At 33.2% G+C, this 57671-nt stretch carries 54 protein-coding genes and 2 tRNA genes (1 of these 56 cut by a window edge); 30 read left to right on the top strand and 26 right to left on the bottom strand.

Translation table 11 applies throughout. From position 1 onward, the window contains the following. Nucleotides 1–303: 303 nt before the first annotated feature. Nucleotides 304–1494: a pyridoxal phosphate-dependent aminotransferase gene (locus ABXT06_RS07045; RefSeq protein WP_354590095.1), complete on the bottom strand. Its 1191-nt coding sequence runs from the start codon at nt 1492–1494 to the stop codon at nt 304–306. A gap of 73 nt (nt 1495–1567) precedes the next feature. Beyond that, a complete protein-coding gene (locus ABXT06_RS07040; RefSeq protein WP_354590094.1) occupies nt 1568–2665 on the bottom strand; it encodes a fatty acid desaturase family protein in 1098 nt (365 codons plus the stop codon). A gap of 107 nt (nt 2666–2772) precedes the next feature. Here ABXT06_RS07040 and rsmG point away from each other — a divergent pair, with 107 nt between their 5' ends. Further along, nucleotides 2773–3402: a 16S rRNA (guanine(527)-N(7))-methyltransferase RsmG gene (gene rsmG / locus ABXT06_RS07035; RefSeq protein WP_354590093.1), complete on the top strand. Its 630-nt coding sequence runs from the start codon at nt 2773–2775 to the stop codon at nt 3400–3402. A gap of 66 nt (nt 3403–3468) precedes the next feature. Here rsmG and ABXT06_RS07030 read toward each other — a convergent pair whose 3' ends face one another. From ABXT06_RS07030 to map, 7 genes are all read right to left on the bottom strand, one after another. Beyond that, entirely contained in the window at nt 3469–4200 is a 732-nt protein-coding gene (locus tag ABXT06_RS07030) for a hypothetical protein (protein WP_354590092.1), read from the bottom strand. A 260-nt stretch (nt 4201–4460) separates the two neighbouring features. Beyond that, a complete protein-coding gene (gene pruA / locus ABXT06_RS07025) occupies nt 4461–6086 on the bottom strand; it encodes an L-glutamate gamma-semialdehyde dehydrogenase (protein WP_354590091.1) in 1626 nt (541 codons plus the stop codon). 154 nt (nt 6087–6240) lie between these two features. Beyond that, entirely contained in the window at nt 6241–6627 is a 387-nt protein-coding gene (apaG, locus tag ABXT06_RS07020; RefSeq protein WP_008467225.1) for a Co2+/Mg2+ efflux facilitator ApaG/CorD, read from the bottom strand. 79 nt (nt 6628–6706) lie between these two features. After that, complete coding sequence (locus ABXT06_RS07015; protein ID WP_354590090.1) at nt 6707–7960, bottom strand: type IX secretion system plug protein; 1254 nt, start codon at nt 7958–7960, stop codon at nt 6707–6709. 74 nt (nt 7961–8034) lie between these two features. Then, nucleotides 8035–10941: a DEAD/DEAH box helicase gene (locus tag ABXT06_RS07010; protein ID WP_354590089.1), complete on the bottom strand. Its 2907-nt coding sequence runs from the start codon at nt 10939–10941 to the stop codon at nt 8035–8037. A gap of 112 nt (nt 10942–11053) precedes the next feature. Next, a complete protein-coding gene (locus ABXT06_RS07005; RefSeq protein ID WP_308852765.1) occupies nt 11054–11827 on the bottom strand; it encodes a class I SAM-dependent methyltransferase in 774 nt (257 codons plus the stop codon). Between the two features lie 19 nt (nt 11828–11846). Next, nucleotides 11847–12665 (bottom strand): type I methionyl aminopeptidase, encoded by an 819-nt coding sequence (gene map / locus ABXT06_RS07000; RefSeq protein WP_286969718.1) that lies wholly within the window; start codon nt 12663–12665, stop codon nt 11847–11849. A gap of 236 nt (nt 12666–12901) precedes the next feature. Here map and ABXT06_RS06995 point away from each other — a divergent pair, with 236 nt between their 5' ends. Next, a complete protein-coding gene (locus tag ABXT06_RS06995; RefSeq protein ID WP_354590088.1) occupies nt 12902–14152 on the top strand; it encodes a DUF445 domain-containing protein in 1251 nt (416 codons plus the stop codon). 166 nt (nt 14153–14318) lie between these two features. Here ABXT06_RS06995 and gpmI read toward each other — a convergent pair whose 3' ends face one another. Then, complete coding sequence (gpmI, locus tag ABXT06_RS06990; protein ID WP_354590087.1) at nt 14319–15836, bottom strand: 2,3-bisphosphoglycerate-independent phosphoglycerate mutase; 1518 nt, start codon at nt 15834–15836, stop codon at nt 14319–14321. A gap of 479 nt (nt 15837–16315) precedes the next feature. Here gpmI and ABXT06_RS06985 point away from each other — a divergent pair, with 479 nt between their 5' ends. After that, entirely contained in the window at nt 16316–17041 is a 726-nt protein-coding gene (locus tag ABXT06_RS06985; RefSeq protein WP_354590086.1) for a murein L,D-transpeptidase catalytic domain family protein, read from the top strand. Here the strand turns inward: ABXT06_RS06985 and ABXT06_RS06980 are convergent. Then, on the bottom strand, nt 17030–18613 hold the full coding sequence (locus tag ABXT06_RS06980) for a L,D-transpeptidase family protein (RefSeq protein WP_354590085.1): 1584 nt from the start codon (nt 18611–18613) through the stop codon (nt 17030–17032). The genes ABXT06_RS06985 and ABXT06_RS06980 overlap by 12 nt on opposite strands. Before the next feature lies 1 nt (nt 18614). Further along, nucleotides 18615–19052: a GNAT family N-acetyltransferase gene (locus ABXT06_RS06975; RefSeq protein WP_354590084.1), complete on the bottom strand. Its 438-nt coding sequence runs from the start codon at nt 19050–19052 to the stop codon at nt 18615–18617. A 135-nt stretch (nt 19053–19187) separates the two neighbouring features. Here ABXT06_RS06975 and ABXT06_RS06970 point away from each other — a divergent pair. Together ABXT06_RS06970 and ABXT06_RS06965 are read left to right on the top strand one after the other, a co-directional pair. Beyond that, a tRNA-Gly gene (locus ABXT06_RS06970) sits at nt 19188–19260 on the top strand. Nucleotides 19261–19355: 95 nt separating this feature from the next. Next, nucleotides 19356–19428: transfer RNA gene (locus ABXT06_RS06965), tRNA-Gly, on the top strand. A 123-nt stretch (nt 19429–19551) separates the two neighbouring features. Here the strand turns inward: ABXT06_RS06965 and pepE are convergent. After that, a complete protein-coding gene (pepE, locus tag ABXT06_RS06960) occupies nt 19552–20259 on the bottom strand; it encodes a dipeptidase PepE (protein WP_354590083.1) in 708 nt (235 codons plus the stop codon). Nucleotides 20260–20422: 163 nt separating this feature from the next. Between pepE and ABXT06_RS06955 the strand changes: the two genes are divergently transcribed. From ABXT06_RS06955 to ABXT06_RS06920, 8 genes are all read left to right on the top strand, one after another. Beyond that, on the top strand, nt 20423–21190 hold the full coding sequence (locus ABXT06_RS06955) for a carboxypeptidase-like regulatory domain-containing protein (protein ID WP_354590082.1): 768 nt from the start codon (nt 20423–20425) through the stop codon (nt 21188–21190). After that, entirely contained in the window at nt 21177–21944 is a 768-nt protein-coding gene (locus ABXT06_RS06950) for a carboxypeptidase-like regulatory domain-containing protein (protein WP_354590081.1), read from the top strand. Before ABXT06_RS06955 ends, ABXT06_RS06950 begins: the two co-directional genes overlap by 14 nt. A 61-nt stretch (nt 21945–22005) precedes the next feature. Then, nucleotides 22006–22659, top strand: coding sequence for a carboxypeptidase-like regulatory domain-containing protein (locus ABXT06_RS06945; RefSeq protein ID WP_354590080.1), 654 nt, complete (start codon nt 22006–22008; stop codon nt 22657–22659). Then, entirely contained in the window at nt 22649–23404 is a 756-nt protein-coding gene (bamP, locus tag ABXT06_RS06940) for a BamP family beta-barrel-assembly machinery protein (RefSeq protein ID WP_354590079.1), read from the top strand. Before ABXT06_RS06945 ends, bamP begins: the two co-directional genes overlap by 11 nt. Continuing rightward, complete coding sequence (locus tag ABXT06_RS06935; RefSeq protein ID WP_354590078.1) at nt 23401–23907, top strand: DUF6702 family protein; 507 nt, start codon at nt 23401–23403, stop codon at nt 23905–23907. The genes bamP and ABXT06_RS06935 overlap by 4 nt, the downstream gene beginning before the upstream one ends. Before the next feature lie 66 nt (nt 23908–23973). Beyond that, nucleotides 23974–26217 (top strand): M1 family metallopeptidase, encoded by a 2244-nt coding sequence (locus tag ABXT06_RS06930; protein WP_354590077.1) that lies wholly within the window; start codon nt 23974–23976, stop codon nt 26215–26217. A 152-nt stretch (nt 26218–26369) separates the two neighbouring features. Then, nucleotides 26370–26717, top strand: coding sequence for a Sec-independent protein translocase subunit TatA/TatB (locus ABXT06_RS06925; RefSeq protein ID WP_354590076.1), 348 nt, complete (start codon nt 26370–26372; stop codon nt 26715–26717). Beyond that, a complete protein-coding gene (locus ABXT06_RS06920) occupies nt 26717–27280 on the top strand; it encodes a phosphatase PAP2 family protein (protein WP_354590075.1) in 564 nt (187 codons plus the stop codon). Before ABXT06_RS06925 ends, ABXT06_RS06920 begins: the two co-directional genes overlap by 1 nt. A 239-nt stretch (nt 27281–27519) precedes the next feature. Here the strand turns inward: ABXT06_RS06920 and ABXT06_RS06915 are convergent, their stop codons facing one another. From ABXT06_RS06915 to ABXT06_RS06885, 7 genes are all read right to left on the bottom strand, one after another. After that, a complete protein-coding gene (locus ABXT06_RS06915; protein WP_354590074.1) occupies nt 27520–28239 on the bottom strand; it encodes a phytanoyl-CoA dioxygenase family protein in 720 nt (239 codons plus the stop codon). A gap of 59 nt (nt 28240–28298) precedes the next feature. Continuing rightward, nucleotides 28299–28940 (bottom strand): O-methyltransferase, encoded by a 642-nt coding sequence (locus tag ABXT06_RS06910; protein WP_354590073.1) that lies wholly within the window; start codon nt 28938–28940, stop codon nt 28299–28301. A gap of 111 nt (nt 28941–29051) precedes the next feature. Then, on the bottom strand, nt 29052–29417 hold the full coding sequence (locus tag ABXT06_RS06905; RefSeq protein WP_274255480.1) for a hypothetical protein: 366 nt from the start codon (nt 29415–29417) through the stop codon (nt 29052–29054). 175 nt (nt 29418–29592) lie between these two features. Beyond that, nucleotides 29593–30144 carry a hypothetical protein gene (locus ABXT06_RS06900; protein WP_354590072.1) on the bottom strand — a complete coding sequence of 184 codons (552 nt, stop codon included), beginning with the start codon at nt 30142–30144 and terminating at the stop codon, nt 29593–29595. A 10-nt stretch (nt 30145–30154) separates the two neighbouring features. Then, nucleotides 30155–31606: a hypothetical protein gene (locus ABXT06_RS06895; protein WP_354590071.1), complete on the bottom strand. Its 1452-nt coding sequence runs from the start codon at nt 31604–31606 to the stop codon at nt 30155–30157. A 5-nt stretch (nt 31607–31611) separates the two neighbouring features. Beyond that, complete coding sequence (locus tag ABXT06_RS06890; protein ID WP_354590070.1) at nt 31612–32181, bottom strand: YceI family protein; 570 nt, start codon at nt 32179–32181, stop codon at nt 31612–31614. Between the two features lie 293 nt (nt 32182–32474). Beyond that, nucleotides 32475–33035 carry a YceI family protein gene (locus tag ABXT06_RS06885; protein WP_354590069.1) on the bottom strand — a complete coding sequence of 187 codons (561 nt, stop codon included), beginning with the start codon at nt 33033–33035 and terminating at the stop codon, nt 32475–32477. 360 nt (nt 33036–33395) lie between these two features. Between ABXT06_RS06885 and rlmN the strand changes: the two genes are divergently transcribed. Beyond that, nucleotides 33396–34439: a dual-specificity RNA methyltransferase RlmN gene (gene rlmN, locus ABXT06_RS06880; RefSeq protein WP_354590068.1), complete on the top strand. Its 1044-nt coding sequence runs from the start codon at nt 33396–33398 to the stop codon at nt 34437–34439. Nucleotides 34440–34599: 160 nt separating this feature from the next. Here rlmN and ABXT06_RS06875 read toward each other — a convergent pair whose 3' ends face one another. After that, entirely contained in the window at nt 34600–35460 is an 861-nt protein-coding gene (locus ABXT06_RS06875; protein WP_354590067.1) for a hypothetical protein, read from the bottom strand. A gap of 160 nt (nt 35461–35620) precedes the next feature. On the opposite strand from ABXT06_RS06875, the gene ABXT06_RS06870 reads away from it, so the two are divergent. From ABXT06_RS06870 to dnaG, 5 genes are all read left to right on the top strand, one after another. Beyond that, nucleotides 35621–36598 (top strand): polyprenyl synthetase family protein, encoded by a 978-nt coding sequence (locus ABXT06_RS06870; protein ID WP_354590066.1) that lies wholly within the window; start codon nt 35621–35623, stop codon nt 36596–36598. Between the two features lie 193 nt (nt 36599–36791). After that, on the top strand, nt 36792–37352 hold the full coding sequence (locus tag ABXT06_RS06865) for an RNA polymerase sigma factor (RefSeq protein ID WP_354590065.1): 561 nt from the start codon (nt 36792–36794) through the stop codon (nt 37350–37352). Next, nucleotides 37339–38061: a hypothetical protein gene (locus ABXT06_RS06860; protein ID WP_354590064.1), complete on the top strand. Its 723-nt coding sequence runs from the start codon at nt 37339–37341 to the stop codon at nt 38059–38061. The genes ABXT06_RS06865 and ABXT06_RS06860 overlap by 14 nt, the downstream gene beginning before the upstream one ends. 31 nt (nt 38062–38092) lie before the next feature. Further along, nucleotides 38093–39184 carry an OmpH/Skp family outer membrane protein gene (locus ABXT06_RS06855; RefSeq protein ID WP_354590063.1) on the top strand — a complete coding sequence of 364 codons (1092 nt, stop codon included), beginning with the start codon at nt 38093–38095 and terminating at the stop codon, nt 39182–39184. Nucleotides 39185–39312: 128 nt separating this feature from the next. Beyond that, on the top strand, nt 39313–41385 hold the full coding sequence (gene dnaG, locus ABXT06_RS06850; protein ID WP_354590062.1) for a DNA primase: 2073 nt from the start codon (nt 39313–39315) through the stop codon (nt 41383–41385). Between the two features lie 92 nt (nt 41386–41477). Here the strand turns inward: dnaG and ABXT06_RS06845 are convergent, their stop codons facing one another. Together ABXT06_RS06845 and nadE are read right to left on the bottom strand one after the other, a co-directional pair. Beyond that, nucleotides 41478–42107 carry a response regulator transcription factor gene (locus ABXT06_RS06845; protein WP_008467169.1) on the bottom strand — a complete coding sequence of 210 codons (630 nt, stop codon included), beginning with the start codon at nt 42105–42107 and terminating at the stop codon, nt 41478–41480. A gap of 94 nt (nt 42108–42201) precedes the next feature. Next, on the bottom strand, nt 42202–43008 hold the full coding sequence (gene nadE / locus ABXT06_RS06840; RefSeq protein ID WP_354590061.1) for an NAD(+) synthase: 807 nt from the start codon (nt 43006–43008) through the stop codon (nt 42202–42204). A gap of 99 nt (nt 43009–43107) precedes the next feature. Between nadE and gldB the strand changes: the two genes are divergently transcribed. After that, nucleotides 43108–44064 (top strand): gliding motility lipoprotein GldB, encoded by a 957-nt coding sequence (gene gldB / locus ABXT06_RS06835; RefSeq protein ID WP_354590060.1) that lies wholly within the window; start codon nt 43108–43110, stop codon nt 44062–44064. Beyond that, nucleotides 44064–44396 (top strand): gliding motility protein GldC, encoded by a 333-nt coding sequence (gene gldC / locus ABXT06_RS06830; protein WP_172426852.1) that lies wholly within the window; start codon nt 44064–44066, stop codon nt 44394–44396. The genes gldB and gldC overlap by 1 nt, the downstream gene beginning before the upstream one ends. An 842-nt stretch (nt 44397–45238) precedes the next feature. Here gldC and ABXT06_RS06825 read toward each other — a convergent pair. The 3 genes from ABXT06_RS06825 to ABXT06_RS06815 all read right to left on the bottom strand — a co-directional run bounded on the left by ABXT06_RS06825 (nt 45239) and on the right by ABXT06_RS06815 (nt 47398). Further along, the gene (locus ABXT06_RS06825; RefSeq protein WP_354590059.1) at nt 45239–45826 is read right to left on the bottom strand and encodes a hypothetical protein; all 588 of its coding nucleotides are present in this window, start codon (nt 45824–45826) and stop codon (nt 45239–45241) included. A gap of 141 nt (nt 45827–45967) precedes the next feature. Next, nucleotides 45968–46588, bottom strand: a complete 621-nt coding sequence (gene yihA, locus ABXT06_RS06820; protein WP_343542963.1) for a ribosome biogenesis GTP-binding protein YihA/YsxC — start codon at nt 46586–46588, stop codon at nt 45968–45970. Between the two features lie 45 nt (nt 46589–46633). Beyond that, a complete protein-coding gene (locus ABXT06_RS06815; RefSeq protein WP_198854352.1) occupies nt 46634–47398 on the bottom strand; it encodes an alpha/beta fold hydrolase in 765 nt (254 codons plus the stop codon). 377 nt (nt 47399–47775) lie between these two features. Here ABXT06_RS06815 and ABXT06_RS06810 point away from each other — a divergent pair, with 377 nt between their 5' ends. The 9 genes from ABXT06_RS06810 to murG all read left to right on the top strand — a co-directional run. Next, nucleotides 47776–48249, top strand: coding sequence for a division/cell wall cluster transcriptional repressor MraZ (locus tag ABXT06_RS06810; protein WP_035691746.1), 474 nt, complete (start codon nt 47776–47778; stop codon nt 48247–48249). Continuing rightward, nucleotides 48224–49132 carry a 16S rRNA (cytosine(1402)-N(4))-methyltransferase RsmH gene (gene rsmH / locus ABXT06_RS06805; protein ID WP_354590058.1) on the top strand — a complete coding sequence of 303 codons (909 nt, stop codon included), beginning with the start codon at nt 48224–48226 and terminating at the stop codon, nt 49130–49132. Before ABXT06_RS06810 ends, rsmH begins: the two co-directional genes overlap by 26 nt. A gap of 22 nt (nt 49133–49154) precedes the next feature. Continuing rightward, entirely contained in the window at nt 49155–49502 is a 348-nt protein-coding gene (locus ABXT06_RS06800; RefSeq protein ID WP_008467159.1) for an FtsL-like putative cell division protein, read from the top strand. Beyond that, the gene (locus tag ABXT06_RS06795; protein ID WP_354590057.1) at nt 49493–51499 is read left to right on the top strand and encodes a PASTA domain-containing penicillin-binding protein; all 2007 of its coding nucleotides are present in this window, start codon (nt 49493–49495) and stop codon (nt 51497–51499) included. The genes ABXT06_RS06800 and ABXT06_RS06795 overlap by 10 nt, the downstream gene beginning before the upstream one ends. Then, nucleotides 51496–52959 (top strand): UDP-N-acetylmuramoyl-L-alanyl-D-glutamate--2,6-diaminopimelate ligase, encoded by a 1464-nt coding sequence (locus ABXT06_RS06790; protein ID WP_354590056.1) that lies wholly within the window; start codon nt 51496–51498, stop codon nt 52957–52959. The genes ABXT06_RS06795 and ABXT06_RS06790 overlap by 4 nt, the downstream gene beginning before the upstream one ends. A gap of 73 nt (nt 52960–53032) precedes the next feature. After that, nucleotides 53033–54265: a phospho-N-acetylmuramoyl-pentapeptide-transferase gene (gene mraY / locus ABXT06_RS06785; protein ID WP_354590055.1), complete on the top strand. Its 1233-nt coding sequence runs from the start codon at nt 53033–53035 to the stop codon at nt 54263–54265. Next, nucleotides 54266–55597, top strand: coding sequence for a UDP-N-acetylmuramoyl-L-alanine--D-glutamate ligase (gene murD / locus ABXT06_RS06780; RefSeq protein WP_354590054.1), 1332 nt, complete (start codon nt 54266–54268; stop codon nt 55595–55597). It abuts the gene before it with no gap. 79 nt (nt 55598–55676) lie between these two features. Next, nucleotides 55677–56987, top strand: coding sequence for an FtsW/RodA/SpoVE family cell cycle protein (locus tag ABXT06_RS06775; RefSeq protein ID WP_354590053.1), 1311 nt, complete (start codon nt 55677–55679; stop codon nt 56985–56987). A 45-nt stretch (nt 56988–57032) separates the two neighbouring features. Then, nucleotides 57033–57671 carry the 5' portion of an undecaprenyldiphospho-muramoylpentapeptide beta-N-acetylglucosaminyltransferase gene (gene murG, locus ABXT06_RS06770; RefSeq protein WP_354590052.1) on the top strand. The gene runs 447 nt beyond the window's last position, so the window shows 639 of its 1086 coding nt (coding positions 1–639); it begins with the start codon at nt 57033–57035; the stop codon falls past the right edge of the window.

The raw sequence follows: 57671 nt of genomic DNA, 5'->3' as shown, positions 1-57671 counted from the left end.
AAGTTTTACAATATTGTAGAATGGGAATTTTGAAACTGTTTTTTTGTTTGCCACGAATTTCTCGAATTTCTCCAATTTTAATGCTCAAAAGTTTTGTTTTGAAAATGATATTTCTCGTATGCCGTTTGCGTGAGGGATAGAAGTGGAAAGACCGGAGCCTGACGAAGGAAGTGCGAGGACTTGGAACGGATAGCCCGACCCGGAGGGACACGCCCAAAATAACTTCATAAAAAAAACAGCTTAAAGTATAAAAGTGATGAAACTTTTGAACCTTAAGCCGTTTTAATAAAACTTATTGTAATGTTATGCAGTCAAAGCTTCTTTGATTCTGCGCAATGCTTCTTTTAAAATGTCGTTGCTTGTTGCGTAAGAGAAACGAATACAGTTTGGATTTCCAAAAGCGTCTCCGGTTACTGTAGCAACGTTTGCCTCAGCTAAAAGATACATTGAAACGTCGTTTGCATCTTTGATTTCGTGCCCTTTTAATGTTTTTCCGAAGAAAGAAGAAACGTCTGGGAATACGTAGAAAGCTCCTTCTGGAACGTTGATTTTCACGCCTGGAATTTCTTTTAATAATCCGACAACTAAATCTCTACGTCCGTGGAAAGCTTCAACCATGTGGTTTAATACGCTTGGATCTGCATCTACAGCTGTAATTGTAGCACGCTGTGCCACTGAGTTTGCTCCAGATGTAACTTGTCCTTGAATTTTTGTACACGCTTTTGCGATAAATTCTGGTGCTCCAATGTAACCAATTCTGTATCCTGTCATAGCGAATGCTTTTGCAACTCCGTTTACAGTGATTGTTTTTTCTAACATCCCTGGAATAGAACCGATACTGCAGAAAGTTCCTGAGAAATTGATGTGCTCATAAATTTCATCGGCAACCACATAAATATTTGGGTGTTTTTCTAACACTTTAGCTAGAGCTGTTAACTCTTCTCTGCTGTAAACAGATCCAGATGGATTACATGGAGAAGAAAACCACATCATTTTTGTTTTTGGTGTGATTGCAGCTTCTAATTGTTCTGGAGTAATTTTGAAATCTGTTTCAACTGAAGTTGGAACTTCAACTGGAACTCCGCCAGAAAGTTTTACGATTTCAAAGTAAGAAACCCAATACGGTGCTGGTAAGATAACTTCGTCACCGTCGTTTAGCATTACCTGTGCAATGTTGTATAAAGATTGTTTTGCTCCTGTCGAAACTACAATTTGAGTTGGTTTGTAATCTAACCCGTTGTCTCTTTTAAATTTTCTGCAAATTGCTTCTCTCAATTCAAGGTAACCTTCTACTGGAGAATAAGTGCTATAATTTTCGTTTACTGCTTTTATTACTGCTTCTTTAATGAAGTCTGGTGTGTTGAAGTCTGGTTCACCTAAACTTAAGCTGATAATGTCTTTTCCTTGTGCTTTTAATTCTCTTGCCAAAGCGGCCATTGCTAAAGTTTGCGATGTCGCAAGATTGTTGATTCTGTCCGAAAGAATATGATTCATTATAAAATTTTTGATGTCCTTAATTTTATGCGCTTATTAAGGAAGGTTAATTATTAATAGATTTTTTTAGTTTCTAAACTGATAATTCTGGTTTCATACCCAAGTCACGTAAATGCTTGAAGTGAGCTACAATAGCGCTCCCCATTGTTTTGTATTCGTAATATGGTAAATTGCATTCTTTTGCAGTTTCCTTTACGATTTTTGCAATTTTACCATAATGAATGTGGCTAATATTTGGGAAAATATGATGTTCGATTTGATGATTTAACCCACCAGTATACCAATTTACGATTGCATTTTTTGGTGCAAAATTAGTCGTAGTGTACAATTGGTGAACAGCCCATGTGTTGTCCATTTCTCCTAACTCATTTGGAGAAGGATTTGTAGTATGATCTACAACGTGTGCCAATTGAAATACGATGCTTAAGATTAGTCCTGCAGTATAATGCATTACAAAAAATCCAAGAAGTACTTTCCACCAAGTAATTCCAATTACCATTGGTAAAACGATCCAAATAGAAATATAGATAACTTTAGTAATAATAAGGGTTGTCCAAAGAATTTTTGGGCTTTTTGGTTCGCCGTAAGATAATTTTCTTTTCAGATAATTTCTCATCTGTTTAAAATCAGTGGTAATAGCCCAATTGAAAGTCAATAAACCATACAAGAAAACAGAATAATAATGCTGAAAACGGTGAAAACGATGCCATTCTGCATGTTCTGTAAAGCGGATAATTCTTCCTGCATCCAAATCTTCGTCGTGTCCAGGAATATTGGTATAGGTATGGTGAAGAACATTGTGCTGTACTTGCCAGTTGTAAACATTTCCTGCCAATACATAGATTGTTCCGCCCATAAATTTGTTAATCCAGTTTTTGGTAGAATAGGAACCATGGTTACCGTCGTGCATTACGTTCATTCCAACACCAGCCATTCCAATTCCAATTACGATTGATAAAAGGAGCATTACCCAAAATGGCATATCAAGAGTAAGAATTAAAAAGTACGGAGTTAGAAAGACAGCAAATAGAATAACAGCTTTTAAATGTAACTTCCAGTTTCCGGTTTTTTTGATGTTATTTTCTTTAAAGTAATTGTTAACGCGAGAGTTAAGCGTTCTAAAAAACTTTAAATTGTCTTGCCTTGCAAAAGTAGGAGCCGTGTTATTCATAATTAATTTAAATAGGTTTCAAAGGTAATTATTATAAATTTTCAATTTGCAAAATTGAGTTAAATATTTCAATCGTAAAGTAGTACTTTTGTTAAAAATTTACAGCAATGGATGAGATATTGAAATATTTTCCCAATTTGACCGATCTTCAAATTGAACAATTTCAAAAGTTAGACTTTTTGTACCACGATTGGAATGAAAAAATCAATGTTATTTCGCGCAAAGACATTGATTCATTATATACAAAACACATTTTACATTCGTTAGGAATTGCTAAAATCATGAAATTTGAGCCTGGAGCGACTGTTTTAGATGTTGGAACAGGTGGAGGTTTTCCGGGAATTCCCTTGGCGATTCTTTTTCCTGAAACTCGTTTTTATTTAATTGATGTAATTGCAAAAAAAATAAAAGTGGTTCAAGGTGTTGCAGATGCATTGGAATTAAAGAACGTAAAAGCAGAACAAAAACGTGCCGAATTAGTAAAAGGTGATTTCGATTTTATTGTAAGTCGAGCAGTTACTAATATGCCTGATTTTGTTTCATGGATTAAAGACAAAATCAAGAAGCAACACAAACACATGTTAAAAAATGGAATTCTGTATTTAAAAGGTGGTGATTTAGCCGAAGAACTAAAGGATTTTCCAAATGCTACTTTGTATGACTTGGCTGATTTTTTTGAGGACGAATTTTTTGAAACAAAAAAGGTGGTACATCTTCCATTAAAATTCAAACCATAAATAACAAATAACCCGATTAAGAAATTCGAATCGGGTTATTTTTTTGAACAAAACCAAAGCTTAAAATTATGAAGCTTTTTTTGGAAGATTTAGAAAGCTGTTTGCTTTATAATCCAAATTATCAATGAAACCATGAATAGCATTTTCTGATGCTTCAACAGAATATTTGAATTTTTCATCAAAGAAAAACTCTCTACAAATTACAGGCTCGTTTGAAGAGTCATATACGGCCTCATCAGTTTCATCTAATGCTTCATTTTTATATGGATTAGAATGAGAATGAGTTAAGTTGATAATAGCTTGAGCAAACCAATTGTCGAAGTTTTTCTTTTTTGGTGTAATATGACGCGCCAATAATACCAATCCAACAAGGTCGTTTTGTAAAAAGTAAGAACCTTTACGATATCTTACATCTACCATTCTCACATTCATTAATGCAATCCAAAGAGCACCATTTACAGAGCCAGTTGCGGGAACTTCAAAATCGGTGTCAAATAATAAAGGATTTGTTTGTTCACGATTATTAATAGAACACCAAAGTGCTTCAATACGTTTTTGTGTATCATTTGTCGCTTGAGTGTAACCTGTAAATCGCCAGTAAACCCATTCTAGTAATGCCGCGGTTAGCCCCATAGAACCTTTATGATTTATTTGCATTAATGTTTCTTCAAGATCTTCATTTCCTTCAATAGGATCTAAAAACTGATTTATTTTCTTTTTTGTCCATTTATAATCAATGGAATGGCCAATACTTTTAGATTCCATAATAACTTTAGGAACATTGTTTAAATTTCTCATACTTATGTTTTTTTTATTATTTACATGCTTTTGAATATTTGAAGCAAAATTATAAGTATGTGTTTTTTCTGAATGGAACTAAAAGTTTTTAAAGTATTAAAATAAGCCATTTCGAATTTTTAAAGTGCTGATTTTTAAATAAATAAGAAAAGTATTACAAAAAATACAGCCTTTAAATGTGGGTAAAAACAAAAAGCCGATTCTTTTTGAGAATCGACTTTTTTATATCGACAGGTAAAACCTGAAACCTGAAACAAAAATTAACCTAAGAAAGGATATCTGTAATCTTCTGGAGTTACAAAAGTTTCTTTGATAGTTCTTGGAGAAGCCCAACGCAATAAGTTCAATGCAGAACCTGCCTTATCGTTAGTTCCAGAAGCTCTTGCTCCACCAAATGGTTGCATTCCTACAACAGCTCCAGTTGGTTTGTCATTGATGTAGAAGTTACCAGCAGAGTTTTGTAATTTAGTTGTAGCTACTTCAATAGCATAACGATCTTGGCTAAATACAGCTCCTGTTAAAGCGTACTCAGAAGTAGTGTCTACTAACTCAAGAGTTTCTTCCCATTTAGCATCTTCATAAACATAAATCGTGATAACTGGTCCAAATAACTCAGTTTCCATTGTAGTATATTTTGGGTTTGTAGTTACAATAACCGTTGGTTCAATAAAGTAACCAACAGATTTATCGTAATTTCCTCCAACGATGATTTCAGCATCAGCATCTTTTTTAGCTTGGTCAATATAACTAGCTAATTTGTCAAAAGAACCTTCGTGGATAACTGCTGTAATGAAGTTTCCAAAATCTTCTGGAGAACCCATTTTCATAGATTTTACATCAGCGATTAATTGTTCTTTTACAGCAGGCCACAAACTTTGCGGAATATAAGCTCTAGAAGCAGCAGAACATTTTTGTCCTTGGAATTCGAAAGCTCCACGAGTAATTCCTGTAACTACTTGTTTTACGTTTGCGCTTGGATGAGCAATGATAAAATCTTTACCTCCAGTTTCACCAACAATTCTTGGATATGTTTTGTAATTGTGGATGTTTGCACCAATTTTAGCCCAAATATCTTTGAAAACGTGAGTTGAACCTGTAAAGTGAACACCAGCAAAATCACGGCTTGCTAAAACTGTATCTGTAATCATTAAAGCATCTCCAAAAACTACGTTGATAACTCCATCAGGAACTCCTGCTTCTTTGAAAACTTCTAAAATGATTTTTGTAGAAAATACTTGACTATCACTTGGTTTCCAAACCACAACGTTACCCATCATTGCAGCACTTGCAGGAAGGTTTGCAGCGATTGCAGTAAAGTTAAAAGGAGTAATAGCGTAAACAAAACCTTCTAATGGTCTGTATTCTACACGGTTCCAAACAGAAGAATCTGATTTTGGCTGATCGTTGTAGATTTGAGTCATAAACTCAACATTGTAACGTAGGAAGTCGATTAATTCACAAGAAGCATCAATTTCTGCTTGGTGAATATTTTTAGACTGGCCAATCATTGTCGCAGCATTAATACGAGCTCTGTATGGTCCAGCGATTAGTTCAGCAGCTTTTAAGAAAATAGCAGCACGCTGTTCCCATGCTAAGTTTGCCCATGCTTTTCTTGATTCAAGCGCATTTGCAATTGCTTTTTCGATATGTTGTTTTTCAGCTAAATGATATTTTCCAACTACGTGCTGGTGATCATGAGGAGCTGTAATGTTTCTTGTATTTCCAGTTCTGATTTCTTCGCTTCCTATATGCAAAGGAACGTCAATTTGAGAATTCCACATTGTGGTATAAGCAGCTTGAACAGCAGCTTTTTCTGGTGAGTTTGGTGCGTAGCTCTTTACAGGCTCGTTTACCGCTTTTGGTACATGGAAAAATCCTTTAAGCATGTTATTTAAAATTTTGTGAATTAGACAATTTAAAGTTAGACGATTTGTTTTGTTACGAATAATCTAATGTTGCACAAAAGTACAAAGGATAAATTAATAAATTGACAATTTTATGATTAAGATAACGATAAAAGCAATAGTTGTAAACTATATCTTAATTTAATGCAAAAGGAGCACACATTCTAAAAGTAGGAACAATTACTTTGAATGTTTTAGTAGTAGTAAAATTGATCATATTGAAATGACCTTTCATTGCTCCATAAGGAGACGATAATAAACAGCCAGAACTGTAAGTGTGGTTTTCGCCAGGTTTTAAAACTGGTTTTTTACCAATTACACCTTCACCATCTACAACTTCTAAATCATTTAAAGAATCAAAAATTTCCCAATGGCGAGAAGTTAATTGTACAGAATCTTTACTATGATTTTCGATGGTAACTACGTAGCTAAAAGCAAAATGAATCTTGTAGTTTTTGAAGTACGTACCTTCAAAACTAGTCAAAACAGATATTTTTATGCCTCGTGTAATTTGAGAAACCATACTAACGCCGTATATATGTGAGTGTTATAGAGGCAAAGCTACAAAAAAAAATCGTTTAATCTAAAACCTTAACATTGTTTTAATTGACTATATTGATAGAGTTTGCATTTCCTTTTCCAATTACACGCTGATAACGATCGGTTGCTTCTTTATAATAAACCAAGATGGTGTACTCGTTTTCAGTCTGATAAAAGTTTCCGTCAACGGCATTTTCAAAATCGACTACACCTTTTTTATCTGCAACGGTATACTGAAAATTAGTAAAACCTTGTTTGATCATAATGGCTTTTTCAAAAACTCCTTTGTCATTATTGTAGTCCATTTTGTATTCTGGAGAAAGGCTGTAGTTATTAAACATTCCAGTAATATAAATATCTTTGTTCATTCTAAAAGCAGGAGCAGAAAGAGTAAAATATACCCAAGCATAATCGGCTTCAATGTCGTTGTTAGAACCGTTTATGTTCTTAACAACAAAATTTCCGTTTACATCTTCATAATTGGTGTAAATCTGATTTCCTCTTGCGGCATTGGTGTATAAAAACGCATTGTAAATATCGTTGTTCGAACCTATTTTGGCTACATTATTATTGGCTGCTCGAATGTCTTTATTTTCAAAATATAAAAACTCGTTTCCGCCCCAGAACTGGGTTTCTTTGTCGTATTTATAAACCAGCTGATTGCCAATTGTATATTGAGGAACAATGTTTTTTATCTCGGTATGAAAATTTCCGTTTTGTAGTAAAAGCACTTTTACATTTTGTAATGGAGTTTGAAAAACAATATCATTAGATAAAATGGCAAAATCAAGATTCTGTTTGTAGTCAATATTGCTGAGGTTGCGGCTTCTTTTTACTTGAACACCAACCGTACAATGGTTTTCATACACAATAAATTTTCTAGAGAAAACAACTTCTCTATCTTCATTTAGAATTCGTAGCATGTAATTTCCCGAAAGCTTCAACAGCTGCGTAAACTGATTTGGAAAAGAAAGCCTATAATGCGTATATACCTGAAGTGTATTAAACGAATTGGAAAAATCTGTAATTCGTTGATTATCCATACCAAAAATATAGTCGGTTTTTGGAATATCGGTCGGAAACCAGTTGTAGTCGCAATGAATAACTTCAAAGTAATAATTGGCTTCATTACCAAACAAATCATCAAATTGAAATGTAAATGGAGATCCTAATTCGAAAATTGGCGCAACATTACTGCCATTCTGAATAAAAGAAACAGTTTTGATATTATAAGGAGGATCAATTTCTTTTTCTTGAGCTTTCGCTAAAGTCAAAATAAAAAGAAAAATAAAGCTTGTATATAAAAATTTTGGCATCTTAAAACGTTGTAAGATTGTAAATATAACAATTTTATGTAACGAAAAAGATGCCAATCTATTGGATTTAACGATTAATTTCCTAGAATATACTCTAAGTTGCCTTCAATTTCATCATTGATATAACTTTCTTCTAAAAGTGAGTCAGACAATAACTTTTTGTTTTCCTGCAATTTGATGATTTTTTCTTCAACTGTATTTTTAGAAATAAAACGAATCACATTTACTTTATTCAACTGTCCTATCCTATGTGCACGTGCAACACCTTGTTTTTCTGCGAAAGGATTCCACCAAGGATCTAAGAATAAAACATAAGAAGCTTTTGTAATATTTAAACCAACACCTCCAGCTTTAAGTGAAATAAAGAATAATAAAGGATTTTCTTTTTCCTGAAACATTTTAACCTGCTGTTCTCTTTTGTCTGATGGAGTTTCACCTGTAATTTCACAGAAATCTATTTTGTTTTCTTTACACCAATCAGTATAAAAATTTAGATTAGTAACAAACGAACTAAAAATGATTACTTTCTGTTTTGCTTTTACTAAATTTTCTAAATAATTGGTTACAGCAATATACTTTCCAGAATCAACCTCAGATTCCTGATCAACCATTTTCGGGTGATTACTCAGCTGTCTCAATTTCATCAAAGTATTAATGATATTGATTTTGTCTGGGCCGGATCCGTCAGTTTTAAGCAAGAAATTACGAGCTTTAGATTTCTCTTTCTCGTATAATTTTTCCTGTTCAGGATCCATGTCACAGTAATAAATCTGTTCTGTCAATTCTGGCAAATCTTTTAGAACCTGTTCTTTAGTTCGTCTTAAAATATAAGGAGCGATGAGGTTTTTTAATTCCGTTAAAACTTCTTCGTTCTGTTTTTTCTCAATCGGATTTTTGAAGTTCTCCATAAAAAAAGCATAACTTCCTAAAATCTCAGGATTTATAAACTGCATTTGCGACCATAAATCGTCAAGCGAATTTTCGATTGGTGTACCACTCAAAGCAATTTTATGTCCTGTGCTGATTTTATTTATGGCTTTAAAAATCTTAGAATTTTTGTTTTTGATGTATTGACTTTCGTCCAAAATCAAATAACGGAAATCGTATTTTTCTAAAATTGAAATATCACGATGAATAATGCTGTAGCTTGTAAAAATCAAATCGGTTGAATTGATTCTGCTTGCTAATGATTTTCTGTCATTTCCAACATATTGCATTTTCGAAAAATGTGGCGTAAACTTTCCAGCTTCATTAAACCAGTTAAAAACCAATGAAGAAGGAAGAACGATCAAAGCTTTTAGCGGTTCTCTTTCGATAGTGGTTTCGTTAGCAAACAAATCAAAATTGGTAGTTTTAGTCGTAAAGCCTAATTGTTCTTGTACAGAAACCAGAACGGACAAAGTTTGCAACGTTTTTCCAAGTCCCATATCATCGGCGAGACATGCTCCCATGTTAGAATTAAAATGACCTAAAAGCCATTTTACTCCATCAACTTGATATGGTCTTAAGGTTGCTTTTATTAAGTCAGAACCAGTAAATTCAGCTTGATGAATTTGGTCTAAATCATTGTCGATCTCAGAAATTCCGTCTAAAGCGGTAAAATTGCTTTTTCGCAAAAGCAAAACACCATTTTCTGTTTTGGCTAATTTTGCCAAAGAACCGTATTTGCTAAACCATTCTAACGGAATCAAGAAATAATTTCCGTCAGGTAATGCAAAAAGTCTTTCCTTGCTTTTTATGTTGGGAATAATTTCGCTGAAATTGATTTTATAATCTCCAACTGTAATAATGATTCTAATGTCGAACCAATCTCCAGTCGTTTCTTTTGAAGCAGAAATAGTATGGTTTTCTGTAATGATTTCTTTACTTTCCAGTTTTAGATTTTCAATAGTAAAGCCTAAATTTTTCAGATCTTCTTTATGGTCAATAATCAACTGAATATTGATGAAAGGATCTGTATTTTCTGCTTCTGAATTTAGTCCAAATAATTCGTTTTTGATTTTAGATAACCCAATTTCATTTAACTTTTCAATGAATAAATTCTCGTCTGGATTTCTTTTAAACTGAATTATTTTAGGTTCATTAGCAATACTAAAATCTACAAAAGAATGTGTTTTTTTAGTTTTGCTTGCATCAAATGAATATCCGTTATAATCAAAATAAAGATTAAGATAATAACAGTTTTTAAAGAAATCATGAATAGGCTGAATCGTGCAAGAAATGATTTTATCTCGAAGCTCAATTTCAAAACCTGTCGCTTCAATATCAATTTTTTTTGCTATTTGGGGGATAAAGCTTTTAAAGTAATCATCAACTAATTTTGAAGGAATTTCAATTGATTTTTTCTTTAAAAAAGGCATTAGTTTTTTAGAGTTTAACTCTTTTAACTGTCCTAATTTTTTATTGATAATAAGCCAGCCTGGTTCATCCAAAAGAATTTCTGCTTTGATATCCATTGGAGAAAAAATAGTTTCATTTTCTTTTAAAGAAAGTGTGTAAGTGATTCCTTCTGTATGTTTGTCAAATTGAATCTGCGGTTCAAAATCAAGTGGTTCAATGCTGACTCTTGAACGGTAAAAATCTTTTTCGGGTCCAAGGTTTAAAGACAGTGGAAATTGTTCTTTTACAATTAAATCGTAAAAAGAACTTAAATTAAATTTTAAATGCTGACGAATAGCAAACTCAATTTTTGAATCTTTCTGCAAATCAGCAATTGTTTTGGCCGATTTAATTTTGGCGCCGAATTTTTTTAAAATAAATTCAGGTTTTAAAGAGTCACAAGCTGTTAGTATTCTTTTTGAGTTGGAATCTAAAGTATCAAAAGTGATTCCGAAACTTTCAAGTACGTCGGGACTTGCTTTTTTGTCTAAATATTTGATTTCGATAGTATTCTCAACAATGTATGCAGTTGGAATATAGACATTCAGATTTTTTTCCAAACTGATGTCAAAACAGAACTGAAATGATTTTGTAGGTTCCAAGGTTTAGGGATTTGGTTAGGCTTATATTTGGGAATTGGGCAAAAAAATAAAGAGTTTTCAAATCTAAATATTTTGAAAACTCTTTATTAAATGAACTTATATGGTGAAAAAATTAGTTTTCCTGTTTAAAGCAAAGCGGAATAATCTCGCCTTTTGCTAAACAGTATTTCTCAACCAATTCTGGGGCAATTTTGTTAGTGTAATCTTCTTCAATTACAATAAATCCAATACTTCTTAATTTATCGAAATAGTCGCGTCCGTAAACACGAACGTGGTCATATTGTCCGAAGATTTTAGCACGCTCTTTTTGATCTGTAATCGAATCATCTGCAAAAGTAACTTCGCGTGATAAATCCTGTGGAATCTGTAAAATTGCCATTCCGCCTGGTTTTAAAACACGAAATAATTCCTGCATTGCTTTTGTATCGTCTGGAATGTGCTCTAAAACATGATTACATAAAATAACGTCATATTCGTTGTCTTTGAAAGGTAAATTACAAATATCTGCTTTTACATCTGCCAATGGCGAAAGCAAGTCAGTCGTTGTGTAATCTAAGTTTTTCTGCTTACGGAATCTTTTATAAAAAGCTTGTTCAGGAGCAAAATGCAATACTTTTTTAGGTGCTGTAAAAAAATCAGTTTGATCGTTTAAATACAGCCAAAGTAAACGGTGTCTCTCTAAAGAAAGCGTACTTGGCGAAAGCACATTATTACGTTGTTTTCCGTATCCGTAAGGTAAAAACGATTTAAAGCTTTTTCCGTCAATTGGATCTGTAAATTTATCTCCTTTTAATGAGAATGCTAAAATTGGTCGCGCCACGTAACTTAAACGAATTAATAATGGACGCGGTATTGTATTTAAAACTAATTTAAAAAGTTTTTTCACTGGTTTGATTCGGGTTGTATTATAGTACTAATGGAACTTGTCTGAATTCGTCTTCTTCATTGCTTTCGATTCCTAAAGCTTTGTAAATGTATTGGAAAGTCGATAATAACTCAGGTTTTCCATCAACTAAAGCTACATCGTGCTCAAAATGCGCACTAGGTTTGCCGTCAGCAGTCAAGATTGTCCAGCCGTCTTTAAGTTGTTTGATGTTTCTAGTTCCCATGTTGATCATAGGCTCGATTGCTACAACCATTCCTTCAACAAAAAGCTTTCCGCGTCCACGTTTTCCGTAATTTGGCATTTCTGGCTCTTCGTGCATTTTTTGCCCAACACCATGTCCAACCAATTCACGAACGACTCCGTAACCATGAGCTTCAGTATATTTTTGAATCGCGTTTCCAACATCTTCTACACGATTTCCAGCTTTAAATTCTCTAATTCCAACGTAAAGAGATTCTTTAGTAACACGTAAAAGTTTTTTAACTTCCGGTGCAACTTCTCCAATTTCGAAACTGTATGCGTGATCTCCATGGTAGCCATTTTTAAAAGCCCCACAATCAACTGAAATAACATCACCGTTTTTAAGAGGAACATTGTTAGGAATACCGTGAACAACCTGAGCGTTTGGACTCATGCAAAGCGAATTCGGGAAATCATACAATCCAAGGAAACTTGGAACTGCACCGTGATCACGAATAAATTCTTCGGCTAATTTGTCAAGATATAATGTAGTAACTCCTTCTTTAATTTCAGAAGCAATCATTCCTAATGTTTTTGATACGATTAAAGCACTTTCACGCATTAATTCGATTTCCTCTCTAGTTTTTTGGATAATCATATTTTTTCCATTTTTCAGTTCGCAAAAGTACAATTTTTATCTCAATTTTTATGTGATTTTTTTTCGCAACGAATTCACGAATTTATGCAAATTTAAATTGATGAGATTCAGTTTCACTAATTTAAATTTTAGAGATAAAAAAGAGGAAATTCGTGAATTCGTGCCGATTAAACAATGGTTAGAGTTAAAGGGTTTCGGAAAAAAGATATAAATTAGTAGTACAAATGCTTATAATTATGGAAACTATTACAGATCGAGATATAGAAAAAGTTAAAGCTCTTAAGAAAATGAAGCGAAATGCTTTGGGACTTTTGGGTATTGCAGTGCTGTTGTTTTTAGTTGCTATTTATTTTAAAATTCCGATGCTGCAGGCTTTTAGCGAAGCGGCTATGGTGGGTGGAATTGCCGATTGGTTTGCGGTTGTGGCATTGTTTCGTCATCCGATGGGAATTCCGATCTGGCATACTGCCATTATTCCAACTAAGAAAAATGAAATAGGAGAGAATCTTGGAAATTTCGTTTCTGAGGAATTTCTGGATCGTGAAAAAATGGAGATTAAGTTGGATGAATTTAATTTTGCTGTGAAAGCTTCAGATTGGATTTCGCAAGAAGAAAATGCTAATAAAATAGCAAATGTTGTTGCCATAAATATTATTCCTGGAATTTTACGAACAATTAAAGACGAAGATGTCAAAAGATTTATTCAAGTTCAATTCAAGGAAAAAATAGAGGAAATAAATTTTGGAGATTGGGTAGCATTGGCATTAGAACCTTTGCAGAAAGGAAACTTAAAAAATCAAATGCTGACGAATCTTCTCGAAGTGATGAGCAGTGAATTGACTAATAATAAAGATTTAATTAGGCAAAAAGTAAAAGCTTCGACTCCGCTTCTAAGTTTTGGATTGGCAGATAAAAGCATTACAGAAGGTGTTTTTAATGGTTTGCAGGATTTTTTGAATGAAGCTAAAAAGCCAGAAAGTGCAGTGCGTCTAAAAATTGACGAATACATTTTTAATTTCTTGGAAAAAGTAAAAAACTCAGAAGAAATGAGAGTTAAAATCAACGATATGATTTTGGGTTTTGTTGGAAAAAAAGAGGTTCAGGATTATATTAATGGAATTTGGGACGAAATCAAACTTTCCGTTACCAATGATTTAAATAGAGGAGATGATTCTTCAATTAAAAATAATATCGCAGGACTAATTCAGACTTTTGGAAACGGAATAAGAGAAGATCATGTAATGATTGATAAAATAAATGGTTTTATTAAAAACGATTTGCTTTCGATGCTTTTGAATAATAAAAAAGTAATTGGAGATTTGATTTCGTCAACCGTAAAAAGTTGGGATGGAAAAGAAGTTTCAGAAAAGCTGGAACTAGAAATAGGAAAAGATCTTCAGTACATTAGAATCAATGGAACTTTGGTTGGGGGAGTTATTGGTTTAATAATTTATGGTGTAGAGCAATTGTATCATTTTGTATTTTGACGGCAGTAAGTTAAAAAGTAGGAATGTCAGGCTAAGCGAAGTCGAAGCTCTCTTCGTTTCATAAGCCTTCGACTCCTCTCAGGGTGACAATTAGTATAAAAACAAAAACCATATAAATGAAGTTATATCACTTATATGGTTTTTAAATATTTACGGGTAGTTTTTTCTACAATAATGAATGACAAGTCATTGCGTTTGGCTGTTGAACACCCATTAATTCTAAAATTGTTGGAGCAATATCACCTAAAACACCATCTTGGATGTTTTTCAATTCTTTGTCTACTAAAATAATCGGCACTGGGTTTGTTGTGTGAGCCGTGTTTGGAGAACCATCAGGATTGATCATGGTTTCGCAGTTTCCGTGATCGGCAATTACTATTGTCGTGTAATCATTGGCAAGAGCAGCATCGATTACTTTTTTCGCGCAAGCGTCAACAGCTTCACATGCTTTAATTGCAGCTTCCATAATTCCAGTGTGACCAACCATGTCTCCGTTAGCGAAATTTAAACAAACGAAATCAACTTCGCCTTTGTTTAATTCAGGAACAAGAGCGTCAGCCAATTCGTAAGCACTCATTTCTGGTTTTAAATCATAAGTTGCTACTTTTGGAGAGTTTCTTAAGATTCTTTCTTCACCTTCAAAAGGAATTTCTCTACCTCCTGAGAAGAAGAAAGTTACGTGAGGATATTTCTCAGTTTCCGCAATTCTGATTTGTTTTTTACCAGCTTTTTCTAAAACCTCACCAAGAGTTTCAGTGATATTATCTTTATTGTAAACTACTTTTACATTTTGGTACGTTTCGTCGTAGTTTGTTAATGTTACATAATATAGGTTTAGTTTGTGCATGTTCTGCTCGTGAAAATCCTGTTGCGAAAGCGCTTCAGTAAGTTCACGGCCTCTATCTGTTCTAAAGTTAAAGAAGATTACAACATCGCCTTCTACAATAGTAGCAAGAGGTTTTGCATTTTCATCAACAATAACAACTGGCTCGATAAACTCATCTGTTACGTCTTTTGCGTAGCTGTCCAAAACACTTGCAACAGCATTCGTTGATGGAGTTCCAACGCCATTTACAACTAAATCGTAAGCTAATTTTACACGTTCCCAACGTTTGTCACGGTCCATTGCATAATAGCGCCCAATAATAGAAGCAATTTTTACTGGAGTATTTTTAATATAATCTTCTAAATCATGAATATATTTTCCTCCAGATTTTGGATCAACATCACGTCCGTCTGTAAAAGCGTGAATATAAACCTGATCTAAACCATACTCTTGAGAAGCATCGATTAATCCGCGAAGGTGTGAAGTATGTGAGTGAACACCACCATCTGAAACTAATCCTAAAAAGTGTACTTTTTTATTATTGTCTTTAGCATACGTAAAAGCATCAATTAAAACCTGCTCTTTTGCTAAAGTTTTGTGTTCTACAGCTAAATTTATTTTGGCTAAATCTTGGTATACAATTCTTCCTGCACCTAGATTCATGTGTCCAACTTCGCTATTTCCCATTTGTCCTTCTGGAAGACCAACATTTAGTCCGTCAGTTCTAAGCTGTGCGCTTGGATAGTTTTTATAAAGACTATTTATAAAAGGAACATTTGCATTGTCTATTGCAGATACTTTAGGGTCAGGAGATTTTCCCCAACCGTCTAAAATCATAAGGATAACTTTTTTGTTCATTGCATTTTTGTTTTCTACAAATATAAGGCATTTCTAAAGTTTGAAACCTGAGTGATGTTACATTTATATTTAATAAAATGAACTCAGATAAAAAATATTAATTTAATTGTAGAAATCTTTATTTTTTAAAATTAATTCACACTAAGCTCTTTTTCTAGCTTTATTTTTGACAGCATTTGGATTAATAAAATGATATATAGGAGATAGGAAGTCTTAGAAATTAGAAAATTATTGCATCAATTTGTTTTACTTAATCAGGTTTTAATTTCAAGACTCCCACTTTTGATGTTTTTTTAAGAAAAACAGCTAGAATGTTAGGTTTTTTAGCATAAGAAAAAATCTTACAGAAATAGCGTTTTTATGTTAATAATGTTAAAGTTTAAACAAAAAAGCCTTGAAAATCAGGCTTATATTTTGCGTAGTATGATTTTTTTATATTTTTGCGATACCCAAATTTTTGTTTAACCTAAAGAAATTCAATGATTTACAAAATTTATCCGTTATTTGTGTTTTTGCTATTGTCTTTTGGAAAAGATTCAAAAAACACATCCGATCTTAAAAAAAATGCCACTGTAAAAGCGATTGCTAAAGTCGAAAAAGTCACAGTAGATTCTAAAATCGAGAGCGTTTATAATTCATTAAATTCAAACAACTTTAAAATGCCTGAACTTAAAACTTTCTCGGAAGCTTTAAAAGGATTTTATTTGTTGAAAGAAAGAGGAGTGATTAAGAAAAATATCTTAACACTTATTGATTTTAGTTTGTCATCAAATGCAAAACGTTTGTGGGTGATTGATTTAACTAGCAATACCATTTTGTTTAATTCACTTGTAGCTCACGGCAGAAATACTGGTGAAGAATTTGCTTCAGCATTTTCAAATCTTAATTCATCATTTAAAAGCAGTTTAGGATTTTATTCGACTGGTGAAATTTACCAAGGAAAACACGGTGCTTCTTTACGTTTAGATGGCTTAGAAAACGGCGTAAATGATAATGCTCGCGAAAGAGGTGTTGTAATGCATGGTGCAGATTATGTATCTGAGTCTTTTATTAGAGATCATAAAAGATTAGGCAGAAGCCAAGGCTGTCCAGCAGTTCCGGTTGAATTGACAAATGAAATTATTCAATTAATAAAAGATAAATCGTGTTTATATATCTACCATCCATCAAGAAGTTTTGCGATGGAGGAGAGGTTAATTTCTTAATTGCTTATATAAATCAGAATCTAAATCATAAATATCAGCTCTAAAAAGGAGCTGATTTTTTTTGCTCCATGCCGTCCAATACCATTGATACAAAGCATATTTTTTGGTAATCTTGAAACTCATGGTTTTTTTGCTTGCAATAATAGTGTCAATTCTGTCTTGTGGCCAATTTCCTTCCACATCCAAAATATGTTGTGCAAGTTCCAGCGGGTTTTCAACACGCACACATCCAGAGCTCATTGAGCGGTTATTACGCCCAAAAATATTACGATGGTTAGTGTCGTGCAGATAAACGCTGTGGTGATTTGGAAACAAGATTTTCATTAATCCCAACGAATTATCGTAGCCTGGACTTTGCACGTAACGGTAGTTGTTTGGTTTGTTTTCATTCCAAGCCATCGGAGAAACTACTTTTCCAGCAGTATCGTAAATAGTGATATTCTTATTAGCCAAATAATTTCGGTTTCTTTTCATTGCGGGAACGACATCTTCTTTTAAAATTGTCGGAGGAACTGTCCATGTCGGATTAAAAACAACCGTTTTTAAGAACGAAGTAATAATAGGTGTTCTCCTTTTGCTGGTTCCGACTACAATATTTCTAACCAAAGTTGTGTCTTGATTTTCGACAACATTTAAACTATAATCAGGAATGTTGATAATAAAATAGTTTTCTGCTAATTCTGATGGATACCATCTCCAGCGCTCCAAATTGGCAATGATTTGTTTTTTTCTGCTTTCTTTAGAATAGTTTAAAGCACGGATAGTTCCTGCTCCAATAACCCCGTCCGAAGCTAAGCCATGCCTTTCTTGAAATCTTTTAACGGCTTCAAAAGTTTTCTGATTGTAAATCTCTGTAAGACTATCTTTTCCATACATATCGTTCCAATACAAAAGCCTTTTTTTTATGTTTATTAAAGCAGGATTAGTATCATTTAAAACAATTTTATCAGCAGATTCAATGGTTTTTACATTGTCATCTGGAAAGGTGTTAATGATTTCAAGGGCTTTTAATAGCTCTTTGTAAGTTTCTGTTTTAGGTTGAATATTTTCAACAATGCTGTCTAATTTATTTTTGTTGAATCCTTTAATTAAAACAGAATTTACATCAAATTCCTTCTCGTCCAAATCCCAATTGGTATACAGTTTTTTAGGATTTAATTTACCTTTAAAAATATGATTTAGATATTTTTCGAAATTATAAGTTAGTAAAATGTCATACTTCACTAAGTCTTTATCGCTAAGCGAAGTGACTTTGCTTTCGAATTTTTTTAGTTGAGATATTTTGTAATCTTCTGGTTCTAAGCCTAATTCTTCTGATTTTTCTAATTGTACTAAAACAAAAGTTCTTTTTTTAAGATTCCCCCATACAGTTTGATTTTCAGATGCAATATAAAATTGTTTTAAGGTTTCGCTTTTAAAAGTTCCTATTAATGCTGTGTCTATTTCGACAGTTCTCTCATCAGTAAGTATAATTGCCGGTGCCTTTTTTTTGATAATAGGCACGGGTTCAGGGCTTTCTTTTTTACAGCCCATTAAAAGGCAGATTACTACTAAAGAGTAAAATATTTTCATTTTATAATTTTTTAAACATCAAATAATGTTCGCCAACATCTTTAATCTCAAATGCTTCACCCATTGGTTGATAGTTCATTTTTTGATAAAATCCGACAGCGGCTGTTCTGGCATTGAACCAAATCAAATCTACTTGGTTTTCATTGCAATAAGCTTCGCAATGTCTAACTAGAGCTTCTCCGATTCCTTTTTTCTGGTGCGTTTCTAAAACGGCCATCCCTCGAATCTGAGCTTGATTTTGAGCGGCAAATATAGCGTTGATTTTTTCGAATAGCGAAATAATTCCTGTTAAATTTTCGTTTTCAAATAGACCAAAATGATGGGTAGATTCTAAATCGTCACCTTCAAAGATGCAACTTTCTATAGGTTTTCCTTTTCTTAAAACGGGTTGACGAACGGCATGAGTTTCTTTTGATGGAATTTCTTTAATTGTAATCATGATTTTTTGAAAAAATATTGCATTTATAACTTTTTAATTTTAAATAAGTTATAAAAAAATGTTGATTTTTATTGATTTTTTTTAGTCAAAAGCTTGTTTTGAACTGAACTTTCTTTCTATATTTGCACAACCAATGCGAAAGTAGCTCAGTTGGTAGAGCTCCAGCCTTCCAAGCTGGTTGTCGCGAGTTCGAGCCTCGTCTTTCGCTCTAAAAAGTAAACACGTTTTACTTATATGAGAATAATTTTTTTGATTTTTATTTTGTTTTAAAGATTAAATTTTTTATCTTTGCACCCGATTAATGCGAAAGTAGCTCAGTTGGTAGAGCTCCAGCCTTCCAAGCTGGTTGTCGCGAGTTCGAGCCTCGTCTTTCGCTCTTCAAAAGCCTCAAACATTGTTTGAGGCTTTTTTGTTTTTATTCCTTTTTTAGCCATATAAGTGATATAATATATTGAGCTTAGATTTTAAATGAATTTATATTGCTTGTATGATTCAAAAATTATTTCAAATCGCTTAAATCGCTTTCTATTTCTAATTCAGTTGGATCTTGATTTTGTCTGAATAAACGAGCTTTCAAATTTCCTTTTAAGGTAATTTTTGCACCTTTAACTTCCAGCCAGCTTCCTTCTCTTAAACCCAAAACAGGAATTGAGTTAAATGCGTGAAATTCTTTAATTCTTGTTTCGCGAGTTTCTCCCATGTGTTTAGATTGTAAGTCGGCATCCAGATAATGCGGATTCAAGTTGAAAGGAATTAATCCTAAAGTCTGAAAACTTGGAGGATAAATAATAGGCATATCATTCGTAGTCTGCATTGATAAACCGCAGATATTGCTTCCTGCGCTTGATCCTAGATAAGGAGTGCCATTTTTTACAGTTTCAGAAAGTAACTGCATGATATTATTTTTATAAAGTTGGGTAACCAGCAAAAAAGTATTTCCTCCGCCTGTAAAGATTCCTTCCGCGTTTTTTACAGCGTCTTGCGGATCTTCAAATTCATGAATTCCTTTAACGCTTATGTTAATTGTGTTAAAAGCTTCCGCAGCTTTTTTTGTATACTCATCGTGCGAAATACCTCCGGGACGGGCGTAAGGAATAAATAAGATTGTTTTGCAATTTTTAAAATGTGTTTTTAAAGTAGGTAAAATATATTCTAAGTAGTTGCCTCCGTGCAAAGTAGAAGTGCTTGCAATGATAATGCTTTTCATGATTTTTAAACTCAAATTATGTTTGTTAAAGGTATTAAAAACTCTGTTTTTGTTTGAATTTTTAATGTTTTAATTAACAAATTTTTACCAAGTCATTAGTATTAATTTTGGAACCACTTAGGATATTTTTACCGTTTTAAGAATATTTTTAAATTATTTTATTTTGTTTCAGAAAATTACTTGTTTTTTAATTGTTTTGGCAGGACAAGCTTGCTGGTCGCAAAGTTTGGATCGTTCTATTTTTAGCGGTAAAGTGATTTCGAATGCTTCTGATTTGGAAGGTATTTATGTAATCAATGCGCAAACAGAAGAAACCGTGATGACAAACGCTTCGGGATCTTTTTCAATTTTAGCAAAGGCAGACGATGTTCTGGTTTTTTCTTCAATAAGTTTTAAAGAAAAAAGAGTTTTATTGAAACAAGAAGATTTTTCAAATCTCAATTTTTCTGTCAATCTTACGATGATTATGTATCAATTGCAAGAGGTTGTTGTGAAGCGGTATGATAATATTAATGCTGAAAGTTTGGGTGTGATTCCGATGGGGCAAAAGAAATATACTTCTGCCGAACGCAAATTGCAGACCGCAACTGCGTTAAATGCCACGGCAAATGGAGGGACAATGGCAGGAGGTTCTATCTCTGCAGATCCATTGCTGAATTTTTTCTCAGGAAGAACAGCTATGCTTAAAAAGGAAGTTGCGGTGGAGAAAAAGGAATTTTTTATGAGACTTTTAGAGAATATGTTTAGTCTGGATCATTTTATTGACCGATTAAAAATTCCAGCAGATTATGTAAAAGGCTTTGAGTATTATGCAATTGAGAATGATAAGTTTACTGTAATTTTGAATTCTAAAAATAAAACTTCTACTGAATTTCTTTTGGGAGAATTGGCTGTAAAGTATAAAGAAATGCTTGCGAGTGAAAACAAGTAAAACCATATCAGCTGTTTTTTTTCTGTTTTTTGTTCAAAACAATTTTGGGCAAACAGAAGTTAAACGATTGTATGGCAGGGTAACAGAAATGTCTAATCCGGTTGAAGGTGTTAATGTTATAAATAGTAATGCCGAAGTTGCTGTAATTACAGACGCACAAGGTAATTTTGCTATTGATGTAAGCGAGGGTGAGGTTTTGCTTTTTTCTTCTGTTGGTTTGAATTCTGTTAAAAGGCAAATCACATCAGATGATATGCGTTCAGAATTGCTATCGATTAAGATGAACGCCGAAGAAGTAGCATTAAAAGAAGTTATTGTAAATGATAATACCGCTATTACAGCGGAGAATTTAGGAATTATTCCTCGAGGACAGAAAAAATATACCCAGGCAGAAAGGCAATTGGCAACAGCTGGAGATTTTAAACCTGTGATGTTGCTTGGGCTTTTGGGAGGTTCAATGCAACTTGACCCTTTGATAAATAAAATAAATGGCAGGACAAAGCGGTTAAAAGCAAATGTTGAAATCGAGAAAAAGGAAAAGAATTTTGAGAGATTAGGTTATTTGTTTGATGAAGTTTATTTTGTCGAGCGTTTAAATATTTCTAAAGAAAATGTAAATGAATTTAAGTTTTATGCAATTGAAAATGAAAGTTTCTGTGCAGCTATGAATTCAAAAAATAAAACTTCTACAGAATTTCTTTTAGGAGAATTGGCTGTAAAGTATAAAGAAATAATTACAGGTGAAAATAAATAAGTTTATATCAATTTTTGCGTCTCTTTTTTTTGTTCAGATTGTTTTTGGACAAAAAACAGATGTGAAATTATTAGTAGGGAGAGTGTTGGAGCGATCGACTTCGATTGAAGGGGTTAATATTATAAATAATGCCACTCAAGCGACTACAGTTTCAGATTCTGATGGTAATTTTTCGATTGCAGTGCATGAAGGAGATGTTTTGGTTTTTTCTGCTGTAAACTTGGAACCCGTTAAACGTAGGGTATCAGCAGACGATTTGACTGTTAGTTCTTTAGTTGTGAAAATGGTAGCTAAAGAAGTGGAGTTGAAAGAGGTCATTGTTAACGAAAACGCGAATATAACAGCTGAAAATTTAGGAATTATTCCATACGGACAAAAAAAATACACCCCTGCAGAACGAAAGGTTTATACAGCGACTTCAACATCAGTAGATAAGCTTTTAAATGCAATTTCGGGACGAACTGCAATGCTGAAAAAAGAAGTGAATGTAGAGAAAAAAGAAATGCTTTTTAGAAAGCTTGAGTATCTTTTTGAAGAGAATTATTATACAGATAGATTGAAAATTCCTGTAGATTATATAAAAGGATTTCAATTATTTTGTGTAGATGATGCCGATTTTGCTGTATCTTTGAATACGAAAAACAAAACAATGAGTATGTTTTTAATCACAGATCTAGCAAGAAAATATCTAACAATTCTCGAAAATGAAAAATAAATTAGGAGTACTCGTTGTCTGCTTATTTTGTCAATTTGTATTAGGGCAAAACGGTTTCAGGAAACCATTACACGGTCAGGTTATCAATGATTTTTTAGCCATAGAAAGTGGTTATGTAATGAATATTAATGCAAATGTTAGGACATTTATTGGTTCTGGAGGTTTGTTTGATATTGTTGCACAGCCAAAAGATACTTTGCTGTTTTCTGGCTTGACATTTCAATCAAAAAAAGTCGTTTTAACAGAAAAAGACTGTGATGAGATTCTTTTGAAAATAAAGCTAGATTTGGTTAATAATCAGCTTAAAGAAGTTGTTGTTCATAAAGAATTAAAAGTAAAAGCGTTGCAAGGCGGTTCACAAAAATATGTGGATATGCAGTTTGAAGACGACAAACAGTCTACTGCAAAAAACAATGCGATGCTTTCTGATCAGACTATAAAATATGGAACTGATTTTGTTCGAATTTTTAAAGATGTCAAAAAGCTTTTAAGTAAAAAAGACGAAGTAAGAGAAGAAGAAATTACAGATATTGCTTTCGTAGAATATGCTAAAGATAATTTCACAAAAGATTTTTATTCTAAAACACTTAATCTTAAAGATGACGAAGTAGAGCTTTTCTTGATGTATTGTTCAAACGATCCGCATTCTAAAGAAATGGTAGATCCAGATCAGAAGTTTCAGTTAATGGATTTCATGATTAATAAGAATAAAGAGTTTAAGAAAGCTGAGGCTGCTCAAAAATGAAAAAAAAGTTAGTTTTCCCTTTGCTTGGAGTTTTGTTTGTATTGTCTTCGGCATTTGCTTTTCATAAATTTTATGTTGGTGTTTTTCAGGTAAATTATGCAGCAGAAAAGAAGATGCTACAAATTACTTCCCGCATTTTTATTGATGATTTGAATAATGCAATGGAGAAAAAGTATCACAAAAAGACATTTGTTGGCACAAGCAAAGAAACTCCAGCAGATGTTGAATTATTAAAAAAATATCTATCAGAACATTTTTTAATTAAAGTAAACGGGCAATCAAAAGCCATAACTTTTTTATCTAAAGAAGTAGAAGCTGATGATGTTTTGGTCTGCTATTCCAGAATTAAGGATATCGATAAATTTAAAACACTTGAAATTTCAAATACTATTTTAGTAGATTGGAATTCAGAACAGCAAAACATTACACATATTTCAGTATTTGATACAAAAAGAAGCGTTCTTTTTACAGAATCTTCAAGGAAAGAATTGTTAAAATATTAAGTTGTTGATAAAATTAGTGTTTTAATTGCTATTTTCACAGCCTAAAGAAATTACCATTAAAATTTTATGAAAAAACTTTCATTATTATTACTTTTTCCTGCAATGTTAGTAGCGCAGGATAAAGCAACAACCGCACCTACTAAACAACAGGGAAAGTACGATACGAACAAGTTTAGTCAAATGTACGATTTGCTGGCAACTCCAAATATGTTCCGTACAGCCTCTGGAGCGCCTGGACCAGCTTACTACCAGCAGCAAGCAGATTACAAAATTGATGTTGAATTGGATGATAAAAATTCAAAATTAAGCGGATCTGAAACCATTACTTATACAAATAACTCGCCAGATAGTTTGGAGTACTTATGGGTGCAATTAGATCAAAATCAAGCAAAAGCAAATACGCAATCTTCATTAGCAGAAAGTGATAAAATTAGTCAGGTTTTGCCACTTGATGGTTTTTCTTCTAAATATTTGAAAAAGGATTTAGAGCGCGGTTTTAATATTGAACAAGTTAAAGATGCAAAAGGAAGCGAATTGTCTTATACGATCAATGAAACCATGATGCGTATTAATCTGACTTCGCCTTTAAAACCAGGAGAAAAAATCTCTTTCTCAATCAAATGGTGGTACAATATCAATAACTATAGAAAAGAAGGTGGTCGTTCAGGATATGAATTATTTGAGAAAGATGGTAACAAGTTATATGTAATTGCGCAGTTCTACCCAAGAATGGCGGTTTACAATGATGTTGAAGGATGGCAGAACATGCAATTCTGGGGAAGCGGAGAGTTTGCTCTTCCTTTTGGAAACTTTGACGTAAATATTACAGTTCCTGCAGATCACGTGATTGATGCAACAGGAGAATTAATGAACAGAAGTGAAGTGTTTACTGCTGAGCAAGTAAAAAGATATGAACAAGCGCAAAAATCATTTGATAAACCTGTAGTTATTGTAACACAGGCAGAAGCAGAAGCGGCTGAAAAAGGTTTTTCTGAGAAGAAAAAAACTTGGAAATTCAGTGCTAAAAATGTTCGTGATTTCGGAATTGCTTCTTCAAGAAAATTCATTTACGATGCAATGGCTGTGAAAATTGGAAATAGAACTGTTATGGCAGAATCTGTTTATCCAAAAGAAGCAAACCCTCTTTGGGGAGAAACTTCTACAATGGTTGTTGCTCATACCTTAAAGAGCTATTCTTCTCATACTTTTGATTATCCTTATCCAAAAGCAGTTTCTGTTTCTGCGGAAGATCAAGGTATGGAATATCCAATGATTTGTTGGAACTATGGGCGTCCTGACGAAAATGGCGTAACGAGCAAAGAAGTTAAAAACGGAATGATTGGTGTTATTATCCACGAAGTTGGACACACTTTCTTTCCAATGATTGTGAATTCAGATGAGCGCCAATGGACTTGGATGGATGAAGGTTTGAACTCATTTTTAGAATATTTAGCTGAGCAGGAATTAGATTCAAATTTCCCTTCAAGAAGAGGTCCTGCAAAAAATATTGTTCCTTACATGAGCGGGGATCAAAAGTTCTTGGAGCCAATTATGTCAAACTCTGAAACAATCCACCAATTCGGAAATAATGCTTATGGAAAACCAGCAACAGGTCTTAATATTTTAAGAGAAGTAGTTATGGGAAGAGAATTATTTGATCATGCATTCAGAACGTATGCAAACAGATGGAAGTTTAAACATCCAACACCAGAAGATTTCTTTAGAACAATGGAAGATGCTTCAGCAGTAGATTTAGATTGGTTCTGGAGAGGTTGGTTCTACTCAACAGATTTCGTAGATATCGGAATTAAAGATGTAAAACAATATTACGTTTCTGATACTCCAACTACAGATATTAAAGATGTAAAAATTAGAAAAGGACGTTTCGGTTTTGAAAAAGGGCCTTTTGTTTACTTGGTTTCTGGAGATAATGCAGAAGTAAGTGATTCTAAGAAAAAAGCTTTAAAAGTACAAGATTTCAAACCTTTAGCTGATTATGTAGATCAGACTTTTACGGCTGAAGAAAAAGCATCTATTAAAGCTCCTAAATATTTCTATGAAGTAGAATTCAACAAACCAGGCGGAATGATTATGCCTATTTTGGTTGAGATTACTTACGAAGATGGTTCTAAAGATAATTACAAATATCCAGCTCAAATCTGGAGAAAAAGTAATGATACGGCTAGAAAAGTTTATGCTACAACAAAAGCAATTAAGAGTATTCAAGTTGACCCTCAATTGCTAACAGCAGATATTGATGTAACCAATAACTCTTGGCCAAAAGTAGAAACAAAGTCAAAATTTGACTAAATAAAATAAAATAAGAATGAAAAGTTCATCAAGTTTGAAAGCTTGATGAACTTTTTTCTTTTTATGAAATGTATTTTAAAGGACTTTTTAAGTTAATTTTAAAACTCTAAGCTGCAAAATTTAATATCTTTGCGACTACAAAATTAAAAGTTATGTTTGGTATAGGAGGAGGAGAATTGATTTTCATATTGTTTATCGTGCTTATGCTTTTTGGTTCTGATAAAGTGCCTGAAATTGCGCGTACAATGGGGAAAGCTATGGCTCAATTAAAAAATGCAACTAATGATATTAAAAGTGAAATTCAGAAAGGGGCAGAGGCTAATGGCCTTGATGCAAAATCGCTGAATGATATTACTGGAAATATCAATGCAGAAATTAATAATGCAAAATCGAATTTACTTGGCGATACAGGAAATCTTTTAGGAGATACTGCAAATGAAATCGAAAAAGTAAAAGAAGATATTGATACTCTTTCTGGACCTATTAAACGCCAAATGTAATGCTTGAAAAAATACAGGAATTAGATAAAGATCTTTTAATCTTTCTTAACGGATTAGGCTCTGAAACATACGATAAATTATGGTTGATTATAACAAATCAGTTATACTGGACACCATTTTTCTTGTTGCTTTTTTATCTTATTTATAAAAAAATAGGAGGAAAGCAAACCCTGTATTTATTGCTTTTTATAGCTGTTTTGATTGCTTTTACAGATCAAACCTGTAATTTGTTCAAACATACTTTTCAGCGTTTGCGACCATGTAATGACCCTGAAGTTAACTCCATTATCAGAGTTGTTCAGGTTAGAAAATCATATAGCTTTTTCTCTGGACATGCTGCTAACACTATGGCGGTTGCAACTTTCTTATTTTTGATTTTAAAACGCTATTTCAAATATTTCGGATTCATATTTTTTTGGCCTTTAGTTTTTGCTTACAGCCGAATTTATTTAGGATTGCATTTTCCGGGTGATATTCTTACCGGTTATTTCTTTGGAGCACTTTTCGGATTTTTACTTTATTTAGTTTATAAAAAACTAAAGCCACAGTATTTTCCGGGATAGTTTTTTTTTAAGATGCTAAGATTCTGAGATACTAAGGTTTTAAAGATATATAGTAAATTGCCTCCAGCTTTAGCTGGAGGTTTTTTTATGGGCAAATAAAAAAGGCTTTAGCCAAATATTATGAAGTATTTGGCTAAAGCCTTGGGAAGCTAAATTATATACCTCCAGCTAAAGCTTGAGGCAAGTAAGTAGTGTAAAACTTAGAATCTTAGCGTCTCAGTATCTTAGTATCTCAAACTTTAGTTAATGATTGTTTTTTCGCTCCATTCCAAGCCATTTGGAAGCTGTTGCTTGCTAAATTCAATATGAATGACTCTTCTGCGCTCATTGTTTGTGGTTTTATTTGATGCGTGAAATAATAGAGGTTTCATTATCATAATACCACCTTTTTCAACCTCGCAAATTGTTTCTTTTTCTTTTTCGAAATCAAGGTTTTCAATTCTTAAGATTCCTTTTGAATGTGAATTATTGATTACTTTTAAAGCACCATTGTCTTTAGTGGTTTTGTCAATATGAATTCTGATTGTGAAATTGTTTTCTAATATTTCTGTAGGTGGCTGTACTGCAAATTGATTTTGTTTTACAGTCCAGTTTTCAAAATTTTCTATTTCAATTTTTTGATCAACAGAAATAGTTAAATCCTGATGATAAGGTACAAACCAATTCGATTTTTCAGGTTTGTCAAAATAAATAGATTTAGTTATGAAATATCCTTTTCCAAAATTAGATTCAATGATTTCTTTTAGATTTTCATTGAAAATAAAATCTAAAATTTCAGGCATTTCTTTGTGAAATTGTCTGATAGCAAATAAATCCTCAGATTTTCTAAAAGTTGCATTATCAGAATCATTTTTAGCTTTGTTTTCAATCAATGAAATTACATTTTCAATTTCATTCTCTGTAAAAACATTATTAATTATTGAAAATCCTTCGCTGTCAATTTGTTTTGAGTGAATCATTATAAATGTTTTAAAATCTGAAGAAAACCTTAGAATCTTAGTACTGTAGAAACTAAAAATTATAAAACACGACTAACAGTCAATCCATCACGAATTGGCAATAAAACGGTCTCTACTCTAGGGTCATCTTTAAGAAGCTGATTGTATTCTAAAAGCACTTTTGTACTAACATCATTTGGATGAACCGGATCAAGAATCTTTCCACTCCATAAAACATTGTCCGATAAAATGATACCTCCTTTATTCATTTTAGGAACAATCATTTCCCAGTAATTGAGGTAATTTTCCTTATCTGCGTCAATAAAAACCAAATCAAATTTCAGGTCTAAATCTGGGATAATGTTTACAGCTTCTCCCAAATGCTGAAAAATTTGACTTCCCCAAGGTGATGCGTCAAAATATTTTCTCTGAAAATCGACTAATTCTTCTTTTATGTCAATTGTATGCAGTTGTCCGTTTTCTTGCATTCCTTCGCATAAACATAAAGCAGCGTAACCAGTATATGTTCCGATTTCAAGAATATTAACTGGACGAATCAATTTTGAAAGCATGCTTAAAACACGGCCTTGAAAGTGGCCACTTAGCATTCTTGGCAAAAGTATTTTCTGGTAAGTTTCTTTATTAAGTTTCGCTAGTAATTCTGGTTCGTTTTCAGAATGTTGCTCGATATAGTCTTCTAATTCTTGAGATATAAAATGCATGTGGTAGTATCTTGTAATTTGAATACAAAAATACAAAAATAATTCGCTTACAATTTTTCATAAAAAAACCATTCGTTTTGCGAATGGTTTCTGTTCGGATTCTGATGAAATTTATTTTTTCAAAGCTTCATTTACTTCTTTTGCTGTTTTTACAGTTCCGTCTTTTGCTGCTTTAGCCGCATTTTCTACTTTTTCTGCGCCTTTTTTAGTAGCATCTTTTACATCTTCAGCTGCTTTTTTAGTAGCGTCTTTTACATCATTTGCCGCTTTTTCTGTAGCATCTTTAGCTTTAGTAGCTGCATTTTCAGCTTTGCTTACTGCAGTATCTTTCACTTCTTCGATATCTGATGTTAAAGAATCAACTTTGTTTCCAAGGGTTAATTCATCTTCTGCGGGTTTGTTTTCTTTTTTCTCGCATGATTGAACAGCGAATGCTAATAAAGCAATAACAGCTAAACTCAAAATTTGTTTTTTCATAATTTCAATTTTTTTTAGGTTGATAAACTTAAAGGTTAAATGGCTGAAAAATAAAATTACAAATTTTAAAATGATTGAGCTCTTTGTAAGATTATGTTTTCTTTTTAGAGCAAAACAATTCTTGTGCCAAATTTTGATTTTGTGTGCTCGCTGTTTATTTTTTTTTGCGAAGAAATTAGTTTTTGTATAAACTGAAATTAATAACAATATCGTCTTTTACTTTAATCAATCCAGCCATTTTTACTGGCGGTTCCAATTCGATATCAGAGAATTTTAAACTAAGTGTTCCTTGAATTTTGTCATCGGTATTGTATAGTATAAAATCTTTGTATTTGAGTGTTTTATCTGTTATGAAAAAGTTTAGTCTGCATTTGTAATTTTTTCCACAAGGCTTTATATCGCTTATAGAAACTGTGCTGTTAGGGAATTTTTTCACTTTTACTGTTCCTTGTAAATCTTTCGTCATTATTTTATTGCCACAATCAAAGTTGGACATTTTGATGTCGGTATTAAAAGTGTTTTTTTTAACTGAGTTTACGTAAACAGTATCCTTTATAGAAAATGTGTTTGAGCAATTGTATTTGCCCACAGTTGATAGACCTGTGATTTCTATTTTTATTTTATTTATTACCACAGCTGTATCTTCTGGAAAAAAAGTGGGTTTAGCACTTCCTAAGAAAAAGAAAACTACTAAACCCATAATTAAGATTGAAAATCTTGTTTTCATTTTTTTTATATTAGAATGCAATTGTTGCTTCGAATACTAAACCTTCAAATTTACCACCATAAAAGTTGTTAAGATTTCCAGTAGCAGGATCTCCTGTAAATTGTGAATAATCTTTATATTTTTGATTAACATAGTTTAATTTAGCTAAAATGTTTTTAGTCATAAACCAGCCAGCACTTGCTTCAAATTTATCTACGGTAACCTTTTTAGCATCAGCATTAGATAATTTTCCAGATACGGTATTGTATTTTCCTCCGATATAGAATTGTTCAGTATTTCCAAATCTGTAAATAAGTTCTGAAGCATATTGATTAGCGGTACGTTTGTCGTCTGTACCCGCTTTATCTCCTCCTGAAGCTAATTCGATTGTTCCGAAGAATTCAAGTCCTTTATACTTCACAAATGGGTTAATCATGTAGGTAGTTGCCCAGTTTTTGAAATTAGGATTAAACGTTGCCTCTGGAGTAGATGTTTTACTGAAACTAGTAGGCACATCAGTAGTAGTTGTAGAAATTACAGTACCATTTGCATCCGTTTTAGTAATCGTATTTTTATAAGCATTATTATTTAAGATACCCCAATACCCAAATCCAGATCTATTAGCAGAATATATATTTGCATTACCAAGATTTGCATTATGGTAAAAAGAACCAGTTAATCTCACTCTTAAATCTTCATTAAGCTGTTTGTCATAACCTAATTTAGCTAAGATTGAAGGACTATGCGTTGTATTAGTGTTTGGTCCGTTGGTATAAAAAACTTCTTCGTTACTTTGATTTAAATTACCATTTGTGACACCTAACATACTTACCAATCCATTTCTGTTGTAGTAAACCTCCATACCCATTTCTGTTGTGAAAGAATACATGATGTTATTTCCAACAAATGCATTTCGGATTGTATTACCATTATCAGAACCTCTAAAGTGAGCATCACCAAAATTGTTCTCCATTTGTCCAATTTTAATTGTTGCATATTTCATGAAATCAGCAAGGAAATCTTTTTTGATGAAGTCTAACTTGTCAATTTGTAAGTAACCACCTTTTACATAAGAATCATTGTGGTGTCTTGAAGCCAAATAAACATCTAAATTCACTCTTACTCCATCAAACAATTGAGCACCAATATACATATCAGCAGCAGGAAGAGTAAAATTGTTCTCAGTATTCATTAAACGATATCCCGTAATTGATCTAGTGGTAGTACCAGTAGCTGTATTAGTTGTAGTCGTAATGGTAGCAGGTTGGTTGTTGAATGAATTTGTTGCTTGGAAATCCATATTAAAAGCACCACCAAGGTCAATGCTAAGACCTTTAAATTCTCGATTGTCTTTTTGTACGTCGAAAACGTTGATGCCGTCTTTTCCTCTGGAGATTTGATTTTGCATGTTTCCAAAACTAACCTGTGCTTGAACAGCAAATGTGCTGATTAATGTGACGAATAGAATATAAATTTTCTTCATGGCGTTTATAAATTAAAGTTTAAATTGAATTTTAGTGTTAGGTCTTGACCTGTTTTTATTGTTCCAAGCATTGCTGTTGGAGATTTCATTCCGAAATCTGTAAAAGTGATTTTGTTGCTTCCTTGAAGGTTTAATCCGTTTGCTGTAACTGTGGTTTTTACAGAAGTTTTGTAAACTTTGCTAACTCCAGCAATGGTATAAGTTCCTGTTAGTTCCCAAGTTGTTTCATTTACTTTTTCAGCAGATTTAAGAACATATTTAATTTGCTTGTTTTTATCTGTTTTCAAAGTTTCGTAAGCTACCTTGTCCATGCTTTTTTTCTCGCTTTTTACGCTTTCGGCTAAAAGAGTTACAGTTAAAGCTTCAATATCGGTTAGTTTTCCGTTAGCAATATTTAATGTAGCTGTTCCAGTTCCGGAAGCCGATTTCATTTCCCAGTCATGAAGCGTAGAAGTACCCGCAACAGAAAAAGTTGATTTACTATCTAAAGCATATGATTTTTGTGCTGTCGCAAATGTGCTGATTCCTAAAAATGCTGTTACAACGGCTAAAAGTTTTAATGTATTTGTTTTCATTTTTGTCATGTTTATATTATAAAAAATAAGTTAATAGTCGGCCAGTTTCTATTTAGTACTAAGAATGTTGTTTTAACTTGTATCAAAGATCCTTCTATAAATGAGCTTTATACATGATAAAAGTCATTGTTAAAATTTTATTAAATAGGTATTTAATAACTACAACGTTTTCATTTTCTATAGAATCGATCAGTTAAGCAAAAAGAGAAGCTTGATTTTGTTTAATTGCTATTTTTTAACATTTAATTCGAAAACACAAAATGTTAAAAAAGAATGTTTTTTAACAGTAAGATCTAGCTTAAAATGATATTGAAAATTACAGTCAGATCTTTTCCTGCTTTTACGACTCCCAAGGCAGCCTTAGGAGGAGTCATTTCAAAATCGCCAAAAGTAATTTGATTAGAACCTTGCAGAATGAAACCTCCTTTGCTTGCAGTTACTTTTACCTGTGTTTTATATTCTTTGCTTACGCCGGCAATAGTATAAACTCCAGTTAAGTTCCAAGTGGTCTCATCAATTTTTTCAGCAGATTTTAAAACATACTCAATGTATTTGTGTGTTTCAGTATCCATCGCTTCATAAGCAACTTTGTCCATGCTTGCTTTGTAGCTTTTTAGGCTTTCTGCCAATAAAGAAACAGTCAAACTATTTATTCCAGCTAGTTTAGAATCTTTAACCATTAAGCTGGCATTTCCTGTTCCTTCTGTAGATTTCATTACCCAGTCGTGTACGGTAGAAGTGCCTGCTACTTCAAAGGTTGAATTTGTAGCTATGATATAATTTTTTTGCGCGTTTGTTTGTAATGAAATTGTTGTAAAAATTACTGTCAGTAAAAATGATTGAATTGTTTTCATGTTGATAAAGTATAGGTTAATCATTTAAATAAGGGAGGCTTTAAATTCAGTTAGTGGTTAGAATCAAAGAACTGTCCTTATTTCTTAGACCAAAATTATCGCGCGCGTGAAGAAAACGAAATGATAAAAATCATGACTAAAGTTTTATTAAATTGGTATTGTAAAGACTGTAAAGCCTTGTTATTGCTCGGGTTTTGATTTTTTTTAAACGAAATTAAGAGTTAACTATTTGCAGGTTAATGTGTTGTGTTATGTGTGATAAAAAACTAATATCATTTTTTGACCAGCTTTTTTTGTGGTTTAATTAAGAATGAATGTAAAAACCAAACAAAAAATGACAAAAGTGATTAACTTTGCAGCATGCAAATGGAGAAAAAAGACATACGAGCCTTATCAAAAGAGCAGCTTCGCGATTTTTTTGTTGAAAACGGAGATAAAGCTTTTCGTGGAAATCAGGTTTATGAATGGTTATGGAGCAAAGGTGCTCACAGTTTTGAAGACATGACAAACGTAGCCAAAGCTACAAGATCAATGCTTGAAAATAGCTTTGTAATCAACCATATTAAAGTTGATACAATGCAGAAGAGTAGTGACGGGACTGTAAAAAATGCCGTTCGACTTCATGATGGACTTGTTGTTGAATCGGTTTTAATTCCGACAGAAACCAGAACTACGGCTTGTGTTTCTAGTCAAGTTGGTTGCAGTTTAGACTGTAATTTCTGTGCAACAGCAAGATTAAAAAGAATGAGAAACCTAGAACCAGGCGAAATTTACGATCAGGTTCTAGCAATAGATAAAGAAAGTCGTTTGTATTACAATCATCCACTTTCAAATATCGTTTTTATGGGAATGGGAGAGCCTTTAATGAATTATAATAATGTCATTAAAGCGATCGATATGATTACTTCAGAAGAAGGTCTGGGAATGTCCCCGAAACGAATTATGGTTTCGACTTCCGGAATTCCGAAAATGATTAAAAAAATGGCTGATGATGATGTGAAGTTCAAACTGGCCGTTTCATTGCACTCAGCTATAGATGAAACTCGCGCACGCATTATGCCTTTCAGCAAAAACTTCCCTTTAAAAGATTTACGAGAAGCATTAGAATATTGGTACAGAAAAACAAAAAGTAAAATTTCATACGAATATGTAGTTTGGAAAGGAATCAACGACGATAAAGCTTCGGTTGATGCGTTGGTTAAATTCTGCAAATATGTACCGTGCAAAGTCAATTTAATTGAATATAATCCGATTGATGATGGTGAATTCCAGCAAGCGTCAGAAGAATCAATTATGGCTTATATAAAAGCTCTAGAAAATATTGGAGTAGTGGTGAAAGTAAGAAGAAGCCGAGGAAAAGACATTGATGCCGCTTGCGGACAATTAGCCAATAAAGAAGCATAAAAAAATACTCCGCTAGGAGTATATGATCGGTAGAAAAAAAATATTGACAAGGATGGATATGTCCTTTCGGGACATTTGATCGGTTTCAGAAAATAAAAAAAGCATTGAAAATGAGAAATAATTCTTATTCTTAATGCTTTTTTCTTGGACAAAAAGGATGCTATTTTTTCAAATCTATTTCTTCTGTAACACCGTCTTTTGTTACTGTTACAAGAGTGTCGCATTCTCCGTTTCCATAATCTATAGTCGCCGTAGCGCCATTTTTAGTAATAGAAACAATTCCTTTTACTGCAATAGATTTTTTGCATGCAGCTTTAAATTCTAAAGGTGTAGTAATTTCTGCTGAAAAAGTATCTCCGTTAGGGAAAGTTGTAGAACCATTTCCAGTAACTACAAAAACATTATCGTCCCAGTCAAACCAAGTGTCATAACCAGAAGTCATCTCCTTAGTCAAAGTTCCTTTTCTAGTATAAACTCCGCCATCATCAAAAGTAATAGTCAAGTCAATAGAAGCCGTCAAAACAGGGTGTGGTGTTACCAATAAATCGGTTTCTTTAATAGTTCTCACGATGCTTTTGCTTCCCTGAATTTTTTTACCATTATGATAAAATCCTTCAAAAGTATAGCTGATGGTTTGTGTGGAAGTACTAAAATCATTTGAAAAAGAAACAACCATTTTTCCTTTTACTGTATTTCCGTTATTTAGGGTACAGCCTTCTGTACCAAAATCTACTGTTTTTGTCCATGTATTATTGGTTAGAACTGTAGTAATTATGGCACAGCTTGGAAGAAAATTTTTAATTGGTCCGCCTGGTTTTGAGTTTACATTAAGCTGAGCGCTAAACTGATCTTCAGCAATGTTGGTTACATCCTCTACAGAGGCATCGATTTTAGAATTGGTTAAAATTTCTTGGTTGGTAATCGCTGCGCCTGATCCGTCATTTGTTTTTTCATCAGAACTACATCCGAAGAAAAAAGACATACTAATACAAGTACTAATTAATAAAAATTTTGTTTTCATAAATAAATAGTTTTAGGTTCTTTTTTTAGTTAATGAATTCAAATTAGTATTAGTTAGAGGTATTTTTGGTATTTTTTTTTAGGGCAAGACATAAAATATTACAATCCTAACCTAAAATACACAACGTAATTTTATTTAAAATAGTATATTTGGAATCTAAATGAATATTACGTCTCAAATAAAGCAGCCTATTTTTAACGAGATGGAACTTTTCGAAAAAAAGTTCCATGAATCGATGACTTCAAAGGTTGCGTTATTAAACAGAATCACTTATTATATCGTAAACCGCAAAGGAAAACAAATGCGTCCGATGTTTGTTTTTCTGACGGCAAAAATGGTTTCTGGCGGTACCGTAAACGAAAGAACCTATCGTGGGGCTTCGGTTATCGAATTAATTCACACCGCAACTTTAGTTCACGATGACGTTGTTGATGACAGTAATCGCCGTCGCGGATTTTTCTCTATCAATGCACTTTGGAAAAACAAAATTGCTGTTTTGGTTGGAGACTATTTATTGTCTAAAGGATTATTGCTTTCTATAGATAATGGCGATTTTGATTTATTGAGAATCATTTCGGTTGCCGTTCGTGAAATGAGCGAAGGTGAACTGCTTCAAATAGAAAAAGCAAGAAGACTCGATATTACCGAAGATGTTTACTATGAAATCATCAGAAAAAAAACTGCAACACTTATTGCCGCTTGTTGTGCGCTTGGTGCTAAGGCTGTAATCGAAGATGATATTCAGGTAGAAAACATGCGCAAATTCGGTGAGTTAATCGGAATGGCATTTCAAATCAAAGATGATTTATTTGATTACAGCGAAGAAGCCATCGGAAAACCAACAGGAATAGATATTAAAGAGCAAAAAATGACATTGCCTTTAATTCATGTATTAAATACTTGTACTCCACAAGAAAAAAAGTGGCTGATAAACTCCATCAAAAACCACAACAAAGACAAAAAACGTGTAAAAGAAGTTATTGCTTTTGTAAAAAACAATAATGGTTTGGCTTACGCCGAAAATAAAATGGTGCAATTCCAGCAGGAAGCGCTTTCTCTTCTTCAAAACTTCGAAGATTCTGAGTATAAAGATGCTTTGACTTTAATGGTCAACTACGTTATTGAAAGAAAAAAATAATCTTTTTAATTAAATAATTAGAAAATTTGTCAATTAGAAAATTGGTTTACTTTGTTGTAAATCAGTTGTGTATTTCCGTGTGTTGGAATTTGGAATTTGGAATTTTTTTCAATCCGATGCAACCATTTCAAATCGACAATCGTCTATGCTAATAGAAGTCTGTTTCTAAAACCAAAAACCGAAGAGCTTATTAATGAAAATTATTTCGTTACATCAAGAAGAAACCAAAATCATAAAGCTGGCTGTCGAGAACAATCGTCAGGCACAACAGCTGATTTACGGTAAATATTCTTCGAAAATGTTAAGTGTATGTCGTCAATATATAAAAGACATTCAATTGGCGGAAGATGTAATGATAACAGCCTTCATGAAAGTGTTTACAAATTTGAAAAACTTTGAGCACAAAGGAAGTTTTGAAGGTTGGATTCGACGGATTATGGTTAATGAATGCATTTCGTATTTAAGAGTTCAGAAAAAAGTAAAATTTGCTGAAGATGAATTTTTTGTTGAAGAAAGCTTTAACGACATTGACAGTCAATTTACAGTAGAACAGATTCAGTATTTAATTGATGCTTTGCCCGACGGCTATAAAATGGTTTTCAATTTATACGCAATTGAAGGTTACAAACACAATGAAATTGCCAAGATGTTAGGGATTAATGAAGGAACATCAAAATCGCAATTATCGCACGCTAGAAAAATGCTGCAAACACAAATTACTATTTTAAAAAAACAAGATAATGGAACCGAATAATTTTGAAAAGGATTTCCGTGAAAAGCTAAACCAACGAGAAATTGAACCAAGCAACAAAGCCTGGGATCGATTGGATGCAATGTTGAGCGTGCAAGAAGAAAAGAAACCTAAGAAAAATAGAAAATGGCTGTACATAGCAGCAAGTTTCATCGGATTTTTATTAGTAGGAACTTTGTTTTTCAATCAAAATAAAAAAACAGTGGCAACGCCAGAAACTGTAATTGTAGAAAAAGAAGCTGAAACTAATAATGAATCAGAACCTGTTTTAAATAACACTGATTCAATAAAAACAGAAACTGTTATTGCAGAAAAAACTTTAAAAGAAAAAGTAAATAAAAACAGAAGAACTAATCCTGAGGCTTCTGGACAAATTTCAAATATAGCCATTAAAAATGAATCAAATCAAGTAGCGGAGTCTTCAATCATCATCAAAAACAATCAAGAAAAACAATCGGTAAACAATGAAACTCAAATTGCTGAAACGACTAAACAAGATAATGTCGATCAGTTATTGAAAACGGCTGAAACTAAAATTTTGGCAGAAAATGCAGTTAAATCAAAATCAAAAATCAAAATTAATTCAAACGATTTATTAGATCAGGTTGACGGCGAACTGGAACTTTCTTTTAGAGAAAAAATGATTACAAAAATCAATAAAAGTTACCACACCGTTAAAGTTGCTGTTGAAAATCGAAACATTAAAAATTAAATCATCAATCAAATCAATCAAAAAAGTAATCATGAAAAATTTTACAATTTATCTATTTCTCTTAGTATTTCTGTTTGTTACTAAAATGGTAGGACAAGAAACTTTTGAGAGCAAAGCAAAAGCAATTGCGGTTAATATCGAAAATATAACAAATGAAGAGAAAGCAGCATTAAAAAAAGAAGTTGATGAAGTTAATAATCAATTAGTAGAAGGAACAATTTCCAGAGAAGAAGCAGAAAAAAAGAAAAAAGATTTTGCAGAAAAAAGAGCACGTAACATTGAAAGTAGAGTGGCAATTGAACAGGAAAAATTGCAAGAGTTAGTTCAGGAAAAAGTCGATGGAAAAGTAAATTACAATAAAGACAAAGGTGGAACTATATTGTTAATTGGTGGTAACAATGATTCAATTAGACCGCATCAGACAGAAATAAAAATACCAGCAATGAAGGTGTACAATGGGCAAGATGATAAAGTTAAAAGAGAATCTAAAAGAACAACTTCTCAATTTGTTTTCGCAATGGGCTTAAATAGTGCGATGGTTGATGGAAAACTTCAGGATTCGAATTATGATTTTATTGGATCACATTTTTACGAATGGGGCTTGACTCTAAATTCTAGAATTCTAAATGATAATAATCTATTACATGCTAAATACGGACTTTCATTAATGTATAACAATCTTCGTCCAACAGATAATCGCAGTTTTGTTGTAAATGGGAATCAGACAGATTTAATGACAAATCCAATACATTTAAAAGAATCTCGTTTTAGAAATGTGTATTTGGTGGTGCCAGTTCATTTAGAATTTGATTTTTCGAAAGACGGAAATTATGATGGGAAAGCCTATTACAGAACACACAAAGGATTTCGAATGGGGTTTGGAGGATATGCAGGAATCAATGTAAAATCGAAGCAAATTTTAAAATTTGAAGATAATGATTATAAAACCACACAAAAAACAAAAGGTGATTATAATGTAAACAATTTCGTTTACGGATTAAGCTCTTATGTGGGATACAAAGAAATAAGTTTGTATTTAAAGTATGATTTAAATCCGATATTTAAAAATAATCCAATTGACGAGAATAATATTTCATTAGGTATTCGCTTCGATTTCAATTAAGAATAAAGTTAAGTTTAGTTAGTAAAAGGGCATCTCGAGAGAGGTGCTTTTTTTGGTTTAAAATGATAAAGATTCCAACAAGATTTACGTATTTTTGCAAGCTCTCAACTTTTAAAATTTAATATATTTTGATTTCACAAACCACCATTGATTCTGTTTTTGAAACTGCTCGAGTAGAGGAGGTTATCGGCGATTTTGTGAATTTGAAGCGTGCAGGAAGTAATTTTAAAGGGTTGAGTCCGTTTTCAGATGAGCGTTCACCATCATTTATGGTTTCGCCAGCAAAAGGAATTTGGAAAGATTTTAGTACAGGAAAAGGCGGGAATTCTGTTAAATTTTTAATGGAACACTCCCAGTTTACATATCCAGAAGCGATTCGATATTTGGCAAAAAAATACAATATCGAAATTGAAGAAACCGAACAGACAGAAGCAGAAAAAGCAAATACAGATATTCGCGAAAGTATGTATTTGGTTTCTGAATTTGCTGCGAAATATTTTCAAGATGTTTTGGTCAATTCTGAAGAAGGAAAAGCAATTGGGTTATCTTATTTTAAAGAAAGAGGCTTTACCAATGAAACCATCAAAAAATTCAATTTAGGATATTCTCCAGAAACCTGGGATGCTTTGACCAAAGAAGCTTTAGGGAAAGGTTATAAATTAGAATTTCTAGAAAGTACAGGTTTAACAATTCCAAGAGAAGATCGCCCCTTTGACAGATTTAAAGGACGCGTAATGTTTCCAATTCAAAGTATGTCGGGCCGTGTTTTAGGTTTTGGAGGACGTATTTTAACCAATGATAAAAAAGCTGCAAAATACCTGAATTCTCCAGAAAGCGACATTTACCATAAAAGTAAAGTCCTTTACGGAATTTATCATGCAAAACAATCTATCGCTAAACAAAATAACTGTTACTTGGTTGAAGGTTATACCGATGTAATTCAGTTCAATCAAGCTGGAATAGAAAATGTTGTGGCTTCGTCGGGAACAGCTTTAACACCAGATCAGATTCGTTTGATAAATCGTCTGACGCGAAATATCACCGTTCTTTTTGATGGAGATGCCGCAGGTTTAAGAGCTGCAATTCGAGGGATCGATTTGATTTTGGAAGAAGGGATGAACGTTCGTGTTTGTTCTTTCCCCGAAGGAGAAGATCCAGACAGTTTTGCTCGAAAAAATTCACACGATGATTTAGTTGCTTACTTAGAAAACAATAGTAAAGACTTTATACAATTTAAGGCTTCGATTTTAATGGGTGAAGCTAAAAATGACCCAATAAAAAAGGCCGATCTGATTCGTGATATGGTAGCAAGCATTTCTAAAATACCAGATCGTATTCAGCGAGAAGTATACATTCAAGAATGCGCTAGAATTATGGATATTTCCGAGCAGGTTCTTACGAGTACTTTGGCGCAGCTTATTCAGAAAGATATTGCTGAAGCTAATAAGAAGCAAAAGCAAGAACAAAAACCTTTTGAGGTTGTTCGAAATCAGCCTCCACAAGCGGGCACATTTTTAGGAGGGGATCCAGATGATCCAAGAACAGGTCCGCCAGAAGGTTACGATTATCCTGGAGATCCAGGATATTACCCGCCGCAACAAGCTCAAAAAGTTGATATTTTATATGGTTTCGAAAGGAAAGTAATTGAGGTTCTGCTTTTGTACGGAAGTGTAGTAGAAGATTTTGAAGATGTTTTCTTGAAAGCAGATGAAGAGGGAAATGTAAAAGAGGTTTCTGAAAAAAGAAAGTATAAAGTGTTCGAAAAAATATATCTAAGTCTGCAGGAAGATGAGATAGAGTTGTCGAATGTTTTGTTTAAAAATATTTACACTAATATTATTGATTTTTACAATCAGAATGAGACTTTTAGTTTAGATAAATATTTGATGCATTTAGAGCCTGAATTTGCTCAGGAAGTTACCAATATTTTAATGGAAGACGAAAGGTTGACTATTCATAATTGGGAAGGACAAAATATTTTTCCAAAACAAAAAAGTGAAACAATTGAGCAGAATGTTTCTGAGACCATTTTTGCTATGCGATGGTATTTGGTGTCTGCAATCATTGCAGAATTAAAGAATTCTCTTCTAACGAATCCACAGGAAGATAATTCAGAAATTTTAAGTATGGTTATAGATTATTCTAAACTGCTGAATAATTTTTCGAAGAAATTAGGACGAGTAGTGGTGCCTTATCATTAAAAAGAGAAAAACTCTATCTAATTTGATGAATCAAAAAAGATAGAGTTTTTATAGGTTTTCGATTTACTTGAATTAAGTTAGTCGAGCTGTAATTAAATAATTTCTAAAGTCTTAGCTTTGTTTACTAAGTCAACTAAATTAGTAACGTTTAATTTCGTTAATAATCTCAACTTGTAAGTACTGATCGTTTTTTCGTTCAGATTTAAGATTTTAGAGATTTCATTGTTTTTCTTACCATCACTTAAGTAACGTAAAACTTCGATTTCGCGGTTAGAAAGTTTTCTGTACAGACGCTCACTTTTGCTTTGTTTAGCAATAAGTGCCATGTTTTTACGTACTGTTTCGTTGATGATGATTTTTCCTTCGTGTACTTTAATAATAGAATGACCTAATGTTTCAAGTTTTTCTGTTTTGTGCACATACCCAGAAACTCCTGCTTTAATTGCGTTTGGAGCGTACATTTGCTCAGCAAGATCACTGAAAATAACAATTTTTGTTTTTGGGAAATTTTTCAGGATTGACTTGATTTCGAAGATACTAGAAAGACCTTCTAACTCTAAGTCTAAGATTAGGATATCGATTTCCTTAGTTTGGAGGATATCTCTAACCATTGAAAAATTGCCTACGTTGGCAACAATTGAAATTTGATCGTGGTCTTTGAAATAAGACTTAACGCCAAAGTGCGTCACAGGATGATTGTCTGCTAGACATACTTTAATCATAATTTTTACCTTTTTTTTAGAATTGTTCATGTTTTTGGAACGGTAAAATTAATAAATAAATTCTGTAATAACTCGCAGAGAATGTTAAAATGTGTTATTTTAACGTTTTTGGTATTAAACAAACCGGAATTGGATCCATTTTATGCTTGTTGCTGGTGTTTAATCGTTTATAGATTTCAAAGACAGATTTTTCTCTCCCTTCAAAGTCAGATGCCGTATTTCCTGACTCCGCGGCCAACATTGCCCATTCTAGTTCATCGTAACTTGCGCCCAATTGGTCTTCATCGGTACGATTGTCACCAAATAATCCGTCTGTAGGTGCTGCTGTTAAAATTGACTGAGGAATTTCTAAAAATTCTCCTAAAGCATATACATCAGATTTCATTAAATCAGCAATCGGACTTAAATCTACGCCGCCATCTCCGTATTTTGTGTAAAAACCTACACCAAAATCTTCAACCTTGTTTCCAGTCCCAGCAACAAGTAAACCGTGAATTCCTGCTAAATAATACAAAGAAGTCATTCTAATACGTGCACGTGTATTTGCCAAAGCTAAATTTACTTTTGCAGTATCTTCTGTTGAAGGAACAGCGTTTTTAAACGATTCAAAAGTTTCTGTCAAATCAGTCTTAACATCAGAAACATTTGGGAAACGTTTTTTTAGCTGATCAATATGTTCTCTTCCTCTTGAAACTTGGCTTTCTGCCTGATGAATTGGCATTTCTACACATAAAACGTTCAGTCCGGTCTGTGCGCATAAAGTTGAAGTTACTGCAGAATCTACACCACCAGAGATTCCAATTACAAAACCATTTACTTTTGCATTAGTAGCGTAATTTTTTAACCATTCTACAATGTGCGTATTTACTTTTTCTGTTTGAATTGTGCTTTTTTTAGCCATAATAGTTTAAGTTTTAAGATGCAGGGATGTATATTTGCAGAATTATTTTGAGTACGCAATTACTTAAAATTCTGATAACACAAATCTAATTAAAATAAAATGAAAATATATCGCTTTGCAGTGGTTCTATGCCTGTTTTTTTTGTCTTGCAATCAAAAAAGTAAGGTTGAAAAAGAAGTAGAAGAAATTCCTGTTGATATTAAAGTGGAAAGATTTGATAAGGTGTTTTTTGAGACTAAACCGCAAGATCTTCCAAAAGTAAAAAAACAATACCCGTTTTTCTTTCCTGGCAACGATGATAATGTCTGGATTCAGAAAATGAACGATCCGATTTGGAGAGAGGTTTACGAAGAAGTTCAGAAAAAATACAGCGATTTTGAACCTGTTCGTAAAGAGTTTAATGAGCTTTTCCAGCACGTAAAATATTATTTCCCTAAAACTAAAATTCCTAAAGTAATTACGGTTATTGGAGAAATGGACTATAATGCCAAATCAATTTATGCAGATAGTCTTGTGGTTGTAGCTTTGGAGTTGTATTTAGGAAAGGATCATAAGTTTTATGAGTTTCCGAATTACTTAAAAGAGAATTTTGAAGAAAGACAGATTATGCCAGACGTGGTTTCTAGTTTTTCTTATCGAAATATTGCAAATTCACCAGATAAAAATTTATTGGCGCAAATGGTCTTTGAAGGAAAACAGCTCTATGCAAAAGATTTGTTGATTCCGGAATATACCGATGCTGAAAAAATTGGATATACGCCTGAACAAATTAAATGGTGTGAAGAAAATGAGGGTTATATATGGCGTTATTTTATAGGAAATGAAATGCTTTATAGTGATGACCCAAAACTTACAACAAGATTTATAGCTCCAGCACCTTTTTCTAAATTCTTTTTAGAAATAGATAACGATTCTCCAGGGCGAGTAGGAGCTTGGATTGGCTGGCAGATAGTACGTTCTTACATGAAAAATAATAGTGATGTTTCCTTGGCTGAATTATTTAAAATTGAGCCAAAAGAAATTTTTGGAAAAGCAAAATATAAACCTAAGAAATAATGGCAAATATAAATTCAGAGATTAAATTTAATATAGAATTGGATGAAAACCGTGTTCCTGAAAAACTAACATGGAGCGCGCAAGACGGTGGAGTCCAGGCAGAAGAAGCAAAAGCAATCATGCTGTCAATTTGGGACAGTAAAGTAAAAGAAACCATGCGTATCGATTTGTGGACAAAAGATATGCCGGTAGACGAAATGAAGATTTTCTTTCACCAAACTTTGGTTGCAATGGCTGATACTTTTAAACGTGCAACAGACGACGAAAAAATGTCTGACACGATGAAAGATTTCTGCGACTACTTTGCAGAAAAACTAGAGCTTACGAAATAGTTAAATTTCAAATAAACAAAATTCCAAATTCCAATCTTTGAGATTGGGTTTGGGATTTTTTGTTTTTTATTGTAAATTGTCTAAGTAAAACAAATTATATGCTGTTCCCTTTTCTTGTAAGCCTCGTTGGATTGTTTTTTTTGCTTGCCAATGCGATACGGTTTTACATGACCTGCAAAAACAGAGATATATTGTATCGTATTGTAACAGCCTATTTGGTTCTGCTGTTTTGTGTAGAATTACTTTGCAATATTATCGGGTTTCTTTATCCAAATTCTAATTTTTTCCTTTCGCATTACTATTTTAATTTTCAGTTTATTGCGCTAAACTTATTCTTCTATAAAAGTTTTACCAGTAAAATGCTAAAGAAGATTATGATAATGGTGTTTGTCTCTGTGTTACTTTTTTTAGGGTATCAATATTATGAGAGGCCTTCACTTTATTGGGAATTTAATTTGGTAGAAATAGCCATAACATCTATCCCTTTATTGTTTTATGCGACCTATTTTATTGTTTCGAATCTGAAAAAACACAAGCATAACTATTTCTATTTCTGCAACGGACTAATTATTTATGTAACAAGCAGTGCTGGTATTTTTCTATCTGGAAATAGTGATTCGGTAATTTTTATAGAACCATTTGTACTTGATTTCTGGTTCTTCAATTCTCTTTTTTATATTCTATATCAGTTTCTGATATATAAAGAATGGAGAGTCTTAAATTTCAGGAGAAAAACGAAGGAAAAACTACAGTGATAAATTCTAATAAAAAAAATCCCAAATTCCAATTGTATCCGAGACTTCGGGAGGAGTTTGGGTTTTTTATTTAAAATAAACTAACTACTACATAGTTGGTTTAATAGATTTTTTCTTAATATCATTTATAATTTTATTATATGTGCCTACTATGATTGTCGTTGTTGGGGTATTTGTGAGGCTACTGTCATCTTCTATTGAGCCTCCCACTGTTTGTGAATAAACTATTTCTCCAAGATTTAAATCATATACTTGTAATGTAACTTCTGCATATGACATTTGTTTTTTATAATAAAAATGATCTGGAAATTCAAAACCGCTTAAGTCATTTTTTGCGTTTTTACATTTAATATTAACGAAATAGTCAAAATTAGCTCCCTTTTTTAAATCTAAAATCATTGATTTACTAGGGTTAAGAGGAACTTGTGGAGGTAATAACAATGACTTTTCGTCCAATGAGTATTTTACTCTGTCTTGTAAATACTCCGAAAAATCTTTTAAAACTAAATTGGTCATTTTGTCCTTTGCGTACGGATTAGCTTCAATTTCGCCCATTAGCCATTTTCCATTAGAGAAATCTATACCTTGGGTGTGATATTTACTGATTACAAAATAATTTGTCACATTGCAGGAGGAGAGAAATAATAAGAACAAAAAGAGAGAGATTTTCTTCATAAATTATATATTGTTTTTGTGGCAAATATATGTTTTTTTTGTAAGAATTTATTTAAATATAAAAAATCCCAAATTCCAAGTGTAAGGTTGGAATTTGGGATTTTTATTATTGTATATTTTTAAAAATTTGGAATTTAAACTTTAAAATTCCGAGTTGTTTTTAAAAACTTCCTGATTCACTTGATCTATATAAGATAAAAGTTCTTCTTTTCCGATAGATTCTGTAGATGAGGTTACGAAATATTGTGGCATTTCGGCCCAATTGTTGGCGAACATTTGTTTTTTGTAAGCCGCGATATGTGAGTCTATTTTTGTTTTGCCAATTTTATCCGCTTTGGTGAAAATAATGCAGAACGGAATCTCACTTTCGCCCATATAAGACATAAATTCGATATCAATATTTTGAGCTTCGTGACGAATATCGATTAAAACAAAAGCGCAAACTAATTGTTCTCTGGTTTCGAAATAATCGGTAATAAACTTCTGAAAAGTCGATTTTGTTTTCTTTGAAACCTTAGCATAACCGTAACCCGGCAAATCGACCAAAAACCAATTGTTATTGATTTTGAAGTGATTAATTAATTGTGTTTTTCCTGGTTTTCCAGATGTTTTAGCTAGGTTTTTGTTGTTGGTAAGCATATTGATCAAAGATGACTTACCTACGTTTGATCTTCCTATAAAAGCATATTCTGGCAAAAAATCCTTAGGACATTTTGATGCATCAGAATTGCTGACAATAAATTCGGCGGTGTTAATTTTCATAATTCCTTCTCGTTTTAAAACCTCCTAAAAAATAAATTTTGACGGCTATAAATTCTTTTCAGTAAGCCATTTTTCAAGAATTTCGTTAAATTCCTGAGGGTGTTCCATCATTGCGGCATGTCCGCATTTATCGATCCAGTATAAAGTTGAATTTGGTAGTAATTTATCAAATTCTTCTGCAACATTTGGAGGGGTTACAGAGTCATTTCGACCCCATATAATACAAGTTTCAACGTCCATTTTTGGCAAATCTTTGGCCATATTATGACGAATCGCACTTTTTGCAATGGTTAAAGTTTTGATCAATTTGATACGATCGTTTGCTGTAGCGTACACTTCATCAATCAAATCGGGAGTTGCAATTTTTGGGTCATAAAATACAGCTTCAGCTTTTGTTTTGATGTATTCGTAATCTCCTCTTCGCGGGTAACTGTCTCCCATTGCGCTTTCGTAAAGTCCAGAGCTTCCTGTAATTACAAGTCCGGCAACTTTTTCTGGATAAAGTTTTGTGTGGTACAGAGCGATATGTCCTCCAAGAGAATTTCCTAAAAGAATTACCTTGTCAAAACCTTTAAAAGTGATAAAGTCTTTTACGTATTTGGCAAAACTTTTTACGTTCGTTTTTAAAATGCTTTGGGTGTATATTGGCAAATCTGGGATAACAACTTTATATCCTTTCGTTGGGAAATATTGTGCTACACCATCAAAGTTACTTAGACCTCCCATTAAACCATGCAGAATAACGATCGGAGTTCCTTCTCCAGCCTCAAAATAGCTGTATTTGCCTTCTTTTTTATAGTGTTTGTCCATCTAATCTAATGCCAATTTCAATTTCGACAAATATAGGGTTAATTCAACAAAAATGAATTTTTGATGTCATTTTTTAACTAGATAATTTGAGTAGAACTTGTAAATAATTAAAAATCAGTAATTAAACTGCTATTTGTTAAAATGTTCAAATGTTAAGAAATCTGCATTATAATCAATTTTTTAAGAAAATTAGCGCATTATTTTTTTGAATGAATAACGTATTTAAGATTCTGTTAATTAATAGTTAACGTATTGATTGATTGCTGATTATGGAAAGTGGTGGCAAAGTGGTTAAACTTATTAACAAAGTGGTATAAAGTGGTAAAATGTGGTAATATTTTTTATATTTTTGCTGTATAACATGTTAACTAGTTTTTTTGAACACAATTGTTGGAACATATGAGTGTAAAGTCGATGCTAAAGGAAGGCTAATGATGCCTGCGCCTTTAAAAAAGCAGTTGACGGCTTCTCTTCAAGACGGATTTGTTTTGAAGCGTTCTGTTTTTCAGCCGTGTTTAGAATTGTATCCTATGGTAGAATGGGATGCGATGATGAAAAAAATCAACAAGCTTAATCGCTTTGTAAAAAAGAACAACGATTTCATTAGAAGGTTTACTGCTGGTGTTAAAGTGGTTGAGGTTGATGCATTAGGAAGATTGCTTGTTCCAAAAGATTTGGTAACGTTTGCTAGTATTTCTAAAGATGTGGTTTTTTCATCGGCGGTTAATATAGTTGAGATCTGGGATAAGGATCTGTACGAAAAATCAATAAGCGGCGAAGATATGGATTTTGCAGATTTAGCCGAAGAAGTAATGGGAAATATTAATGACGACGAAGATGGAATATCATAATCCGGTTTTGCTTCATCCAACAGTAGATGGTTTAAATATTAAACCTGATGGTGTGTATGTAGATGTTACGTTTGGGGGCGGTGGTCATTCAAAAGAGATTTTAAGAAGATTAGGGCCAAACGGAAGGCTGTTTGCATTTGATCAAGACGAAGACGCGCTTGCCAATGCACTGCCAGATGAAAGGTTTACTCTTATAAACGAGAATTTTAGATTCATAAAACGATTTTTACGTTTTCACGGAGTAAAAGAAGTTGACGGAATCTTAGCAGATTTGGGAGTTTCATCACATCAGTTTGATGTTCCTGAAAGAGGTTTCTCAACAAGATTTGATGCCGAGTTGGATATGCGGATGAGTCAAAGAAATGATTTAAATGCTTATCGAGTGGTTAACGAATATGAAGAACAGGATTTACGTCGTGTTTTTTTTGATTATGGGGAGTTGAAAAACGCGCCAGTTTTAGCAAGAACAATAGTTGAGGCAAGAAAAGATTACCCAATCAAAACGACTGAAGAATTGAAAGAAGTTCTGAAAAAGTTTTTGCCAGAGAAAGTTCGAAACAAAGTATTGGCTCAGATTTATCAAGCAATTAGAATCGAAGTGAATCAGGAAATGGACGTTCTAAAAGAATTTATTGAGCAGTCCTTGGAGGTTTTAAAACCGGGAGGAAGATTTTCGGTAATCTCGTACCATTCATTAGAAGATCGTTTGGTAAAAAGATTTATCAAAAACGGAATGTTTGAAGGAGAACCAGAAAGAGATTTTTACGGAAACTTTTCAGTTCCATTCAAAACTATCGGAAAACTAATTGTTCCAGACAACGAAGAAATCAAGATTAATAATAGAGCAAGAAGTGCCAAATTAAGAGTCGCAGAAAAGTTATAATATATATTAAGGTAGGGAAATAATGAAAAGTGGCGTATTTAGCATATTAAAAGCAAGATTCCTGATTCATGAAGATGCAGTAAAAAATTGGCGATTTATTGTCTTTATAATTCTGCTGGCCATTTTGATGATTGCAAATACACAGCGATACGAACAAAAGGTTTTTGAAATCGCGAAATTAAATAATGAAGTAAAAGAACTAAGATCGGAATTTGTGGATCGACGTTCAGAATTGATGAAGTTAAAAATGGAGTCAACCATTTCGGATAAAATGTTAGAAAAACAGATTTTTCCGTCGACAGTTCCTCCAGTGAAAATAGAAGTTAAAAAAGAAGAAGAAAAGAGTTTCTTTAAAAGAATATGGCAGTAGACGATAAACATATATCCTACAGAATTTACCTCGTAGCAGTTTTCATCTTTTTGATGGCAATTGCTATTGTCGTTAAATTAACCAATATTCAATGGGTTGATGGAGATTATTACAGAAAACTGGCAAAACAGCGTACTGTAAGAAACTTTGTGATTCCTGCAAACAAAGGGAATATTTATTCTGCTGACGGAAGTTTATTGGCAACATCAATTCCGAATTATGAGATTCGTTTTGATGCCAAAGCGCCTAAAACAGAAACGTTTGAAAAGTATGTAAAGCCATTGTCAGATTCATTGGCAACTGTTTTAGATAAACCAAGCAGTTATTTTCAGAAAGAATTGCGAAAAGCACGCGAAAATAAAAATCGTTATTTTCTGATTGCTCGTAAGTTGAGTTATACGGAATATGTGAAAATAAAAAATTTTCCATTATTCAAATTGGGAGCTTTTAAAGGTGGAATTATAGTTGAACAAGAAACGGTTAGAAAGCATCCGATAGGTAAAATTGCCGAAAGAACAATCGGTTATGACAAAATTGACCCAGCAACTGGAGTAGAAGTAGGAAAAGGAATTGAGTGGGCTTTTAAAAATTATCTGAACGGAAAAGACGGTAAAATTTTAAAACAAAAAATTGCAAAAGGGCAATGGAAACCAATTCGTGATGTAAACGAGGTAGATCCAATTGATGGCTACGATGTGATTTCGACTATAGATGTTTTTATCCAAGATATTGCGCATCATGCTTTGTTGAAGCAGTTAGAAGATTATCAGGCAGATCACGGTTGTGTGGTAGTAATGGAAACGGAAACAGGTTATATAAAAGCGATTTCAAATTTAGGAAGAGCAGAAGATGGTTCTTATTATGAAACCACAAATTATGCTGTTGCTGAATCTCACGAGCCAGGATCGACTTTTAAATTAGTTGATTTAATGGCGATTTTAGAAGATAAAGTGGCTGATACAAGTTCGGTTTACGATAGTCATGGAGGAGAAATCAGATATTATGGAAGAGCTGTTCGTGATTCGCATAAAGGCGGTTATGGGAAAGTTACTCTAGCACGCGGATTTGAGCTTTCGTCAAATACAGTAATGGTACAAGCAGTCTATGATAATTACAAAAGTAACCCGCGTAAGTTTGTAAATCATATTAATGATTTAGGTTTGAATAAGCCATTAGGATTGCATTTTAAAGGAGAGGGAAGACCTTATGTTCCGCAGCCAGGAGATAAACATTGGTCAGGAACTACACTTCCGTGGATGGCTTTTGGATACAATGTTTCAGTTACACCAATGCAGACTTTAACCTTGTACAATGCAGTTGCAAACAATGGTGTAATGGTAAAACCGCAGTTTGTATCTGAAATCAAAGAATGGAATAAAACCATTAAAAAGTTCGATACAGAAGTAATGAATCCAAAGGTTTGTTCGCCAGAAACACTTAAAAAAGTAAAAGCAGTTTTGGCAAATGTGGTTAAAAAAGGAACAGGTTCTAAGTTGTATTCAAAAGATTTCTCTATGGCAGGAAAAACAGGAACGGCTATGGTGAATTATGGTAATGCAGGGAGAGAAGGAATGTATTACGCTTCTTCTTTTGCAGGCTATTTTCCAGCCGATCATCCTAAATATTCTTGTATCGTAGTGGTTCATAAACCAAATACATCTAGAAATAACTATTACGGAGCAGATGTTGCTGGGCCAGTTTTTAAAAGAATCGCTCAAAAGATTTTTACAGATGCGCCTTCGACAAATAAAATTAAAAAATTAGATTCTAGAATTCCAAAACAGGATGCTAGTTATGATAAATATACGGCTGAGGCTAATAAAAAGCTTAATCAGATTCCGAATTTAAAAGGAATGCCGGGAATGGACGCGATTGCTTTACTGGAGAATTTAGGTTTGAAAGTAAAAGTAAATGGAATGGGGAAAGTGAAAAATCAATCGATTCAAGCTGGAACTAGCATAAGCAAAAACACAACAATTGTATTAGAATTATCGTGAAAGTATTAAAAGACATATTATATAAAGTAGCTATTGAATCGGTAAAAGGTTCAACAGATATTGCTATTTCTAAAATTGAATTTGATTCACGTAAAGTAGAAGCAAATGATGTTTTTGTGGCAATTAGAGGTTCGCTTTCAGATGGACATGATTATATTGAAAAAGCAATTCAGCTTGGAGCAAAAGCAATAATTTGCGACACGCTTCCTGAGAATACGACGAATGAGGTAACTTATATTCAAGTAAAAGATACTAATACAGCTTTGGCTTTTATGGCAGCTAATTATTTTGGAGATCCATCTTCAAAACTAAAATTAGTTGGTGTAACAGGAACAAACGGAAAAACAACAATTGCTTCATTATTGTTTCAGTTGTTTGAAAAAGCTGGCTTTAAAGTTGGATTGCTATCAACTGTAAAAATCGTAGTAGATAAAACAGAATATCCAGCAACGCATACAACACCAGATTCTTTGACTATAAACCATTATTTGAATGAAATGGTTGAAGCTGGAGTTACACATTGCTTCATGGAAGTAAGTTCGCATGGAATTCACCAAAAACGTACAGAGGCTTTGCATTTTGTGGGCGGAATTTTCACGAATCTTTCTCACGATCATTTAGATTATCATCCAACATTTGCTGAATACAGAGATGTTAAAAAGTCATTCTTTGATTCACTTCCAAAATCAGCTTTTGTTTTGTCGAACATTGATGATAAAAATGGTTCTGTAATGCTTCAGAATACAGTGGCTAAAAAACTGACTTACGCTTTAAAGTCTTATGCAGATTACAGAGCGCAGATTTTAGAAAGCCAATTGTCTGGATTATTGCTAAAAATTAATGATAATGAGGTTTGGGTAAAACTGATTGGTACTTTCAACGCATACAATGTTTTAGCTATTTACGGAACTGCGGTAGAGTTAGGGATTGATAGCCTAGAAGCGTTGCGTTTATTGTCTGATTTAGAAAGTGTTTCGGGTCGTTTTCAATATATCGTATCAGATAGTGGAATTACGGCTGTTGTTGACTACGCACATACGCCAGATGCACTAGAAAATGTTTTAAAAACGATAAATGATATCCGTACTAAAAATGAGCAGTTGATTACTGTTGTTGGTTGTGGAGGAAATCGTGATAAAACAAAACGTCCAATTATGGCGAAGATTGCTTCAGACTTAAGTGATAAAGCGGTTTTGACTTCGGATAATCCAAGGAATGAAGATCCGGAAGTTATTTTGGACGAAATGGAACAGGGAGTTGAGCCTCATAATTACAAAAAAATGCTGCGAATTACAGATAGAAAACAAGCTATTAAAACAGCTTGTCAATTGGCTCAGCCTAAAGATATTATTCTAATTGCAGGAAAAGGACATGAAACATATCAGGAAGTAAATGGTGTTCGCCATCATTTTGATGATATGGAAACGGTAAAAGAAATTTTAGATCAACTGAATAATTAAAAAAATAAGTTCAAATACCACCACACAATTGGAATTTGGAATTTCAAAATTGGAATTTAAAAAATAAGAAAATATGCTGTACTATTTATTTGAATATTTTGATAAAACATTGGATCTTCCTGGAACAGGAGTTTTCCAGTACATCACATTTAGGTCAGCTTTGGCATTTATGCTTTCGTTGCTTTTGTCGACTATTTATGGTAAAAGAGTAATTAACTTTTTACGTCGTCAGCAAGTAGGTGAAACCGTTCGTGAGCTTGGTCTTGCAGGTCAGAATGAAAAAGCTGGTACGCCAACTATGGGAGGGTTAATCATCATTTTTGCAACCTTGATTCCGGTTTTGTTATTTGCAAGATTACATAACATCTACATTGTTTTGCTGATTGTAACTACATTATGGATGGGATCAATTGGTTTTGTTGACGATTATATCAAGATATTCAAAAAAGATAAGCAAGGATTAAAAGGTATTTTTAAAGTAATTGGTCAAGTTGGTCTTGGAATCATCGTTGGAGCGGTTCTTTATTTTAATCCTGCCGTTACAGTAAGAACAGATACAGGTCGTACAGATGTGTTTAAAACTGCTGTAAATTCGACAGTTATTGTACCTGCTGGAGTTGAAGAAAAGTCTACAGCAACTACAATTCCTTTCGTAAAAAACAACGAATTTGACTATGCAGAGGTGTTATCTTTCATGGGAGACGGATACGAGAAATGGGCTTGGTTAGTATTTATTCCAGTTGTAATTTTTATCATCACAGCAGTTTCAAACGGAGCAAATTTAACAGACGGAATCGATGGACTCGCCGCAGGAACCTCGGCAATATCCGTCCTCGCGCTCGGGATATTTACGTTTGTTTCTGGTAATATCATTTTCTCAAATTATCTGAACATTATGTATATACCCAATTCGGGAGAAATGACGGTCTTTATATCGGCTTTTGTTGGGGCGCTTATAGGTTTTCTTTGGTACAACTCTTATCCCGCATCGGTTTTTATGGGAGATACAGGAAGTTTGACTATTGGTGGAATCATCGCAGTTTTAGCAATTGCAGTTCGAAAAGAAATATTGATTGTTTTGTTCTGTGGAATTTTCTTAGCAGAAAGTGCTTCAGTAATTATTCAGGTAACTTATTTTAAATATACGAAGAAACGTTTTGGAGAAGGACGTAGAATTTTCCTGATGTCACCTCTTCATCATCATTATCAGAAAAAGGGATATCACGAAAGTAAAATCGTAACCCGATTCTGGATTGTTGCCGTAATGTTAGCCATATTATCAATCATTACTTTAAAACTAAGATAGATGAGGCTAGTAGTTTTAGGAGGAGGAGAAAGCGGAGTAGGAACCGCAATCCTCGGTAAGAAACAAGGGTATGATGTTTTTGTATCCGATTTTGGAAAAATAAAAGAGAGTTATAAAGAAGTTCTTATCATTAATAAAATTGCCTGGGAAGAGGAGCAGCATACAGAAGATTTAATTCTCAATGCAGATGTTGTAATGAAAAGCCCAGGGATTCCTGATAAATCTCCGATAGTAAAAAAACTAATTGCAGCTGGAGTAAAAGTAATTTCTGAAATTGAATTTGCATTTCCTTACACAGAAGCAATGACAATCGGAATTACAGGAAGTAATGGTAAAACGACCACCACTATGCTCACACATCACTTGCTAAAATATGCAGGATTGAATGTAGGTTTGGGAGGAAATATTGGAAAAAGCTTTGCCTGGCAAGTTGCAGAAAATAAGTTTGATGCCTACGTTCTTGAATTAAGCAGTTTTCAGCTCGACGGAATAATAAATTACAGACCCGATATTGCGATAATAACTAATATAAGTCCGGACCATTTAGATCGATATGAATATAAATATGAAAATTATATCAATTCGAAGTTCCGAATAACGATGAACCAGACTGAGAACGATTATCTCATTTACGATGCAGATGATGAGGCAAGTACAGAATGGTTAAAAAAGAACAAAACAAAAGCGAAACTAATTCCTTTTTCATTGACGAAAAAATTTGATGAAGGGGCTTCTATAAATAACAACAAAATGGAAATAAAGATCAACCAAGAAGAGTTTACAATGGATACAGAACACATTGCGTTAGAAGGAAAACATAATATGAAAAACGCCATGGCAGCAAGCTCTGTAGCTAAATTGATGCAAATTAGAAATGCAACAATTCGTGAAAGTTTATCTAATTTCCAAGGTGTTGAGCACCGTTTAGAAAAAGTATTGAAAATACAAAATGTTCAATATATCAACGATTCAAAAGCAACAAACGTAAACGCTACTTTCTTTGCTCTAGATAGTATGAATGCACCAACAGTGTGGATTGTTGGAGGTGTTGATAAAGGAAATGATTACAACGAATTAATGTCGTTAGTGCGTGAAAAAGTAAAAGCTATTATTTGTCTTGGGATTGATAACCGTAAAATTATAGATGCTTTTGGAAACGTTGTTGACATTATGGTTGAAGTAAATAATATGAATGATGCTGTAAAAACGGCTCAAAGATTAACAGAAAAGGGCGACACTGTTTTATTGTCTCCAGCCTGCGCTAGTTTCGATTTATTCGAAAACTACGAAGACCGTGGAAAACAATTTAAACAAGCGGTTCACAACCTGTAAAAATAGTTTCAGATTTCAAGTTTCATGTTAGGAGGAACTTGAAACCAGAAACAAAAAGAAACTTGAAACAAAACAACAGATGAAGGAGTTAGTTAACAAACTAAAAGGTGATAGGGTAATATGGTCATTCGTGGCTTTATTGGCGTTGTTTTCGTTTATGCCTGTTTTTAGTGCGAGTAGTAATTTGGCTTATATAGGGCATGGTACAGGAAATACGCTTGGGTATTTGGTAAAGCATCTAGCGCACATTTGTATCGGATTCTTAATTATTTACTGGGTACACAGAGTGCCATATCATTATTTTAGAGCAATTTCAAAAATTGCACTTCCTGTAGTTTGGATTTTATTGCTTTATACGCTCTTAAAAGGAACTGTAATTGCGGGAGCAAATGCGAGCCGTTGGATTCAGGTGCCTTTTATCGGGATTACGTTTCAGACATCAACATTGGCCGCTATTGTTTTATTTATTTATGTGGCGCGTTATTTATCTAAAACTAAAGAAGAAAATGAGCCTTTTCAAACCTCGTTAATTCAGCTTTGGGTTCCGGTATTTATCACATTGGTGTTGATTCTGCCAGCAAACTTTTCGACTACGGCGTTAATTTTTGCAATGGTTTTGATGCTAACGTTCATAGGTAAATATCCATTAAAATATATTGCTTTTATCATTGGTTCTGGAGTTGCAATGTTAGCATTTTTCCTTTTGGTGGCAAAAGCATTTCCAGATTCAAGATTCTTTAGCAGGGTTTCAACTTGGGAAAGTCGTATTACGAATTTTACAACAGACAAACCAGACGAAGATGATTATCAGATTGAGAAAGCAAAAATTGCAATTGCATCTGGAAAATTAGGAGGATTAGGGCCTGGAAAAAGTGTTCAGAAAAACTTTTTACCGCAATCTTCTTCCGATTTTATCTACGCTATTATTGTAGAAGAATACGGTTTGGTGGGAGGAGTTTCGATAGTAATTCTGTATTTATTATTGTTGTTCAGATTTGTAATAGCTTCTCATAAAGCACCAACCATATTTGGAAAATTAGTTGTCGTTGGAGTAGGGTTTCCTATGATATTTCAGGCTATGATCAATATGGCAGTTGCAGTAGAATTATTACCAGTTACAGGGCAGACGCTTCCATTAATAAGTAGTGGGGGAAGTTCGATTTGGATGACTTGTCTGGGGCTTGGAATCATCATTAGTGTGACACGAAAAGAAGAAGAAATTGCAGAGGATAAACTGGAGAGAGAAAAACGAAAAGAAGCCTTACAGCGATTAATAGATAAAGAAATGGCAGAAGAGGATTTGCCTGCAGATGAAATATATGAAGAAGAGCCAATGTATTCAATAGAAGACAATTCAAGGAATCCGATGAATGCAGTTTTAAACAAATAAGATTAGAATATAAAAATTTTTTAAAAAGTTGTAATTTTTAGAAAGATGACAAAGTATAAATTCATACTTAGCGGAGGAGGAACAGGAGGGCATATCTATCCTGCGATTGCAATTGCAAACGAATTAAAATTACAATTTCCTGATGCAGAATTTCTTTTTGTAGGTGCCAAAGATAAAATGGAAATGCAAAAAGTGCCTCAGGCTGGTTACGAAATAAAAGGTCTTTGGATTGCTGGTTTACAGCGAAAATTGACTTTGCAGAACTTGATGTTTCCGCTTAAATTGGCAAGCAGTTTATTGGAATCAAAAAGAATAATTAAAAAGTTCAAGCCAAATGTGGTAATTGGAACGGGAGGTTTTGCCAGCGGACCTTTATTGCAAGCGGCAGGAGCGGCAGGAATTCCAACAGTAGTTCAGGAGCAGAATTCTTACCCGGGAATAACAAATAAATTGTTGAGCAAAAAAGCGAATGCGATTTGTGTAGCCTATCAGAATTTAGAGCGTTTTTTTCCAAAAGAGAAAATTGTATTAACAGGGAATCCGGTTCGTCAGGATTTAATCGATATTGAAAGTAAGCGTGATGAAGCAATTGCTTTTTATGGTTTAGATCCGAATAAAAAAACATTACTGGTTTTAGGAGGAAGTTTAGGAGCAAGAAGAATCAATCAGTTAATCGAAAAAGAA

Source organism: Flavobacterium sp. UW10123 (genome assembly GCF_040538975.1).
Taxonomy (GTDB): domain Bacteria; phylum Bacteroidota; class Bacteroidia; order Flavobacteriales; family Flavobacteriaceae; genus Flavobacterium.
Note: the sequence above shows the minus strand (reverse complement) of the source record. Positions and strands in the feature narration are given on the sequence as shown.

Coding starts and splice junctions, on each gene's coding strand:
- ABXT06_RS07045 (WP_354590095.1), bottom strand. CDS start 1,494: ATGAATCATATTCTTTCGGACAGAATCAACAATCTTGCGACATCGCAA.
- ABXT06_RS07040 (WP_354590094.1), bottom strand. CDS start 2,665: ATGAATAACACGGCTCCTACTTTTGCAAGGCAAGACAATTTAAAGTTT.
- rsmG (WP_354590093.1), top strand. CDS start 2,773: ATGGATGAGATATTGAAATATTTTCCCAATTTGACCGATCTTCAAATT.
- ABXT06_RS07030 (WP_354590092.1), bottom strand. CDS start 4,200: ATGAGAAATTTAAACAATGTTCCTAAAGTTATTATGGAATCTAAAAGT.
- pruA (WP_354590091.1), bottom strand. CDS start 6,086: ATGCTTAAAGGATTTTTCCATGTACCAAAAGCGGTAAACGAGCCTGTA.
- apaG (WP_008467225.1), bottom strand. CDS start 6,627: ATGGTTTCTCAAATTACACGAGGCATAAAAATATCTGTTTTGACTAGT.
- ABXT06_RS07015 (WP_354590090.1), bottom strand. CDS start 7,960: ATGCCAAAATTTTTATATACAAGCTTTATTTTTCTTTTTATTTTGACT.
- map (WP_286969718.1), bottom strand. CDS start 12,665: ATGATTATCCAAAAAACTAGAGAGGAAATCGAATTAATGCGTGAAAGT.
- ABXT06_RS06995 (WP_354590088.1), top strand. CDS start 12,902: ATGGAAACTATTACAGATCGAGATATAGAAAAAGTTAAAGCTCTTAAG.
- gpmI (WP_354590087.1), bottom strand. CDS start 15,836: ATGAACAAAAAAGTTATCCTTATGATTTTAGACGGTTGGGGAAAATCT.
- ABXT06_RS06985 (WP_354590086.1), top strand. CDS start 16,316: ATGATTTACAAAATTTATCCGTTATTTGTGTTTTTGCTATTGTCTTTT.
- ABXT06_RS06980 (WP_354590085.1), bottom strand. CDS start 18,613: ATGAAAATATTTTACTCTTTAGTAGTAATCTGCCTTTTAATGGGCTGT.
- ABXT06_RS06975 (WP_354590084.1), bottom strand. CDS start 19,052: ATGATTACAATTAAAGAAATTCCATCAAAAGAAACTCATGCCGTTCGT.
- pepE (WP_354590083.1), bottom strand. CDS start 20,259: ATGAAAAGCATTATCATTGCAAGCACTTCTACTTTGCACGGAGGCAAC.
- bamP (WP_354590079.1), top strand. CDS start 22,649: ATGAAAAATAAATTAGGAGTACTCGTTGTCTGCTTATTTTGTCAATTT.
- ABXT06_RS06935 (WP_354590078.1), top strand. CDS start 23,401: ATGAAAAAAAAGTTAGTTTTCCCTTTGCTTGGAGTTTTGTTTGTATTG.
- ABXT06_RS06930 (WP_354590077.1), top strand. CDS start 23,974: ATGAAAAAACTTTCATTATTATTACTTTTTCCTGCAATGTTAGTAGCG.
- ABXT06_RS06925 (WP_354590076.1), top strand. CDS start 26,370: ATGTTTGGTATAGGAGGAGGAGAATTGATTTTCATATTGTTTATCGTG.
- ABXT06_RS06920 (WP_354590075.1), top strand. CDS start 26,717: ATGCTTGAAAAAATACAGGAATTAGATAAAGATCTTTTAATCTTTCTT.
- ABXT06_RS06915 (WP_354590074.1), bottom strand. CDS start 28,239: ATGATTCACTCAAAACAAATTGACAGCGAAGGATTTTCAATAATTAAT.
- ABXT06_RS06910 (WP_354590073.1), bottom strand. CDS start 28,940: ATGCATTTTATATCTCAAGAATTAGAAGACTATATCGAGCAACATTCT.
- ABXT06_RS06905 (WP_274255480.1), bottom strand. CDS start 29,417: ATGAAAAAACAAATTTTGAGTTTAGCTGTTATTGCTTTATTAGCATTC.
- ABXT06_RS06900 (WP_354590072.1), bottom strand. CDS start 30,144: ATGAAAACAAGATTTTCAATCTTAATTATGGGTTTAGTAGTTTTCTTT.
- ABXT06_RS06895 (WP_354590071.1), bottom strand. CDS start 31,606: ATGAAGAAAATTTATATTCTATTCGTCACATTAATCAGCACATTTGCT.
- ABXT06_RS06890 (WP_354590070.1), bottom strand. CDS start 32,181: ATGAAAACAAATACATTAAAACTTTTAGCCGTTGTAACAGCATTTTTA.
- ABXT06_RS06885 (WP_354590069.1), bottom strand. CDS start 33,035: ATGAAAACAATTCAATCATTTTTACTGACAGTAATTTTTACAACAATT.
- rlmN (WP_354590068.1), top strand. CDS start 33,396: ATGCAAATGGAGAAAAAAGACATACGAGCCTTATCAAAAGAGCAGCTT.
- ABXT06_RS06875 (WP_354590067.1), bottom strand. CDS start 35,460: ATGAAAACAAAATTTTTATTAATTAGTACTTGTATTAGTATGTCTTTT.
- ABXT06_RS06870 (WP_354590066.1), top strand. CDS start 35,621: ATGAATATTACGTCTCAAATAAAGCAGCCTATTTTTAACGAGATGGAA.
- ABXT06_RS06865 (WP_354590065.1), top strand. CDS start 36,792: ATGAAAATTATTTCGTTACATCAAGAAGAAACCAAAATCATAAAGCTG.
- ABXT06_RS06860 (WP_354590064.1), top strand. CDS start 37,339: ATGGAACCGAATAATTTTGAAAAGGATTTCCGTGAAAAGCTAAACCAA.
- ABXT06_RS06855 (WP_354590063.1), top strand. CDS start 38,093: ATGAAAAATTTTACAATTTATCTATTTCTCTTAGTATTTCTGTTTGTT.
- ABXT06_RS06845 (WP_008467169.1), bottom strand. CDS start 42,107: ATGATTAAAGTATGTCTAGCAGACAATCATCCTGTGACGCACTTTGGC.
- nadE (WP_354590061.1), bottom strand. CDS start 43,008: ATGGCTAAAAAAAGCACAATTCAAACAGAAAAAGTAAATACGCACATT.
- gldB (WP_354590060.1), top strand. CDS start 43,108: ATGAAAATATATCGCTTTGCAGTGGTTCTATGCCTGTTTTTTTTGTCT.
- gldC (WP_172426852.1), top strand. CDS start 44,064: ATGGCAAATATAAATTCAGAGATTAAATTTAATATAGAATTGGATGAA.
- ABXT06_RS06825 (WP_354590059.1), bottom strand. CDS start 45,826: ATGAAGAAAATCTCTCTCTTTTTGTTCTTATTATTTCTCTCCTCCTGC.
- yihA (WP_343542963.1), bottom strand. CDS start 46,588: ATGAAAATTAACACCGCCGAATTTATTGTCAGCAATTCTGATGCATCA.
- ABXT06_RS06815 (WP_198854352.1), bottom strand. CDS start 47,398: ATGGACAAACACTATAAAAAAGAAGGCAAATACAGCTATTTTGAGGCT.
- rsmH (WP_354590058.1), top strand. CDS start 48,224: ATGACGACGAAGATGGAATATCATAATCCGGTTTTGCTTCATCCAACA.
- ABXT06_RS06800 (WP_008467159.1), top strand. CDS start 49,155: ATGAAAAGTGGCGTATTTAGCATATTAAAAGCAAGATTCCTGATTCAT.
- ABXT06_RS06795 (WP_354590057.1), top strand. CDS start 49,493: ATGGCAGTAGACGATAAACATATATCCTACAGAATTTACCTCGTAGCA.
- mraY (WP_354590055.1), top strand. CDS start 53,033: ATGCTGTACTATTTATTTGAATATTTTGATAAAACATTGGATCTTCCT.
- murD (WP_354590054.1), top strand. CDS start 54,266: ATGAGGCTAGTAGTTTTAGGAGGAGGAGAAAGCGGAGTAGGAACCGCA.
- ABXT06_RS06775 (WP_354590053.1), top strand. CDS start 55,677: ATGAAGGAGTTAGTTAACAAACTAAAAGGTGATAGGGTAATATGGTCA.